This window comes from Campylobacter sp. RM15925, assembly GCF_012978775.1.
GTDB classification, from domain to species: Bacteria; Campylobacterota; Campylobacteria; order Campylobacterales; family Campylobacteraceae; genus Campylobacter_A; species Campylobacter_A canis.
The window spans coordinates 1-57,671 of record NZ_LIWP01000001.1; the positions used below are offsets into that span (position 1 = coordinate 1).

The 57,671-nt window shown below is 38.7% G+C and carries 54 protein-coding genes, 1 tRNA gene and 6 pseudogenes (1 of these 61 running past the window's edge); 41 read left to right on the top strand and 20 right to left on the bottom strand.

What is annotated here, in order from left to right; all coding sequences use genetic code 11:
* The 4 genes from CDOM15925_RS00005 to CDOM15925_RS00020 form a co-directional block, all read left to right on the top strand.
* Positions 1-776, top strand: a 776-nt coding sequence (locus CDOM15925_RS00005; RefSeq protein ID WP_169939806.1) for an ABC transporter substrate-binding protein, incomplete at its 5' end; no start/stop codon positions are given.
* A gap of 36 nt (positions 777-812) precedes the next feature.
* Complete coding sequence (locus CDOM15925_RS00010) at positions 813-1,229, top strand: hypothetical protein (protein WP_169939808.1); 417 nt, start codon at positions 813-815, stop codon at positions 1,227-1,229.
* A gap of 2 nt (positions 1,230-1,231) precedes the next feature.
* Positions 1,232-2,257, top strand: a complete 1,026-nt coding sequence (locus CDOM15925_RS00015) for a FecCD family ABC transporter permease (RefSeq protein ID WP_349644292.1) — start codon at positions 1,232-1,234, stop codon at positions 2,255-2,257.
* The gene (locus CDOM15925_RS00020) at positions 2,257-3,030 is read left to right on the top strand and encodes an ABC transporter ATP-binding protein (RefSeq protein WP_169939809.1); all 774 of its coding nucleotides are present in this window, start codon (positions 2,257-2,259) and stop codon (positions 3,028-3,030) included. Before CDOM15925_RS00015 ends, CDOM15925_RS00020 begins: the two co-directional genes overlap by 1 nt.
* Before the next feature lie 16 nt (positions 3,031-3,046).
* Here the strand turns inward: CDOM15925_RS00020 and CDOM15925_RS00025 are convergent, their stop codons facing one another.
* The 5 genes from CDOM15925_RS00025 to CDOM15925_RS00045 all read right to left on the bottom strand — a co-directional run bounded on the left by CDOM15925_RS00025 (position 3,047) and on the right by CDOM15925_RS00045 (position 5,748).
* Positions 3,047-3,442 (bottom strand): SRPBCC family protein, encoded by a 396-nt coding sequence (locus CDOM15925_RS00025; RefSeq protein WP_169939811.1) that lies wholly within the window; start codon positions 3,440-3,442, stop codon positions 3,047-3,049.
* Between the two features lie 14 nt (positions 3,443-3,456).
* On the bottom strand, positions 3,457-3,648 hold the full coding sequence (locus CDOM15925_RS00030; RefSeq protein WP_169939813.1) for a hypothetical protein: 192 nt from the start codon (positions 3,646-3,648) through the stop codon (positions 3,457-3,459).
* An 85-nt stretch (positions 3,649-3,733) separates the two neighbouring features.
* Positions 3,734-4,465, bottom strand: coding sequence for an EI24 domain-containing protein (locus tag CDOM15925_RS00035; protein WP_169939815.1), 732 nt, complete (start codon positions 4,463-4,465; stop codon positions 3,734-3,736).
* Positions 4,462-5,157, bottom strand: a complete 696-nt coding sequence (gene dut, locus CDOM15925_RS00040) for a dUTPase (RefSeq protein WP_169939817.1) — start codon at positions 5,155-5,157, stop codon at positions 4,462-4,464. Before dut ends, CDOM15925_RS00035 begins: the two co-directional genes overlap by 4 nt.
* A 78-nt stretch (positions 5,158-5,235) precedes the next feature.
* A complete protein-coding gene (locus CDOM15925_RS00045; protein WP_169939819.1) occupies positions 5,236-5,748 on the bottom strand; it encodes an ATP/GTP-binding protein in 513 nt (170 codons plus the stop codon).
* An 84-nt stretch (positions 5,749-5,832) separates the two neighbouring features.
* Here CDOM15925_RS00045 and CDOM15925_RS00050 point away from each other — a divergent pair, with 84 nt between their 5' ends.
* Both CDOM15925_RS00050 and CDOM15925_RS00055 read left to right on the top strand, forming a co-directional pair.
* Entirely contained in the window at positions 5,833-6,204 is a 372-nt protein-coding gene (locus tag CDOM15925_RS00050; protein ID WP_169939821.1) for an L-arabinose ABC transporter, read from the top strand.
* Positions 6,204-6,611 (top strand): hypothetical protein, encoded by a 408-nt coding sequence (locus CDOM15925_RS00055; RefSeq protein ID WP_169939823.1) that lies wholly within the window; start codon positions 6,204-6,206, stop codon positions 6,609-6,611. Before CDOM15925_RS00050 ends, CDOM15925_RS00055 begins: the two co-directional genes overlap by 1 nt.
* A gap of 123 nt (positions 6,612-6,734) precedes the next feature.
* On the opposite strand, the pseudogene CDOM15925_RS10225 reads toward CDOM15925_RS00055, so the two are convergent.
* Together CDOM15925_RS10225 and CDOM15925_RS10230 are read right to left on the bottom strand one after the other, a co-directional pair.
* Positions 6,735-7,235: pseudogene (locus CDOM15925_RS10225) on the bottom strand (methyl-accepting chemotaxis protein); the annotation flags it as partial.
* Positions 7,236-7,604: 369 nt separating this feature from the next.
* Positions 7,605-8,438, bottom strand: a pseudogene (locus CDOM15925_RS10230) (cache domain-containing protein); the annotation flags it as partial.
* A 544-nt stretch (positions 8,439-8,982) separates the two neighbouring features.
* Between CDOM15925_RS10230 and CDOM15925_RS10235 the strand changes: the two are divergent.
* Together CDOM15925_RS10235 and CDOM15925_RS10240 are read left to right on the top strand one after the other, a co-directional pair.
* Positions 8,983-9,324: pseudogene (locus tag CDOM15925_RS10235) on the top strand (cache domain-containing protein); the annotation flags it as partial.
* 987 nt (positions 9,325-10,311) lie between these two features.
* Positions 10,312-10,800 (top strand): annotated as a pseudogene (locus CDOM15925_RS10240) (methyl-accepting chemotaxis protein); the annotation flags it as partial.
* 180 nt (positions 10,801-10,980) lie between these two features.
* Here CDOM15925_RS10240 and CDOM15925_RS00070 read toward each other — a convergent pair.
* The 3 genes from CDOM15925_RS00070 to mraY form a co-directional block, all read right to left on the bottom strand.
* A tRNA-Phe gene (locus CDOM15925_RS00070) sits at positions 10,981-11,056 on the bottom strand.
* A gap of 66 nt (positions 11,057-11,122) precedes the next feature.
* The gene (gene murD / locus CDOM15925_RS00075) at positions 11,123-12,367 is read right to left on the bottom strand and encodes a UDP-N-acetylmuramoyl-L-alanine--D-glutamate ligase (RefSeq protein WP_169939837.1); all 1,245 of its coding nucleotides are present in this window, start codon (positions 12,365-12,367) and stop codon (positions 11,123-11,125) included.
* Entirely contained in the window at positions 12,367-13,431 is a 1,065-nt protein-coding gene (gene mraY / locus CDOM15925_RS00080) for a phospho-N-acetylmuramoyl-pentapeptide-transferase (RefSeq protein ID WP_169939839.1), read from the bottom strand. Before mraY ends, murD begins: the two co-directional genes overlap by 1 nt.
* A gap of 74 nt (positions 13,432-13,505) precedes the next feature.
* On the opposite strand from mraY, the gene gpmI reads away from it, so the two are divergent.
* The 8 genes from gpmI (at position 13,506) to CDOM15925_RS00120 (ending at position 21,549) form a co-directional block, all read left to right on the top strand.
* The gene (gene gpmI, locus CDOM15925_RS00085; protein ID WP_169939841.1) at positions 13,506-14,966 is read left to right on the top strand and encodes a 2,3-bisphosphoglycerate-independent phosphoglycerate mutase; all 1,461 of its coding nucleotides are present in this window, start codon (positions 13,506-13,508) and stop codon (positions 14,964-14,966) included.
* Positions 14,967-15,187: 221 nt separating this feature from the next.
* The gene (gene fabG, locus CDOM15925_RS00090; RefSeq protein WP_169939843.1) at positions 15,188-15,931 is read left to right on the top strand and encodes a 3-oxoacyl-ACP reductase FabG; all 744 of its coding nucleotides are present in this window, start codon (positions 15,188-15,190) and stop codon (positions 15,929-15,931) included.
* A 53-nt stretch (positions 15,932-15,984) separates the two neighbouring features.
* Positions 15,985-16,218 carry an acyl carrier protein gene (gene acpP / locus CDOM15925_RS00095; protein WP_169939845.1) on the top strand — a complete coding sequence of 78 codons (234 nt, stop codon included), beginning with the start codon at positions 15,985-15,987 and terminating at the stop codon, positions 16,216-16,218.
* A gap of 31 nt (positions 16,219-16,249) precedes the next feature.
* Positions 16,250-17,461, top strand: coding sequence for a beta-ketoacyl-ACP synthase II (locus tag CDOM15925_RS00100; protein WP_169939847.1), 1,212 nt, complete (start codon positions 16,250-16,252; stop codon positions 17,459-17,461).
* Position 17,462: 1 nt separating this feature from the next.
* Positions 17,463-18,404: an acetyl-CoA carboxylase carboxyl transferase subunit alpha gene (gene accA, locus CDOM15925_RS00105; protein ID WP_169939849.1), complete on the top strand. Its 942-nt coding sequence runs from the start codon at positions 17,463-17,465 to the stop codon at positions 18,402-18,404.
* Between the two features lie 233 nt (positions 18,405-18,637).
* On the top strand, positions 18,638-19,204 hold the full coding sequence (locus CDOM15925_RS00110) for a TonB-dependent receptor plug domain-containing protein (RefSeq protein WP_169939851.1): 567 nt from the start codon (positions 18,638-18,640) through the stop codon (positions 19,202-19,204).
* A complete protein-coding gene (locus CDOM15925_RS00115) occupies positions 19,182-20,642 on the top strand; it encodes a TonB-dependent receptor plug domain-containing protein (RefSeq protein ID WP_169939855.1) in 1,461 nt (486 codons plus the stop codon). Before CDOM15925_RS00110 ends, CDOM15925_RS00115 begins: the two co-directional genes overlap by 23 nt.
* 10 nt (positions 20,643-20,652) lie before the next feature.
* Positions 20,653-21,549 carry a DUF4198 domain-containing protein gene (locus CDOM15925_RS00120; protein ID WP_169939857.1) on the top strand — a complete coding sequence of 299 codons (897 nt, stop codon included), beginning with the start codon at positions 20,653-20,655 and terminating at the stop codon, positions 21,547-21,549.
* 35 nt (positions 21,550-21,584) lie between these two features.
* Here the strand turns inward: CDOM15925_RS00120 and CDOM15925_RS00125 are convergent, their stop codons facing one another.
* The 6 genes from CDOM15925_RS00125 to CDOM15925_RS00150 form a co-directional block, all read right to left on the bottom strand.
* The gene (locus CDOM15925_RS00125; protein WP_349644293.1) at positions 21,585-21,914 is read right to left on the bottom strand and encodes a YnfA family protein; all 330 of its coding nucleotides are present in this window, start codon (positions 21,912-21,914) and stop codon (positions 21,585-21,587) included.
* Positions 21,915-22,036: 122 nt separating this feature from the next.
* Positions 22,037-23,065: a c-type cytochrome gene (locus tag CDOM15925_RS00130; protein ID WP_169939859.1), complete on the bottom strand. Its 1,029-nt coding sequence runs from the start codon at positions 23,063-23,065 to the stop codon at positions 22,037-22,039.
* Positions 23,062-24,327, bottom strand: coding sequence for a cytochrome b (locus CDOM15925_RS00135; protein ID WP_169939861.1), 1,266 nt, complete (start codon positions 24,325-24,327; stop codon positions 23,062-23,064). Before CDOM15925_RS00135 ends, CDOM15925_RS00130 begins: the two co-directional genes overlap by 4 nt.
* Before the next feature lie 9 nt (positions 24,328-24,336).
* Positions 24,337-24,840 (bottom strand): ubiquinol-cytochrome c reductase iron-sulfur subunit, encoded by a 504-nt coding sequence (gene petA / locus CDOM15925_RS00140; protein ID WP_169939863.1) that lies wholly within the window; start codon positions 24,838-24,840, stop codon positions 24,337-24,339.
* 250 nt (positions 24,841-25,090) lie between these two features.
* Positions 25,091-25,849: a DUF4198 domain-containing protein gene (locus tag CDOM15925_RS00145; RefSeq protein ID WP_169939865.1), complete on the bottom strand. Its 759-nt coding sequence runs from the start codon at positions 25,847-25,849 to the stop codon at positions 25,091-25,093.
* 18 nt (positions 25,850-25,867) lie between these two features.
* Positions 25,868-27,964: a TonB-dependent receptor gene (locus tag CDOM15925_RS00150; RefSeq protein WP_169939867.1), complete on the bottom strand. Its 2,097-nt coding sequence runs from the start codon at positions 27,962-27,964 to the stop codon at positions 25,868-25,870.
* Between the two features lie 115 nt (positions 27,965-28,079).
* Here CDOM15925_RS00150 and CDOM15925_RS09990 point away from each other — a divergent pair, with 115 nt between their 5' ends.
* A complete protein-coding gene (locus CDOM15925_RS09990; protein WP_249934645.1) occupies positions 28,080-29,033 on the top strand; it encodes a helix-turn-helix domain-containing protein in 954 nt (317 codons plus the stop codon).
* A gap of 44 nt (positions 29,034-29,077) precedes the next feature.
* Here the strand turns inward: CDOM15925_RS09990 and CDOM15925_RS10245 are convergent.
* The 3 genes and pseudogenes from CDOM15925_RS10245 to mnmG form a co-directional block, all read right to left on the bottom strand.
* Positions 29,078-29,584, bottom strand: a pseudogene (locus CDOM15925_RS10245) (methyl-accepting chemotaxis protein); the annotation flags it as partial.
* 351 nt (positions 29,585-29,935) lie between these two features.
* A pseudogene (locus CDOM15925_RS10250) lies at positions 29,936-31,036 on the bottom strand (cache domain-containing protein); the annotation flags it as partial.
* Between the two features lie 60 nt (positions 31,037-31,096).
* Entirely contained in the window at positions 31,097-32,968 is a 1,872-nt protein-coding gene (gene mnmG, locus CDOM15925_RS00165; protein WP_169939870.1) for a tRNA uridine-5-carboxymethylaminomethyl(34) synthesis enzyme MnmG, read from the bottom strand.
* A gap of 685 nt (positions 32,969-33,653) precedes the next feature.
* Here mnmG and CDOM15925_RS00170 point away from each other — a divergent pair.
* From CDOM15925_RS00170 to CDOM15925_RS00220, 11 genes are read left to right on the top strand one after another with little or no spacing between them, the layout of a single operon-like run.
* The gene (locus CDOM15925_RS00170; protein ID WP_169939872.1) at positions 33,654-34,247 is read left to right on the top strand and encodes a 4Fe-4S dicluster domain-containing protein; all 594 of its coding nucleotides are present in this window, start codon (positions 33,654-33,656) and stop codon (positions 34,245-34,247) included.
* On the top strand, positions 34,244-36,211 hold the full coding sequence (locus CDOM15925_RS00175) for a proton-conducting transporter transmembrane domain-containing protein (protein WP_169939874.1): 1,968 nt from the start codon (positions 34,244-34,246) through the stop codon (positions 36,209-36,211). The genes CDOM15925_RS00170 and CDOM15925_RS00175 overlap by 4 nt, the downstream gene beginning before the upstream one ends.
* Positions 36,212-36,221: 10 nt before the next feature.
* The gene (locus CDOM15925_RS00180) at positions 36,222-37,142 is read left to right on the top strand and encodes a respiratory chain complex I subunit 1 family protein (protein WP_169939876.1); all 921 of its coding nucleotides are present in this window, start codon (positions 36,222-36,224) and stop codon (positions 37,140-37,142) included.
* Position 37,143: 1 nt separating this feature from the next.
* Positions 37,144-37,788, top strand: coding sequence for a hydrogenase 4 membrane subunit (hyfE, locus tag CDOM15925_RS00185; RefSeq protein ID WP_169939878.1), 645 nt, complete (start codon positions 37,144-37,146; stop codon positions 37,786-37,788).
* Positions 37,789-37,790: 2 nt separating this feature from the next.
* On the top strand, positions 37,791-39,266 hold the full coding sequence (locus CDOM15925_RS00190) for a hydrogenase 4 subunit F (RefSeq protein WP_169939880.1): 1,476 nt from the start codon (positions 37,791-37,793) through the stop codon (positions 39,264-39,266).
* A 1-nt stretch (position 39,267) separates the two neighbouring features.
* Entirely contained in the window at positions 39,268-41,004 is a 1,737-nt protein-coding gene (locus CDOM15925_RS00195; protein ID WP_169939882.1) for a hydrogenase large subunit, read from the top strand.
* Positions 41,001-41,540 carry a formate hydrogenlyase complex iron-sulfur subunit gene (locus CDOM15925_RS00200; RefSeq protein ID WP_169939884.1) on the top strand — a complete coding sequence of 180 codons (540 nt, stop codon included), beginning with the start codon at positions 41,001-41,003 and terminating at the stop codon, positions 41,538-41,540. Before CDOM15925_RS00195 ends, CDOM15925_RS00200 begins: the two co-directional genes overlap by 4 nt.
* Entirely contained in the window at positions 41,537-42,361 is an 825-nt protein-coding gene (locus tag CDOM15925_RS00205) for an NADH-quinone oxidoreductase subunit B family protein (protein WP_169939886.1), read from the top strand. The genes CDOM15925_RS00200 and CDOM15925_RS00205 overlap by 4 nt, the downstream gene beginning before the upstream one ends.
* Complete coding sequence (locus tag CDOM15925_RS00210) at positions 42,358-42,702, top strand: formate hydrogenlyase maturation HycH family protein (RefSeq protein WP_169939888.1); 345 nt, start codon at positions 42,358-42,360, stop codon at positions 42,700-42,702. Before CDOM15925_RS00205 ends, CDOM15925_RS00210 begins: the two co-directional genes overlap by 4 nt.
* On the top strand, positions 42,702-43,157 hold the full coding sequence (locus CDOM15925_RS00215; protein WP_169939890.1) for a hydrogenase 3 maturation endopeptidase HyCI: 456 nt from the start codon (positions 42,702-42,704) through the stop codon (positions 43,155-43,157). Before CDOM15925_RS00210 ends, CDOM15925_RS00215 begins: the two co-directional genes overlap by 1 nt.
* Complete coding sequence (locus CDOM15925_RS00220) at positions 43,151-44,005, top strand: formate/nitrite transporter family protein (RefSeq protein ID WP_169939892.1); 855 nt, start codon at positions 43,151-43,153, stop codon at positions 44,003-44,005. The genes CDOM15925_RS00215 and CDOM15925_RS00220 overlap by 7 nt, the downstream gene beginning before the upstream one ends.
* A gap of 115 nt (positions 44,006-44,120) precedes the next feature.
* Here CDOM15925_RS00220 and CDOM15925_RS00225 read toward each other — a convergent pair whose 3' ends face one another.
* Positions 44,121-44,759 carry a Crp/Fnr family transcriptional regulator gene (locus tag CDOM15925_RS00225; RefSeq protein WP_169939894.1) on the bottom strand — a complete coding sequence of 213 codons (639 nt, stop codon included), beginning with the start codon at positions 44,757-44,759 and terminating at the stop codon, positions 44,121-44,123.
* 405 nt (positions 44,760-45,164) lie between these two features.
* Between CDOM15925_RS00225 and CDOM15925_RS10190 the strand changes: the two genes are divergently transcribed.
* The 13 genes from CDOM15925_RS10190 to CDOM15925_RS00295 all read left to right on the top strand — a co-directional run.
* Positions 45,165-47,408 carry a molybdopterin oxidoreductase family protein gene (locus CDOM15925_RS10190; protein WP_349644294.1) on the top strand — a complete coding sequence of 748 codons (2,244 nt, stop codon included), beginning with the start codon at positions 45,165-45,167 and terminating at the stop codon, positions 47,406-47,408.
* A gap of 102 nt (positions 47,409-47,510) precedes the next feature.
* Entirely contained in the window at positions 47,511-48,119 is a 609-nt protein-coding gene (ribE, locus tag CDOM15925_RS00240) for a riboflavin synthase (RefSeq protein WP_169939900.1), read from the top strand.
* 8 nt (positions 48,120-48,127) lie between these two features.
* A complete protein-coding gene (pgeF, locus tag CDOM15925_RS00245; protein WP_169940316.1) occupies positions 48,128-48,838 on the top strand; it encodes a peptidoglycan editing factor PgeF in 711 nt (236 codons plus the stop codon).
* Between the two features lie 258 nt (positions 48,839-49,096).
* On the top strand, positions 49,097-49,852 hold the full coding sequence (locus tag CDOM15925_RS00250) for a DUF4198 domain-containing protein (RefSeq protein ID WP_169939902.1): 756 nt from the start codon (positions 49,097-49,099) through the stop codon (positions 49,850-49,852).
* A gap of 104 nt (positions 49,853-49,956) precedes the next feature.
* Positions 49,957-50,172, top strand: a complete 216-nt coding sequence (locus tag CDOM15925_RS00255) for an acetyltransferase (RefSeq protein WP_169939904.1) — start codon at positions 49,957-49,959, stop codon at positions 50,170-50,172.
* Positions 50,173-50,176: 4 nt separating this feature from the next.
* Complete coding sequence (locus CDOM15925_RS00260; RefSeq protein WP_169939906.1) at positions 50,177-50,776, top strand: tetratricopeptide repeat protein; 600 nt, start codon at positions 50,177-50,179, stop codon at positions 50,774-50,776.
* A 74-nt stretch (positions 50,777-50,850) separates the two neighbouring features.
* Complete coding sequence (locus CDOM15925_RS00265; protein WP_169939908.1) at positions 50,851-51,573, top strand: tetratricopeptide repeat protein; 723 nt, start codon at positions 50,851-50,853, stop codon at positions 51,571-51,573.
* Between the two features lie 79 nt (positions 51,574-51,652).
* On the top strand, positions 51,653-52,792 hold the full coding sequence (gene iadA, locus CDOM15925_RS00270) for a beta-aspartyl-peptidase (protein WP_169939910.1): 1,140 nt from the start codon (positions 51,653-51,655) through the stop codon (positions 52,790-52,792).
* 289 nt (positions 52,793-53,081) lie between these two features.
* Positions 53,082-53,876 (top strand): 30S ribosomal protein S2, encoded by a 795-nt coding sequence (gene rpsB / locus CDOM15925_RS00275; RefSeq protein ID WP_169939912.1) that lies wholly within the window; start codon positions 53,082-53,084, stop codon positions 53,874-53,876.
* Positions 53,876-54,940, top strand: coding sequence for a translation elongation factor Ts (tsf, locus tag CDOM15925_RS00280; protein WP_169939914.1), 1,065 nt, complete (start codon positions 53,876-53,878; stop codon positions 54,938-54,940). Before rpsB ends, tsf begins: the two co-directional genes overlap by 1 nt.
* A gap of 2 nt (positions 54,941-54,942) precedes the next feature.
* Entirely contained in the window at positions 54,943-55,590 is a 648-nt protein-coding gene (locus tag CDOM15925_RS00285; protein WP_169939916.1) for an ABC transporter ATP-binding protein, read from the top strand.
* Between the two features lie 341 nt (positions 55,591-55,931).
* The gene (gene fliR, locus CDOM15925_RS00290) at positions 55,932-56,702 is read left to right on the top strand and encodes a flagellar biosynthetic protein FliR (RefSeq protein WP_169939918.1); all 771 of its coding nucleotides are present in this window, start codon (positions 55,932-55,934) and stop codon (positions 56,700-56,702) included.
* 55 nt (positions 56,703-56,757) lie between these two features.
* Positions 56,758-57,671 carry the 5' portion of a midas domain-containing protein gene (locus CDOM15925_RS00295; RefSeq protein WP_169939920.1) on the top strand. Its footprint extends 412 nt past the window's final position, so only the first 914 of its 1,326 coding nucleotides appear in the window; it begins with the start codon at positions 56,758-56,760; the stop codon falls past the right edge of the window.

Genomic DNA, 57,671 nt, shown 5'->3' on the forward strand with positions numbered 1-57,671 from the left:
CTCAAATTCCCGCTTCACTAAACGGCAACGATATCCAGATAGAAGAACTCGTAAAGCTAGCTCCTGATGCTATCATCGTTTCAAACAAAAACTACCGCGAAGAGCTGGTAAAGCATGGATTTAACGTATTTTACGCGCTTTTTACAAACTATGACGATATGAAAAAAAGTGTGATGATGACAGCTGAGATAATCGGCGATGATGCGGTTAAAAAAGCTAAAGAGTTTAACGACTATTTTGACTCAAATTTTAAGCTAGTAAATGATATCACGAGTAAAATTTCAGCTACCGATCGCCCAAAAGTGCTTCACATACTAAACGGTACAAATTTGTTAAAAGTTGATGGCAAAAAGACTATCATAAACGAGTGGATCGAGCTTGCAGGCGGAGTTAACGCTATTAAAAAAGAGGGCAACATGATAGAAATAACTGCCGAAGAGATCATCAAAGCAGATCCTGATGTGATCATCGTTGGAGGCGTTAAAAACGAGCAGGCAGTTGAAAAAATCTATAAAGACGTAGTATTTTCGGGACTAAAAGCGGTTAAAGATAAGCGAATTTATGGAAATCCAAGCGGAGTTTTTAGCTGGGATAGATACGGCTCAGAAGGTGCTCTTCAGATACTTTGGGCGGCTAAAACCTTGCATCCTGAGAAGTTTCAAAATATCGACATGATGGCTGAAACGAAGAAATTTTATAAGAAATTTATGGACTACGAACTAAGCGACGAGGAGTTTGGCTACATCTTAAAAGGGCTAAGTCCTGAGGGCAAATAGTTCAAATTCAACCTAATTTATAAAAACGAGAAGCTTATGCGAGAATTTAGTTACAAAAAGCCGGCTTTTAAATATTTCATAATCGGTGGAGCTATTTTAGCAGTAGTGCTATCTTGTATGACTTCTTTATTTTATAGCTCTGAAAATTTAAATTTATTGAATTTTTATTTTGGTTTGAACAAAAATTTATTATTGTTTGCTCTATTTTTTACTCCTTCTATCGTGTCGTTTTTATATTTGAAATTTACTCATTTTAAAACGGATATAAAAGTTTTTTATAATCTTTTCATAATGCCTTTTGGCGAGCTTATGATAGTCGTTTTGCTCTGCTTTGTATTGAATGAAAGAGGTATGGTATATGACTTTGCATGGCTTTTTGCACTACTTGCACTGCCTATGTTTGCAGTTAATGTTTTTCAAATTCGATTTGCTAAATTTGCTTTAAAAGGCTAGCCGTGAATTTAAATATTACGAAAAAGCGAACTTCTTTTAAATTTACGCTCATCTTGCTTGTCGCGCTTACTTTTGTAACAGCTATTTTAGCACTTGGCATAGGTAGATTTAGCGTAGGCTTTAGCGATGTGGCGTGCTCTATGCTGGCTTTGCTTGGATTTGAGCTTGAAATACCTCAAAATATCTATAACGTCATTACGCAGATTCGCCTTCCTCGCATAGTGGCAGCCATTTTGGTAGGGGCTGCGCTTGGAGTAAGCGGCACCGCGTATCAAGGAGTTTTTAGAAACCAGCTTGTAAGCCCTGATCTACTTGGTGTCTCGGCGGGCGCTTGCGTGGGTGCAGCTAGTGCGATATTGCTTGATTTTTCACTGCTTGGCATTCAGGCTATGGCGTTTGTCTGCGGGCTAATCGCCGTTGGCATGACGCTAAGTATACCAAAGCTTATGGGGCGAGCAAGCACCTTGATGCTCGTGCTTTCAGGCGTCATCGTAAGCGGGCTCATGATGTCTATAATCGGCTTTTTAAAATACATCGCAGACCCAGAAACCAAGCTAGCTGACATTGTTTATTGGCAGCTTGGAAGCCTGGCTAAGGTAGATGTGTCAAATTTATACGTGCTTGCTCCTATCATGGTGGTTTGCGTTATCTTGCTTATACTTATGAGTTGGCGGATAAATTTGCTCTCGCTTGGCGATCTTGGCGCGGCTAGGCTTGGTGCAAATGTCGCACTTGAGCGAGGTGTCATCATAGTTTGCGCGACTTTGCTTACGGCAAGTAGCGTTTGCATAAGCGGTATAGTGGCTTGGATAGGGCTTTTGATGCCTCATCTTGCACGCATGCTAGTAGGTGCCGATAACTCAAGAAGCATACCGGCAAGCATATTTATGAGTGCGATTTTTTTGGTTATCGTTGATACTTTGGCTCGCACGATGAGTGTTAGCGAAGTGCCGCTTGGCGTGCTTACGGGCTTTATCGGCACGACTTTTTTCATCTGGGTGCTTTTTAAAAATAAAAGGGTTGTTTGATGCTTGAGATAATCGATCTAAATTTTGCCTATCCAAATGGTGCCGGACGTCTTAAAAACGTAAATTTAAGCCTTAAAAAGGGTGAAATTTTAACCGTGCTTGGTAAAAACGGCGCAGGCAAATCAACTATGCTGGGTCTCATGAGCGGCATGCTTAAGCCAAATTCAGGCAAGGTCATGCTAAATGGACGAAACGTGCTTGATATGAGCAACAAAGAGCGAGCTAAGCTTATGGCGTATGTGGCGCAAAGCGAGGTTTGCGAGTACGAATACAGCGCGCTTGAATACATTACAATGGGGCGGGCGGCTCATCTTGGAATTTTTGCTAAGCCTGCAAAAGAGGACTACGAAACGGCTAAAAAATACATCCAAATGCTTGGTATCGGTCATCTTGAGAGCAAATTTATAACTCAAATGAGCGGAGGAGAAAAACAGATGAGCTCTATCGCTAGAGCTCTTACGGCCGAGCCTGAACTCATCATATTTGATGAGCCTACGTCAGCGCTTGATTTTGGCAACCAGTATAAGTTTTTAAAGATGGCAAAATGGCTACTTGAAAAGGGTTATACGATAATCCTAACCACGCATAATCCCGACTTTGCCATCTTGCTTGGCGGAGTTGTTGCCCTTGTGAAAAACGGTGGAGAGGTCGAGTGCGGGAGCGTAAGCGAGATAATCAAAAGCGAAAATTTAAGCCGGCTTTATGATACTGCGCTTGATGTGAGCTTTGTTGAGAGCGTAAAGCGAAATTGTTGCTTAACTTATCCGCTTTGAATTTAAAAGCCAAATTCTAGTAGTTTAAAGCTCTTTTTAAGTCTGAAATATACAAATTTTGCTGTCTTTTTAGATAAAAATATAAAATCGGTGCTAGAAGTATATTTTTAGGTTTTATGTTTTCTGTGAAATTTAAGATGGTTTGCGAGTTTTCTTCCTTAAAAATTCCGATCCAGGTTCCCTTTATACTCTCATTTTCTATCTTAAACTCAAGCCTTTCGTGAGGCTTAAAAAGAGTGATTTTAAAATTTGTTCGGCGAGAGTTTTTTGAAATTTCTACAAAGTGAGTTTCATCTAAAATTTTAGTCTCTTTTAGATCGCTGCGCCACGCACACTCTTTAAAAGAGGTGACAACTTGCCAAACTCTTTTGATATCGCAGTTTATCTTTGAGGTGGTAGTGCAAGTTGCCATCTTTCATCCTGAGATTAGTCCATATCGTCAAGCAACTCTTCGTTTGACTTAACGACTACTCCTGAGCCATGCACTACGCTTGGAATGCAAGCAGCGCAAATTTCAACTTCTTGACCGTTTTTGTGGGCATGGATAAATACGGCGTTTGAGTTTTCTTCGCTGGTTATTCCGCAGACGTTACACACATACATTCCGTTTATTTTCATTATAAATCCTTTTTGAAATTTTGCTTATTTTAACTTGAAATTTAAAAAGCCAAGATGACTTAAGTCAATTCAAATTGTAGCAAATTTAAAGATGAATTTGCTCTTTTTGAAAGAAAAAGTGCGAAAAGTAAATCACAAAGAAAATTTGCAAAAACAGCCCGACAAGCGGTATCAAACAAAGCAGATAAAATATAAGAGCGGTAAATTTATACTCATATCCACCCATGTCAAGCAGAGCTATTTCAAAGCGGTTTTTGCTAAGCGTATTTGAGCCGATATCGATAAATAAAAGCGAATAGTAAAGATAAAAAAACGGCACGTTTATGATGAATAAATTTAAGACCGGCACAAATAAAAGCGGGAGGCTTATGAGAAAAAGAAGGCTAAATTTGCCTATTACGATCGCCATAAGCTTTAATGATCTGGCCAGTGATATAGTTTCAAATTTGGGCAGTTTGTAGTGTCTTTTGTTTATCTCGTCAGTTACGACCGGAGTTAAAAACCCTGCCACAATGAGCGCTATAAAAACTGAAAGTATAAGCACAAAAAATGTACCAGTCAGATAAAAGAGAGCAGAAACTATCCACTTCGTAACGCCGTATGATAAAATCGCAGTGATATAAGGATGAGCACTTTCGTCTAAAAAGCTAAAATCCCCGCTTGCGGCACCCATGCTTAAGGCTGTGTAAATTTCCTTGCCGCCAAATATCATAAGCGCACCTAAAATGATAATGCTAAGCACAAGCGGCAGGGTCGAAAGGATAAGAAATTTAGCCGTTAAAAAGTCCTTAACGGCGAGGTTAAAATTCTTTATCATTTTACTTTTTTATACTCTGTCTCAAGGGCTTCATATATCTCATCTACGCCGTTTAAGTTTAGCTTTAAAATTTCGCTCATGACGACATTATCTTCCTTGCCGTTCCAGACTTTTTTATATGAGCCGTCTTTGTAGCCGTTGTTTTGGCGGAAGCGATTGAGTACGTTTTTGCCGATGTAGCATTCATATAGCGAGTGTAAATTTACGCCGCATTTTAGGCTCATCGCAAAATACACTTTAAGCAGGTCAAACAGCTGAAATTCAAATCCGCTTGATTTGTGTATGAGCATCTCTATGTCGTTCATCACTTCATAAATGCTCTCGTCTTCGATATTGTAAGCGTCTTTGCAAAATTCGTTAAATCCGCTTGAGGCGCAGATATCTTCGCTTAGCTTAGTTATATCTCCTAAATTTTTTATCTTGTATTGCTCAAGCATAAGGCTCATCAAAAAGTGCCAGATATCAACAACTTCAACGCGTAAATTTTCTTTATTAGTAGGCGCGTTTATGTCTTTCCAGTGCTTCCATGCAAAGCTGTCTATGAGCTCGGCGCACTCCATATATATGCAGCGTCTCCAGTTTATAAGCTTGCCGTTTTTATTTATGCCTTCTTCCCAGCCTATGCCGTTGGTTTCGTCGTTTAAAATTTGCTGTAAATTTAGCATTTGAGTTATCATATCTTGCGCATTCATAAGAATTTCCTTATTTTCAAATTGCGAGATTATAACGAAAATTTAATAACAGCTACATTGAAAAATGCTAAATTTAGACTAAACGTATAGTTTGAAGCTATCAAGTTGCTCGATTAAATTATCAAACAGCTTTTTGGAAGTTTCAAGCAGGTTTAAGTCAGCTTTGTTTTGCTTTAGCAGTTCGTCAAATAGCCTTAGAGTGCCTTCGCTGACGAAATTTTTGTGATTTATATCTTTGATGGTAGGAAGCTCTTTTTTAAGGCTGTTTGCAAGGTTTGTGAGTTTGGTAAATGCAGGAGTTTCGCCCGCTTTTACATTTTTCATAAACTCATCTATGCTAGGAGCAATACTTTCAAGCGCCTTGGCTAGCTCTTTTTTATCGTTTTCATCAAGCCCGTTTCCGACATAAGAAAAGCTATATCCATACTCGTGCGTTAGCGTTAAAGAGCGACTTTGTGCGTTTGAGGAGCGAGAGCTTTCGTATTCAACGCTTTTATTGTCGTACATCGAAAATTTGATCTCATCTCCGCTGCTAGTTTTAAAGCTAAAGTCGAAATTGTTGAAATTCGCGTAACTTGAATTAATCTTCATAAAAATCCTTTTTGTTTTTTAAATCGTCAAATCTCAACCAAACTTAATAGCGATTTTTGTAAAATTAAACAAAAAAGGCTTAAGATGTGCTGCTTTGGAGCGAGAGTTTTTGCGCTTATTGCGATAACTTGTCTGAGTTTTATCCTGCATAAATTCTATCCGCAAATTCCGGTTATCGCTTATTATCTGCTACTTGCAAATTTGCTTGCGTTTGTTATGTTTGCGCTATTTTTTAAAGATCTTTTACCTAAATTTGTAAAACCATCCGCGATTCACTATTTTTCGTTGATCGGTGGCGTTTTAGGCGGACTGGCTGCAACTTTGGCATTTAAAAAATTTGAGGGAAATTTCTTAAAAATTGAGCTTGTTTTGCTTGCTTTTTGGATATTAATCGTATCTTACATAACGCTAAATTTCACTCAAGTTTCGGCATTTTTTGCGGGATTTTTAAGCTGATGGATGTGAGAATTTTAAAATTTATAAGCAAGATGCACCTGCTTAGCCTTGCGGTGATAAGCGATGCTAAACCCTACTCGGCAAGCTGTTTTTATGCCTTTGATAGAGAGAATTTTAGCCTTATCGTAGCCGGAGATGATAAAACGACTCACATAAAAGCGCTTGAAATTTCAAGTGAAGTTGCAGGCACCATTGCACTTGATACGAAAATAGTGGGCAATATAAAAGGCGTACAGTTTAAGGGCGTGATGAGTAAAGCAAGCGAAGATGAGCGTAAGATTTATTTTAAGCGGTTTCCTTACGCGCTTGCTATGAATCCGCAAATTTACGCTATAAATTTAAACTGGATAAAATTTACTAACAACGCACTTGGCTTTGGTAAGAAGATAGAGTGGAGTAGGGTGTAGTAGTAGCTTGATGGCTTAAATTTCTGCTTTTTGATTTTAGAATTTAAAGCTATAAATTTGATCTTAAATTTTACCTAGATAAAGACTAAATTTACTAGAGTTTATCTAGCAAATTTAAGTTTCTTAAGTGCGAAATCTGCTTAAATTTTGATTTAGATTTTCCGTCATTTTATTCAGATGAGCCGCCGATGATGCTATCTCTTCTACGCTTTTTGCGTTTTGGGATGAGATTAAATCTATGTTTGTTATGCTTTTTACCATCGCTTCAAGTCCGCCCGCAGTCTTTATGTAGTGTTGCGTAGCTACTTTGCTAAGCGACATTGTATCGCTCATAAGTTCGTTCATGTGCGATATCTTTTCTTCTATTCCGCTTGAAATTTTTATCAAATTTTGAGCTTTGTCGGCATTTTCGCTGATATGCTCGCTTGAATCCGATATGCCCTGAACTATGACATTTATGGTAGCGTTTATCTCGGTTAGACTCTTTTGAGTTCGCTCGGCTAGCTTTCTAACCTCATCTGCGACAACCGCAAAGCCTCGCCCGTGCTCTCCAGCTCTGGCTGCTTCTATAGCGGCATTTAGTGCGAGTAAATTTGTCTGATCGGCGATATCGTTAATGACATTTAGGATTTCTCTTACGTTTTCTGTATCTTTTGAGAGAGTTTGCATGCCCTGAGCCATCTCAATCTCGGTTTGAGCATTGATATTTATGTGGCGACTAAGCTCTAGTACCGAGCTTGCAACCTCGCTGATATAAGATGCGGTTTTTTCTAAATTTTGCCTGCTTGTTTTCGCCTCTTCAAGAGAGTCTTTGATCTCTGCGCCTATGTCTTTAGCCATTTTTGTAGTTTCGTTTATAATCTGGGTTGAATTATCAACTCTTTTGCCTGTCTCAATCGATGTAGAAGATAGCTCTTGGGCTATGGATGAATTTTCGTTTGATAGCTCTTTGGCTTTTTCTATGACGGCTCTAAATTCGCTCGTAAGATCATTTATGGATATTGAAATTTGAGCTATCTCATCACGTCCTTTTGTCTGCAATTTTGTCGTGAGATCTCCTCTGCCTGATTTGATTTCGCTTGACATTTTATGCAAAATTTCAGAGATATTCCTCATTGGCTTGATTATGATTTTGTTTAATACACCAAGAACTAGCAAGATAAATACCGCCGTAAATATCGCACAAACTCCTATAAAAGCAAGGCTGTTTTTTGAATTCGTATCGTTTAAGACGCTTCTTGTTTTTTCTACCTCTTCTTGAAGGTCATCTACGTAAATTCCGCTTCCCATCATCCAGTTGTATGGCGCAAAAACCATTGAGTAAGCCAGCTTTTCAAGCGGTGGCTCCCCCTCTTTTTTAGGAAAGAAATACCCAACAAAATCGCCTCCCTTTTTGGCGTTGTTTAAAAGTTCTTGAACGTAAAATACACCGTTACTATCTTTGTTTTGCGTGAGGTTTTTACCGCTCAGCGAAGGAGCTCCGGGCACTATGACGACGGTTCCATCTTGTTCGTATAAAAATATATATCCTGTTTTATTTTCAAGAAATCTAATGCGATCGACGGTTTTAATTATTTCGGCTTTTATCTCGCTATCGCTTAAGTTTTTTTGCTTGCCGTCGTTATAAATTTCATGCATAATTTTATTTATCGTATGAACCGTATCTTTTAGCCAATCTCTCTTAGCCTGCATCATGTCGTTATATGATTTTTGAGTAAAAAACGATGTCAAATCTGATGAAAATTTAGCATTTAACACCGACAAAACCGTGCTAATAATAGCCATTGATACAACAAATAGCATCATTACTTTTGTTGAAATTTTCATGAAATTTCCTTTTAATAATGAATATTAAATATTAAGTTAATTCTAACTCTTTATTTCTTAATTAACTGTAAATTTTTACTAAATTTGATTTAAAAATAATTTTTAAAAATTAAATATAAATTTAAAATAAATTTTAAAAAATATACAGTATGAAATAAAGATAACCCGTATTTTAGGGCACAAGAACAATACTATAAAAGATGGTAAAAATAATATAATAGCAACAGCCTAACTCTTTTTTTATTTATCTGCTATAATTACGAATCACGTAAAATTTGATATTTGTTATAAAAGGGTATTTATGAAATTTAGTGTATTTAATAAACTAAGCGTAGCAATTGCTACTACTTTAATAGCAATTGCCGTTAGTATCGTGCTTATCATACAGCTTGTCGCTGTTCCGAAGGTGCAAAAAGAGAGTTTAAATCTTATAAACGAGATAGGTCGCTCGACAATCGGCGATATCGCTCTATCTTTGAAAAATATCGAAGGGGTGACGACAAATCTTGCAAAAGTTGTCGAAAAACTACCTAATGAGATAGATATGTTTAAACCGGTTGGAGAAAATGTCATAAACAACGACGGAAACGTTGCTATAGCCGGAGGAGGTATCTGGCCTGAGCCGTATAAATTTAGCCCTGTCGAGAAAAAACGAAGCTTTTTCTGGGTTAGAAACGGAAATAAGCTGGATTATGACGAGGGCTATAATAGCGATCAGACTCCGGATTATCATAACGATGACTGGTATAAGGATGTGGTAAACGTTAGGCAAAACAAATGCACATGGTCAAGCGCTTATCAAGACCCTGTCTCAAAGGTAAATATGGTAACTTGTAGTGTTGCGTATTTTAAAAATTCAAATTTTGAGGGTGTGGTTACTGTTGATTACTCATTGGTTGGCATAGAGGATTTTCTAGCTAAGCAGGGGTATTTAACAAGCGGAACCGAGTCTAAAATAGCCTATCTTTTTATGCTTGATAGCGACAATAATGTCTTGTATTTTCCAAATTTAGCGGATAAAGAGCTGATAAATTTTGACACACTAGCTAGTAAATTTAAGTTTTTAGAGCAGATAAAACCGCATGTATTAAATTTGCAAGATATCGCGAATGTCTCGGTTAATAATGACGAGATACTAAAAAATAAAAGCAATATAACGCTTTTAAAAATGCAAGAAACAGGCTGGACTCTTGGTCTTGTAACTCCACAAGAAAATATCACCGCATTGGCGACTGATATAATGACATCTATACTATCTATAGTGTTTCCGATTATTGTCGTATGTTTAGTTCTTATTTGGTTTTATACAAAAAATCAGCTAAAACCGCTTAGTGTTATCGAAAAAGGTCTTGAGGAATTTTTCAAATTTATCAACCACAAAACAGATAAGGTTGAGACGATAGGCATAAAGTCAAAAGATGAATTTGGCGCTATGTCCGATATGATTAATGATAATATCAAAACCATTGAGGCGGGAATTAGGCAAGATGCGGTTTTTACCGAGGATGTTTCTAAGATTGTTAAAGAGGTTAAGAGCGGACTTTTGGGAGGGCTTATCAAAGCCAATGCAAACGATCCAAAATTAGACGAGCTGAAATCGCTTCTTAACGCTATGCTGGAAGGACTTGCTAAAAATATAAACCGCATAGTAGATACCCTTAACACATATAGCACTAACGACTTTACAAAAAGATTAGATAGCAGCGAGCTAGTAGGCGACACAAAAGAGATGATAGATAAAATAAACCATCTTGGAGACGAAATTTCAAAAATGCTTAGCTCTAATCTTAACCAATCTGATCTATTGCAGCAAAAATCAAATACTCTTAAAGAGTATGTCGATACCCTAAATAAAAGTGCAAGATCTCAGGCAAATAGCTTGCAAGAAAGTGCGGCTGCCGTAGAGCAGATGAGCTCGTCAATGTCAGCCATATCTCAAAAAACACAAGATGTAATAAGACAAAGCGAAGATATAAAAAATATCATCGTTATCATCCGCGACATCGCGGATCAAACAAATTTACTCGCACTAAATGCAGCCATAGAAGCAGCCAGAGCAGGAGAGCACGGAAGAGGCTTTGCCGTAGTTGCAGATGAGGTTAGAAAACTAGCCGAAAGAACTCAAAAAAGCCTTGGTGAGATAGAGGCAAATACAAATGTGCTGGCTCAAGGCATAAACGAGATGAGTGAGAGCATCAAAGAGCAAACCGATGCTATAAATCAGATAAATGAAGCTGTTGTAAATGTGGACAACTTGACAAAACAAAATGTCGAGATAGTAAATAATACAAACTCTATCACTATTGAAGTTGAAAATATGTCTAAACACATCCTTGCCGATGTAAAGAAAAATAAATTTTAACTATCATCTTTAATTTACCTTGCCTAAATTTATGGGCAAGGTAAATTTAACTACATAAATTATTTCAAATAAGATAACCGTAATTAGAAAAATTTATTTAAATATACAAACCATATTTAAAAGAGTGTATGACTAAATTTTCAAGCTTTGAAGTAAAAGATAAAGGGATTAAAAAGAAAATGGTGGTTAGAGGCAGAATCGAACTGCCGACACGCAGATTTTCAGTCTGCTGCTCTACCGACTGAGCTATCCAACCACCTAAAAAAGAAATGTGATTATACACTTTTAAATTTTAAAATTAGGTTAAAAACAAAATTAAATTTTATAAATTTGCAACAAATTCTTTAAACTTATCTCCTCGCTCGGCGTAGCTATTAAACTGATCAAGGCTTGCAGCAGCAGGACTTAGAAGAGCTATTTCGTCTAAAATTCGAGCTTCTTTTGAATTTGCTTTCCTAGTCGGTTTTTTTAAATTTTTATCTATTTGCGTTACGGCTACATCTAAAAATTCGCATTTTAGAGCCGGAATTTGAAATTTCTCAGCCAGCTTCATAATCTTATCGCTATTTGAGCCGATAGCGTAAATTTTAGTATTTGCGCTATTTATAGCCTTAAAAAGCTGCGTCATATCGACACCCTTATCATCTCCGCCTAAGATTAGGTGCAGGAATTTATCCTCATACCGCTTTAGAGCTTGAATGGTCGCGTCGATATTAGTAGCTTTTGTGTCATTTACCCAAATCCGCCCGAATTTGTCCTTAAATTCTTCAAGTTTATTGCTCTCTATCACAAATTTGTTTAGTAAATTCGCGTTGCACCTATCAAAGATTATTTTTTGTACCGCCAGCGCTAAAAGAGCGTCCATTAAAAACGGCACTTTGAAATTTATCTCATTTGTGGCAACTCCGCAAAATTTAGCTAAATCATCTTCGTTTTTGTAGCTTATGACCTTTGCAAGAGTCGGAGTATTAGCGTAAATTTCAGGCAATATCGCAACCGAGTTTTCGCTCATCATGCCAAGCGGCTTAAGCTTGGCGGCTTCATAAGAGCTCATATCGCCGTGCCAAGTAAGATGATCTGGCGTTATAGGCAAAAGCACGTATATATCAGGCTTTGCAAGGTTTGTATAGTGAAGCGTGAAAGAGCTCGTCTCCAGTATCCAAATTTTGGCTTTAATGTCTAGTTCGGCTAGCGGAGTGCCTACGTTTCCGCCCATTACCGAGCCTTTGTCTTCAAGCAGGTACTGCATCATCTTGGTTGTGGTTGTTTTGCCGTTTGTGCCGCTTATCCATACGCTAAAAGGCATCTTTGAAGCGAAAAAATCATATTCACTTATCAAATTTTGCGATTTTTTAACCAGCTCATGATACGGAGGAAAGCCGGGGCTTGGGATCTCAAGTTCGCTTTCATCGGGATTAAATTCACTTACCGGCAAAAGATTATTTCCAAATTCATCCTTTGAAATTTGGCTAAATTTGTCATCGTATACATCCCAAATTCCATCATCTTGGCAGTTTTTGGCAATAGCCTTCGTCGTGCCGCCGTAACCGAACAAACTTCTTTTCATTATCTTATCTTTAGCGCCGTTAGAGCGATTAGATTTGCTAAAAGCGCAATAATCCAAAACCTAACAATGATTTTGTTTTCAACCCAGCCTTTAATCTCGAAATGATGATGAATAGGCGCCATTAGGAAAATTCTCTTTTTGAAAATTTTAAAGCTTCCAACCTGCAAAATAACGCTTAAAGTCTCAATCACAAAGATAAATCCTATGATAATAAGCAAAATTTCGTTTTTAGTCATAACTCCCATAAGTCCTATGTAAGCGCCTATGCTAAGGCTTCCGCTATCACCCATGAAAACTTGTGCGGGATGGCAGTTAAACCACAAAAACCCCATCAAAGAGCCGATTAAAGCCGAAGCGATGATGATAGTTTCGCCCACACCGATGATCTTTGGAAGTAGTAAATAAGAGCTAAATAGCGCATGTCCGCAGATATAGGCAAAAATTCCTAACGTAACAAGCGAAAGCATGGCAGGAACGGCCGCAAGCCCGTCAAGCCCGTCTGTTAAATTTACCGCGTTTGAGGCCGCAACTATAACTAGCGTCCAAAAGACTATAGCAAAAATTTTAAGATCCAGTAACGGGAATTTATAAAACGGCACATAAAATTCGGTTCCTATATCGCCGCTAAGATAAAGCACGGTTGAAACCGCAAACGATACTAAAATTTGAGCTAAAAGCTTGGCTTTAGGGCTTAGTCCCGCGTGGTTGTTTGCGCCTAGAATTTTTGATATGTCGTCTTTAAACCCGATCGCCGTAAAACCCGCAAGACAGAGCAGTGAAGCGATAACGAAGCTATTATCAAGTCTGGCGCAGATGATAGTTGCCAGTATCGCCGTTACCATAAAGACTATGCCTCCCATGGTCGGGGTTTTTTCTTTTTTTTGGTGTGTTTTTGGAGCAAGCTCGTAAATCGGCTGACTGGCGTTTTTAGCTCTTGCCCAAGCGATAAATTTAGGCATAAGATAAACGGTAAGTGCAAAAGATATGAAAAACGCTATGCCTGCGCGAACTGTGATGTATTGAAAGATGTTAAAATTCAGGATTTCATAAAGATAATAAAACATGTGAGCCTTTATTTTTAAAAAGAGTAATTTTAGTATAATGCTCTTAAAATTTATCTAAATTTAAAGAATGAAATATGAAACAAAAAACTATTTTAGTAATAACAGACGGCATAGGATTTAATCCAAACTCAGAATTTAACGCATTTGCAGCGGCGAAAAAGCCGACTTATGATTGGCTATTTAAAAATGTGCCAAATTCGCTTATCAAGACTTCAGGTCTTGCGGTAGGCTTGCCTGAGGGGCAAATGGGAAATAGCGAAGTAGGGCATATGTGCATAGGAAGCGGGCGGGTTTTGTATCAAAATTTGGTAAAAATTTCGCTTGGGTTTAAAGACGGCTCACTCTCTCAAAACGCAAAACTAAAAGAGCTTTTTAAAAAGTGTAAAAATATCCATATAATCGGGCTTTATAGCGATGGAGGCGTGCACTCTCATCTTGAGCATTTTGACGATATGTGCAAGCTTGCTATAAATAACGGTTGCAGTGTCTATGCTCACGCTATAACCGACGGTAGGGACGTGGCACCTACGAGTGCGGCGGAGTTTGTAAGGCAGCTTGAAGAGAAATTTAACGTAGCTACGATTTGCGGTAGATTTTACGCTATGGATAGAGATAAGCGCTGGGATAGGGTAAGTGAAGCTTACAAGACTATGATTGAGGGTGCAAATTTACAGAGCCTAAAACCAAGCGAATATATCCAAAATAGCTATAATGATGGCGTTTTAGACGAGTTTATAAAGCCTGCCAGTTTTAACGGCTTTAAAGGGATCGGCAAGGATGACGGAGTTGTGTTTATAAATTTTAGAAACGATAGGATGAGGCAGATCGTAGCGGCGTTTGGCGTGAGTGAATTTAGCGAATTTAAGCGCCCTTTTGTGGTGCAAAATTTAGTAACTATGACGGAATACGACGCAAATTTTAGCTTTCCTGTTTTGTTTGAAAACGACAAGATAACAAATACTTTAGCAGAGGTTATATCTCGTGCCGGACTTCGCCAGCTTCATACGGCAGAGACTGAGAAATACGCTCATGTGACTTTTTTCTTTAACGGCGGAGTCGAGGAGTTACTTGAAAACGAAACTAGAATTTTAATCCCAAGCCCAAAAGTTAAAACTTATGACGAAAAGCCCGAAATGAGCGCTGAAGGTGTGTGCGATGCGGTTTTAAAAGCGATTGATGACGGGCAGGATTTTATCGTAGTAAATTTCGCAAACGGCGATATGGTAGGACATACCGGCGATTTTGATGCAGGCATAAAAGCCGTAGAGGCTGTAGATAGCGCGCTTGGTAAGATTATTACTAAGGCAGAGGAAAAGGGCTATGCGATGATAATTACGAGCGATCACGGTAACTGCGAAGAGATGCGAGATAAAAGCGGAATGCTCACAAACCACACGACTTACGATGTGTTTTGCTTCGTGCTGGGTGATGGAGTGAAAGAAGTAAAAACCGGTGGGCTAAACAATATCGCAGCAAGCGTTCTTAAGCTAATGGGGCTTGAAAAACCGACCGAGATGGACGAGCCGCTTTTTTAGACGCAATATTTAAGTTAGTTTAAAATTTAAGTCTAGTTAAGCTTTTTTAACTTTACTTTGCTAAAATTGTCCAAATTTTAAATTTATAAATAGAGGCGAATATTTTTTGCTTAATCAAGCAGAATTTTAAATTATGAGCGTATATTGAAGTGCGTGACTGAGGAAATTTGGAATTTAACGCAGGCTAAGCAGAAAAAGATACGCCAAGAAAGGCAAAATGTATGAAATTTAGTGGAAAAAACGTTCTAATCACAGGTGCAAGCCGCGGTATAGGTGCGCAGATAGCTAAAACGCTTGCAAATATGGGACTAAAAGTATGGATAAACTACCGCTCAAAGCCTGAGATAGCAGATGCTTTGCAAGCTGAGATCGTATCTAACGGCGGAACCGCTGCGGTAATAAAATTTGACGCCACTGACGAAGATGAGTTTATAAAAGGCATAAATTTAATCGTTGATACCGATGGCGAGCTAAGTTACCTCGTAAATAACGCAGGAATTACAAACGATAAACTTGCGCTTCGTATGAAAACGGACGAGTTTATAAACGTGCTAAATGCGAATTTGACATCAGCATTTATCGGCTCAAGAGAAGCTTTAAAAGTGATGAGCAAAAAGCGCTTTGGAGCTGTTGTTAACGTAGCTTCCATAGTAGGCGAGATGGGAAATGCGGGACAGGTTAATTATTCGGCAAGTAAAGGTGGCATGATAGCTATGACAAAGAGTCTTGCTAAAGAGGGAGCGAGCAGAAACGTGCGATTTAACTGCGTAACGCCGGGCTTTATACAAACCGATATGACGAATGTTTTAAGCGAAGAGATTAAGCAAAACTATATAAACAATATCCCGCTAAAACGTCTTGGAGATGCAAGCGAAGTAGCCGAAACTATCGCATTTTTGCTAAGCGATCACGCAAGTTATATTACAGGTGATGTGCTTAAGGTAAACGGCGGACTTTATATGTAGTTTAAGCAAAAATATATTAAAATCTGAAACATTTTTTAATAAGGAGACCCCAAATGGCAGTTTTTGATGATGTTAGAGATGTTGTTGTTGAGCAACTTAGCGTAAGCCCTGAGGCTGTTAAGCCTGAGTCAAAGATTATCGAAGATCTAGGCGCTGATTCACTTGATGTTGTTGAGCTTGTTATGGCTTTAGAAGAGAAATTTGAAGTTGAAATTCCAGACAGTGAAGCTGAAAAGCTAATAAGCATTAACGACGTTGTAACTTATATAGAAAAACTAAATAAATAATTCTTTTTATAGATAAAAATAAGGAGATATATTGAGAAGAGTTGTAGTCACCGGAATCGGTATGATAAATGCTCTTGGACTCGATAAAGAGAGCTCTTTTAAAGCTATCTGCGAGGGCAAGAGTGGAGTAAAGAAGATAACGTCTTTTGACGTTTCTGAATATCCTGTTCAAATCGCCGCTGAAATTACCGACTTTGATCCTTTGACCGTAATGGACGGTAAAGAGGTTAAGAAAGTCGATAGGTTTATACAACTTGGTATCAAAGCAGCTCGCGAAGCTATGGCTGACGCAAATTTCGGCGAATTTGACGCTAGCGAATTTGGTATAAGCTCGGCTGCAGGTATCGGTGGACTGCCAAATATCGAGAAGAACTCAAATATACTGCTCGAAAAAGGTCCTAAAAAAATATCTCCGTTTTTTATCCCTTCTGCACTAGTAAATATGCTTGGTGGTATAGTTTCCATAGAGCATGGACTTAGAGGACCTAATATTTCAAGTGTTACGGCTTGTGCGGCTTCTACGCATGCGATATGCGAAGCGGCTAAGACTATAATGATAGGCGAAGCCGAGAAGATGCTTGTCGTAGGTGCGGAATCTACAATATGCGGTGTAGGTGTCGGTGGATTTGCTGCCATGAAGGCACTTTCAACCAGAAACGATGAGCCGGGAAAAGCTTCTCGTCCTTTTGATGGAGAGCGAGACGGCTTTGTTATGGGTGAAGGAAGTGGAGCTTTAGTGCTTGAAGAATTCGAAAGCGCTAAGGCAAGAGGGGCTAAAATTTATGCTGAGATAGTAGGCTTTGGAGAGAGCGGAGATGCTTATCACATTACGGCGCCGACTCTTGAAGGACCTCTAAATGCTATGAAAAAAGCTCTTAAAATGGCAGGCGATATTAAGATCGACTACATTAATGCTCATGGAACTTCAACTCCAACGAACGATAGAAATGAAACTGCTGCGCTAAAAGAGCTATTTGGCAGCAACTGCCCGCCTGTGAGCTCTACAAAAGGTCAAACTGGACACTGTTTGGGTGCTGCAGGAGCCATAGAAGCTGTAGTATCTATCATGGCTTTACGTGACGGGATTATACCTCCAACCATAAATCAGACAACAAAAGATCCTGAGTGCGACTTGGACTATGTGCCAAATGTTGCTAGAAAAGCCGAGCTTAAAGCTATCATGAGCAACTCGTTTGGCTTTGGCGGAACCAACGGTTCGGTAGTATTTAAAAAATTGGATTAAAATGGCTAGTTATTTAGATTTTGAAAAGAGTATTAAGCAGATTGATGATGATATAGCGAATGCTAAAATTCGCGGTGATGAGCATGCTGTTGAAATTTTAAATAAAAATCTAGAAAAAGAGACTGCTAAAATTTACAAAAATTTAAACGAGTATCAAAGGCTAAGCCTCGCTCGTCACCCTGATCGCCCGTATGCTATAGATTATGTGCGCGGGATGATGACTGATTATTACGAAATTCACGGTGATAGGGCATTTCGTGATGATCATGCGATAGTTTGTTATATCGGATATATCGGCTCTAAAAAAGTAGTCGTTATAGGCGAGCAAAAGGGTCGCGGTACTAAAAATAAGCTAAAAAGAAATTTCGGTATGCCTCATCCCGAAGGCTATAGAAAAGCTCTTCGTGTTGCAAAACTTGCCGAGAAATTTAGCTTGCCTATACTTTTTCTTATAGACACTCCGGGTGCGTATCCTGGAATCGCCGCCGAAGAGCGCGGACAGAGCGAAGCTATAGCCAGAAATCTCTTTGAATTTGCAAATTTAAAAACTCCAATGATAGCGGTCGTAATAGGCGAAGGCGGTAGTGGCGGAGCTCTTGCAATAGGCGTAGCCGATAAACTTGCTATGATGAGAAACTCGGTATTTTCGGTTATTTCTCCTGAAGGTTGTGCTGCGATACTTTGGAATGATCCAAGCAAGCAGGAGCAAGCAACTAAGGCTATGAAGATAACTGCAGATGATCTAAAGAGCCTAAATTTGATAGATGACGTTATAGAAGAACCGCTAAATGGTGCTCATAGAGATAAAGATAGTGCCGTAAAAGCGCTTGCGACATATTTTACAGATGAACTTGCTAAGCTTGAAGATCAAAGCATGGATCAAATTTTAAGCACTAGAATGAATAAAATTTTATCTGTCGGAGCTTTCCAAGAGGGCAAGTAGGCTGCATTAGTCCTTGCTCTTTATTTACTCTAAAACAACTACTTTTTAAAGTATATTTTATTTCTTAAATTTTAAACTTAATATCATTTAATCTTACAAATTTAACCACAATATCTACCATGGTAATACTTATTTAAATAGTATATTAATAAATTTTAAGGAAATATTTAATATAGTTTTATTTATAAATTTTGATTATTGTTATTAAGATATTTCTATGCAAGGAGGACTATATGAAAAGTTTGTTTGAAAAAGCCTTTGCTTTTTCTATTTTAACTGCTAGCCTTGTTTTACAAGTAGATGCGGCAGAAACAAAACCAAGCAGGGTAGCACTTGACGAAGTTACTGTAACTGCTACTAAGACTCCTATAAAAGTTGAAGAGGTTCCTGCTAGCGTTGATGTCATAACTAGCGATGATATCAGTACCAAAGCGGGTGTAAATAACGTCTTTGATGCGTTAAAAAGCACGCCTGGTTTTACAAGCCCAAGTAATACCTTTGGTTTAGGAGTGTTTGATATCAGGGGCTATGCTCCGTCTTTTCTTTTAAACGGCAGAGACAGTAAACATTTTGCCATGGATCACACCTTTGATCCGAATTTGGTCGATATGCAGGCTGTAGAGAGGATAGAGGTCTTAAAAGGACCGCAATCAACAATGCATGGTGGACGAGCGATTAGCGGAGTTGTGAATGTGATCATGAAAAAAGGCGATAAGAATCATCCTTTCTTAAGCGTAAAATCAGGATTTGGTAGCGATAAATCTTTGCTGGGGGGGGGTGACTTTAGGTGGAGGAGTTGATAAATTCTCTTATATTTTTAGCCTCTATTCCGACAAGAAAGATAAATTTAAAACCCCAAGAGGCGTAATACCTTTTAACAAAACCAAAAGACAAAATTTCTATACAAGACTTGATTATGATATAAACGATGATCATGCTCTTACCTTTGACTATACTTACAATAAATCAAGAAACATAGTTGGTGGCAAAGGTCAGCAGCACGATAAGCTACCTGATTCTACAAAGAAAATTTTAGATGCCGACCCGTCCGTATATCAAAGCGCCAATTTAAGCTATAACGGAAAATTTAATGATATTTTCTCTTTATATGCGACTCTGGGAGCGGGTGAGCAAAATTTTAATTATTCATATGGATACAACGGCTGGGGAACTACCGATATTAATGACTATCTTAGCAAGCGCAACACAAATGAGATGAAAAATAAGTTTGTATATGCAGAGACTAAGGCGACTTTGAATTTGATGCCTGAGGATAAGTTAAGGATGATAGCCGGAGTTCAAACTAAAAGCACTAAGCTTGACTATCCTGCTAGGGTTAATAACGTCTTAAATTTCCATACCAAAGAGAAAGAAACTTATATAGCTCCATATACGCAAGTGGAGTATAGACCCATAGATCAAATTCTTGCAATTGCAGGTGTTAGATACGATCGCTATACTTACGACAAGTCAAATAAAAAGAGCTCGACTAGTCCTAGGTTTTCGCTCTCTTACTTTCCTTTTGCCGGCACAAATTTTGATTATACGACTATCTGGGGTTCATACTCTGAAGCGTTTAATCCGCCTGCCGCCTGGCATATGCTGGGAAATGCTTTTGTCGCGGCAAATCCTGATGTAAAACCCGAAAAGGCAAAAGGCTATGAGGTCGGTTTAAAGCAAAGAATTATTGAGTGGGGCAATTTCGAGATTAGCTATTTTCATACAAATTATAAAGATATGATTTCGTCAAAATTTATAGCAGGGCCAAAGAGAGTGATATTTACAAATATCGATGAGGCTGTTGTTAAAGGTGTTGAAAGTAAGGTTGAAATTTATCCTACGGACTGGCTAACGCTTTATCTGGGATATACGACTCTTAGTAAAAAAGATAAAGCAAAAAATCAAGACATTACGGGAAAGCCCGGAACTATCTTGCAATACGGAGTTAGTGTTGATGACTTAAACGGATTTTATGCAAATTTACAAGGAGTTCAATATAAAAAATATAAAAACATGTCTAGTTATACAGCAAATTTGGGCGAATATCATCCCTCAAATAATAAAACAATCTGGAATTTTAAGATTTTATACCGATATGAGATGGATAATAAGCTTGTATTAGAACCTTATTTTGGGATAAATAATCTAGGAAATCAGGAGTATTATGAGGGCTGGTTACCAAATTTAGTTGAAGGACGAACTTATCAAGCGGGCGTTTCGTTTAAGATGGAATTTTAAGGGGTGAGCTATGAAAAATAAATTTTTTATCTTGTTGCTTGGATTGATATTTAGTCTTTCGGCGACAGCTCATGACTTTTATATAAATGTAACTCAGGCGTTTTTTAAAGATAAGCCAAAAAGCGTAGTTGTAAATCTCGGCTGGGGACATCTGGTGCCTATAGATGATTTTTTTGAGGGAAAGTCGTTAAAGAGCTATGAAATTTATGATCCGACTCTAAAAAAAGCGAATTTAAAATTTGATAAAAAAGCAAATTATGAATTTGAAAAGATTGTAGCCTCGGCAGAAGCGGACGCAAAATTTCCTTCGGCTAAAATTTTTAACGGAGATGTATTTGCAAATAAGATATACTTTGATACAAACGCAACCGAAGGTGTTTATCAAGTAGCCGCATCTACGGAAAAGATGCAGTTTTCTTGGTGGAAGGATGCAAAGGGGCGCAGCAAATGGGATATGATCTATCTGGATCAGATAAAAGACGCCAAGGAGATTTTGCTCTGCTTTAACTTTCAAAGCTTCGCCAAGGCTTTTATAAGCTACGGTAAATGGGTAAAGCCAAAGCTTATAGGACATGATCTTGAATTTTTGCCTGTGAGCGATCTTTCAAATGTGAAGGTTGGAGATGTGGTCGAATTTGAAGTGTTTTTTATGGGCGAGCCTTTGCATGAGATAGTTGATGGAATGCCTTTGCAGATCAGAGCTTACAGTGAGCAAAGCGAGGCGGGATTTATAGGCTCTTTTGTGATGAAAGGAAAAACTAAATTTAAAGTCACTTCAAGCGGCAAATGGGTTGTAAATTTAAGCTTGAAAAAGCTTGTTGGCAAAGATATGGCTCCTGAGCTTATCGGAAAATCTCTGCATAAAGGCTACAATGCAAGCGCTACGTTTTTCGTAAAAGAGAGGTAATCTAAAGCAAAATTTGAGCGCGATTAAATTTGCGCTCAAGCTAGCTTGTTGCCAAAATATATAATTCCAGCTCCTAAGATCACAAAGGCTAGTCCTATGATGTCAAATCTGTTCATCATCTCCTTTTCTACAAATACCATCCATAAAAACGAAGATAGTATGTATATGCCACCATATATCGCGTAAATTCTGCCCGCAGCTTCAAGATCGATTTTGGTTAGGATGTAGGCAAATAGTATGAGTGAGATTAGTCCCGCTCCGAGCCAAGCAGGAGATTTTGCAAGTCTAAAATATAGCCAAAACGAAAAGCAGCCAAAAATTTCAAAAAATGACGCAGCTAAAAATAGATAGATGTTTGTTATCACGAGTTGCCTTTGTCTAAATTTGAGCGAATTATATCAGAAATTTGGATAAATTTTGATAGTTAAAATCAGATAATGAAGTTGATTTAAAAAGAGAAAAGAGCCTAAAAATAGGCTCTTAAATTTTAGTGAAGCTCGCTCCAAACTTTGCGTTTCCATAGCCAGCCAAAGATTCCAAAGATTAGGAAGTATATCATTATGTAAATTCCCAAACTCTCTCTTTCGGCTTTTTTCTCATCGCCCGCTTTTTGCATATAAGCTACGACTTGCTCTTCGGCTTTTTTGTTTAGACCGACTCTTGGCATAGCTGTGCCAGGAAGCATTTTTTGTGTATCGTTGATAAATTTATGCAAATAATCAGCACCCTTTGAGCGTATCATCATAGATAGATCAGGCGGGTTTGACCCCATGTATTCGGCTAAATTTACGCGGTTTGTAAAGACGTATTGTTTTTCGTATTTCATGTCGTGACATCTTTGGCAAGAGTCTGCAAATACTTTCTCATCACTTACCTCTTTTGGCGCTACCGATTTAAGATAAGCAACCATATCGGCAAGCTCTTGGTTTATGTCTTCACCGCCCGCTCCGAAAAATGCAGGCATCGGGTAAGGATTTTCGTCATTAAATTTATGCTTTAGTTTTAGCGCTATATTTGGATTTTTTATGACCGCTGCAAGGAAAGCGTCATCATATAGATATCCTGCAGTGCTTAGATCAGGCGGAACTACCTTATAAGCTTCGCTTGCACTTGCATTATCCATAGGAGCAGGCATGCCTGCAGCCTCAAGTCCGTGACAACCCGCACAGCCTGCATTCATAAATACTTCCGCGCCTTTTTCGGCGTTGCCTTTTTTGAAGTCTATAGCACCTATTTCAGCCCAAAATGTTTTGTACTCTTCAAGAGAGTCTTTTGCCTCTTGCAGGTCTTTTTCAGCATTTTTTATCTTAGCTGATTCTCCAAGCTTTTTTGCGCTCTCTAAATCAGCCTCTCTTTTGCTAACTACTACTTCGGCTTGCTTTACGTCGCCCTCGGCAAAGTTGTAATTAACAGGATCTACCTTAGGATGCATGATCGAGTGAGCGTAAGGCTCAATGCCCCAGTATGTTATCAACGATAGAACAACAACAACTATAAGAATTTTTAGCTCTCTCATTTGTCACCCCTTTTCTTTTCAAGCGTAGTTATTATAGGTAGTACCACAAGAAGCAAGATAAAGAAAGTAATCGTTGAGTAAAATCCTATCCATGAATTTGAAATTCCCATTGTAACTCCGTCTGCAGGAAGCTTTCCAAATATCGTAAGAACTATCATGTCAATCACTAGTAGCCAGAACCATACGAAAAAGCCTTTTCTCTCGTGCGCAGGAGCAACAACGTCGCTTCTATCGTATATCGGCATGAAAAATAGCGCGATACCCGCAAATGCAAACGCGATAAGACCGATATTGTAAGCAGAAAAGCCAAATATATCAAAGAAAAATCCGCGTAAAATTTCATACTGCCACAAGAAATACCACTCAGGATAGATGTGCGGTGGAGTTTTTAGAGGGTTGCCCGGCTCAAAGTTGATCGGATCCATTGCGAAGTTGAAGTGAAAGCACACAAGATAGAAGAAAAAGATCATGAAAAATCCGATATACATGAAGTCTTTTGCTAAAAATCCCGGCCAGAAAGGTATAACCTTCGCGTTTGCTTTGTCGCCTTTTAGATATTTTTCAGCCTCTATGTCAAAGTCTATCTCTTCGCCTGTTTCGTTGTTTACGTGAGGAATTCTAAGTGTATAGAAGTGAAGTGCGATAACAGCGATCAAAACAAGTGGAAGCAAACATACGTGAAGCATAAAAAAGCGTGTTAGGGTTGAGTCGCTAACCGCATAGTCGCCTCTGATCCACTCAACTACAGCATCTCCTATCACAGGAATTCCGCCAAATAGGTTCGTGATAACCATCGCCGCCCAGTAGCTCATCTGTCCCCATGGAAGCATATATCCGCTAAAAGCTTCAGCTGAAAATAGTATGAAAAGCAACATGCCGCTTACCCATATAAGCTCTCTTCCTTTTTTATATGAGCCGTAATAAATCGCGGTAAACGTGTGAATGTAGATGATTAAGAAGATCACAGACGCGGCAACTGCGTGTATATGTCGCCATAGCCAGCCGTACTCAACCTCTTTCATGATAGTGTAGTTTACGCTGTCAAAGGCTAAATTTATATCAGGCTTGTAATACATCATAAGCAAAAAGCCCGTTACTAAAAGCAATACAAAAAGCGTTGTAAGAATAACGCCCATAGCCCACAAGAAATTTATGTTTTTCGGTATCCAGTACTCGCTAACTAGCACTTTCATCATTTTATTAAGCGCTATTCTTTGATCCAGCCAGTCGATTATCCCCGTTGATTTACGAATTTGTGCCATATTTCCCTCCTATGCCTGAGCTACAAGTTTTTCATACTCAGGACCCGTTTCGCCAAGTACTAGCTTGGTCCCGTCTATCTTAAATGGCGGTATGTCAAGAGGTCTTGGAGGAGGACCGAAGGTATTGATACCGTCTACGTTAAATTCTCCCGCGTGACAGGCGCAGATAAACACTTGCTTGCTTGCTCTCCACTCAGGAATACAGCCAAGATGGGTGCAAAGCGCTATGGCTACTATATATCTTGAATCCCCGACTACTACGTCTCTTTTGTCGTTAGCAGGCATATTTGCATCTTTTTTTAGAATAAAGATAGGTTTTTTACGCCATTCGATTTGGCGCATTTCACCGTCTTTCATGGGACTAAGATCTACGGTAGTAAATCCTGCCGCTTTTACGCTCGGGAGCGGATCCCAAGTTTTTTTGACGGCTACAAGCGAAAAAGCACCACCTACGGCAGCAACCGCACCGAATGCCAATCCGATAAAATTCCGTCTGTCTTGTGTTACGGACATTATTTTCCTTTCTTATAATAATTTTTAGCTATTATATCTTTTAAAGTTTAAAACTTTATTTTATGAACTAAAGATAAAAATATTTTTAAATTTGATTAAGAATTTATTAATGAATAATAATATTTTTTATCAAGATGGTGCATTTGTATTGAAATTTTAGTAAGTATAATTTTATGATAGGCTAAATTTACAAAATCCAAATTTCGACCAAGCAAATTTAGCCGAAATTTGGCGGTTAAGATTTATAAATTTACTTTATCTCAAACGTAAAAGAGGCTATTATAAGCTCCTCATCACATATATTTTTGTCTTCAAAGCCTAATTTGTGAGTGGCTTTTAGTATCCACTTTCCTTTTTTAAGTGCTAAGACTTCCGTTTCGCCTTTTAGATCCGTTGTAGCGTAAAATGCGCTTTTATCTTTTAAAAACCCCTCAAGCGTTCCTTCAATCTTTGCTGTTTTTAAAGGTTTTCCTTCAAATAAGACTCTTATTTTAAACGGTTTGTCCACTTTGAAATTCGCAGGATTTTCAAGCGGGATTATTTCAAGGCGTTGCCCTGCAGGCTTGGTTACAAATTCATCTTTTGAACCCCCTATATTTATCACGCTTTTTGCAGGCAAACTAGCGTGTAAGCAGTATTTTGGATTTTTTACGTTTTGTTTAGTGCCGTCGTCATGCCAGTTTCCATCTTCGTCTTGAGTTAAAAAAGTAGGCATAAATTCGCCCAATAACAAGTAACTTCCCTCTTTAAGCTTATCTCCTTCATAGTGGTAGCTTTCGCCTGTTTGTTTTAACTCTATCTTGCTGCTGTCTTTTTTTATTATGACTAAAGGGGCAAATGATTTTTGTTTATTTTTAGGAATCTCTTCGTATTTTGGGAAATCATGCCCAAACCCGATATCTGCAGTAAATTTATCGCCGTTTTGTCCAAATACCCAAACATCATGAGCCAAAGCTGTGTTTGCAATCATAAATGCGGTAAAAATGGATAAAATTTTAATCATTTTCATAAATTCTCCTTTATAAATTTAAAAACTATATCTAACGCCAAGCCCAAAGACTCTACCCTTATCGTAAGCGACAAGCAGCCCGTAGCCCCTATCAAATACGTTTGAAAAATACTGTTTATCGGTCAAATTTCTAACATAAGCGTATATATCAAAATTTCCCTTTACATAGCCTATCTTGGTGTCGGCTGTAAAATAGCTCTTTTGCATAAGAGTATTTTGCGGATTGAAGTAAGTTTTGCCTACTAAATTCGTATCAAGTCTTGCATATAACCCAAAAGGAGCATGATAGCTTAAGCCCGTAGTAAATTTATAGTTTGGATTTTTTTCTATCCTGTTGCCTTTGGCGTTTGTGCCGTCTAAATTCGGGTAGTTGCCGTATTTGGTCTTTAGTAAGCTCGCTGCGAAATTTAGATCGATTTGCTTACTTAATCTTGCCGTGCTTTCAAATTCAAGCCCTTTTGAAACGGCTTTATCGGCATTTCCTGTTTTGATATCGTTTGGATTTATAGGATCAACGAAATAAATATGAGTATCTTTTATATCCATGTAAAACGCGGCAGCTGAAAATCTAAAATTTTCATACGCGCCTTTAATGCCTATCTCATAGTTATCGCTCGTTTGGGAATCAAATCTATTGTCTTCTTTTTCGCCTCCTGCGGCAAAGAGATTAAAGCCGCCAGATAAATATCCCTTAGAATAAGAAGCGTATGCGCTAAGAGCCTCTGTAAATGCGTAACTAAGAGCAAATTTAGGCAAAAATGAATTAAAAGTTCTTTCATCTTCAAAAACAAAAGGAGCGCCTTTGGCTCCTCCGATAGGGTATGAATATGATCTTACGATTACGTCTTTTTTGATTCTTTGGTATCTTCCGCCAAGCGTTGCTTCAAGCTTTGGCGTAATTAGATAGCCTATTTGCCCAAATGCAGACATTGTCTTTTCGTAAGTTTTTGAAGGCGCATCCGATTCGTTTGCATTAGGCAAAAACGGAGGCATTGGCGGAAGCTGCTGTCCGACTCTTTTTTTGTCTATTGTTTCGTTTTCAAAATAAATTCCGCCTATCCATTTAGTATCTTGTCCCTCTTTGCTTCCGACTCTTAGCTCTTGGGAGATGTCTTTGATCCTGATGTCGCTAAATGCGTTAAATCCAAGATAGTTTTTAAAGTCTTTACCTCCAAAACTCATATCGAAATTTCCTCTTTGTTTTGTATTTTTAAGCGCTGTAACGGAAGTAAAGTCAAATTTATCAAAATCATAGGTTAAATTTAGTGCGAGCGAATTTGATTTTTCTATCGAGTACGTATCGCTTAGAAATTCCGCATGCTTCACATCTTCTCTTTTTATGGAGTTAAATTTCGCATAAGGTATCATTATGCCGTCGTTTCCGTTGTGTCTTTTGCGGTAAGTGTCAAAAAATAGCTTCATCGCAAGCTTATCTGTAGGCGTAAATTTCAAATTTAGACCGAAATTGTGATCTTTTTTATTATTTGCTTTTTCGCCTTTAAGCTCATTTGTAATCCAGCCGCCGTCTTTTGACGCAGAGCCGTTAAGTCCAAGATAAAGCGTATCTTGTATGATCGCTCCGCTGGCATCAAACATTGTGGTAAAGTATCTATAAGAGCCAAATTCGCTTGCGATACTTCCTGATAGTTCCTCGCTAGGCTCTTTTAGTACGATATTTATAACGCCTCCGATAGAGTCTTTGCCGTAAATCGTACTACTTGGTCCTCGCAAGACTTCTATTCTTTGGATATTTGTAGTAGGTATGTAATATCCGTATCTATTGGCTTGCGCAACGCCGTTTATATAAATCATTACGGGATTTGAGCTGGTAAACGCAGAGCCGTTAAGTCCACGCGCCGTAACTCCCTCATGAATACCCGTAGTGGCATAGGTATTTGGTAAGATTTGCGTTAATTCGCTTATATTTTTTATACCCTTTTCTTCAAGCTCAACTCCGCTAATGACACTTATACTTTGTGGGATTTTTTCTAAATTTTCGCTGATTTTATTTGCTAAGACTTTAACCTCGCCAAGAGCGATACTCTCTGCGCCAAACACTGCCGAAGCGGTTATGGCGGACAGAGTAACCGCAAATTTTATATATTTTGTCTTCAAAGCTTACTCCTAATTATAAAATTTAAGCTTCATTTTATTATAATCAGATAATTGCTATCAATATGATAATAACGCTAAAGGGATTAAAAACTAACGCAAACGGGATAAAATTAATATGGGTATTGATACAAGCCTTTGTAAGTTTTTTAATGATGTGGTTTTGGAAATAAGATTAAAAAACGACAAGAGATTTGGTGAGATTTCGTTTAAAAACAGTGCGGTAGATTGCAAGCTTGAATATTTTGATGTGGGTAATGGGCTTGGATATTGCGCTTATGAAGGCATTTATAATGAAAATTTGAAGTATTCTTTTAAGCGAAACGCTCAGTCTTTTTTGTGTTTTAATGTCGGAAACGAACATGCTTTTATAGACAGTGATTTAAAAAGTGTAGTTTTAAAGCCGACTAATTTTTGCATAGGCACCGTTCAAGATGAGGTATTATCGGGCGGAGAGCATAAAGTCAAAAGCTGTAAAACTCAGACGATAATTATAAGCAACGAGTTAATGAGTGAATTTGGGCTAAATTTTGGTGATAAGAAATTTAATGCAAAGACAAATTTGATAAATCCATCTCAAAGCTTAATACTAAAAGAGCTTTTAAATTCTCAAATTTATAGCGGAAAAATGAGAGAAATTTTTATAGAGTCTAAAATTTTAGAGATGGTTTATAAGACTTTAGGATATGCGCAAAGTGAAAAATTATCTGTATGCAAAAGGCTTAAATTTGATGACATAGATATTAAAAATATAATGAAAGCGAAAGAAATTTTACTTAAGAATTTACAAAATCCGCCTACTATAAAAGAGCTTGCGCGACTTTGTGCTACGAATGAATTTAAACTCAAGATCGGGTTTAAGCGCTCTTTTGGCGTCAGTATTCATAAATTTTTGCAAAATGAGAGACTTGAAATTTCTAAAAAATTATTAAAGTCTGATGACATAAGCGTTAAGGAAGCTGCTATGATGGTTGGATATAATAACTTCGCTCACTTCAGTAAAATTTTTAAAGAGAAATTCGGCATCTTACCCAATGAACTTATAAAAGAGCGTAAAATTTATATATTTTAGCCTTAAATTTATAAGTTAAATTTAAGGCTAAGAGCAAGATTGAATCATGTTTTAAATTTACTCAGCATTTGATTTAGCTTTTCGCCTACATTATAAAGGTGATTTGCAGCCGTTGCTATCTCTTCGGTATTTCGCATATTTAGCGAGCTTATCTGATTTATCTCGTTCATGTTTTTAAGCACCTCGGCTATCGCTTCGCTTGTTTTGTTAAAGTCATTTATGCTACTGGCGGCTTGTTCTTCGCTTTGTTTCATCGCTTCTGTAGCAAAATCAACCGCCTCTATAGTCGCTCCTGTTTTTGTTATGAGCACTTTAATGCCTTTTGAATTTTTCTCTATACTGTCTGAAATTTGAGAGATCGATCTTACTATGGTGTTTACCGTTGCGCTTATCTCGTCTAGACTGCTTTGAGTTCCTTCTGCAAGTTTTCTAACCTCATCGGCAACTACGGCAAAGCCTCTTCCGTGCTCTCCTGCGCGAGCCGCTTCTATGGCTGCGTTTAGAGCGAGTAAATTTGTCTGATCTGCTATATCTGAAATTACGTTTAGCACGTCTTTTATCTTGGTTGCTTGGGAGCTAAGCGCGCTCATATTGGCAGAAAGCTGCATTTCGCTTTGAGAGGTCTGTTCGACGCTATTTGAAATTTCTATGATATTGTTTCTGGCTTCTTGCAACTTTAAATTTGAGTTTTTAAGAGTTTCAGAAGATGTTATAAGGCTTTCTATGGAGCTTTTTATCTCATCTTTTAGCTGGCTTGACATGTTAAACGTGTCTTCTACTTTTTTAGTAGTGTTTTCCACGCTTTTACCGACTGTTATGGATGTGGATGAAAGTTCGCTTGAAACAGATGAGTTTTCGTTGCTGCTCTCTTTAGCAACCTCGATAGCTGCGCGAACTTTTTCTATGAAATTGTTAAATTCCTGAGCGCTTTGTCCGAGCTCATCGCTGCTTTCGACAGGAATTCTTTGAGTTAGATCTCCTTCGCCCTCGGCAAGGTCATTTGCATGATCTTTAAGTCTATTTATAGGGTTGATTATAAAGAGTTTCATTAAAATCATAAGCGCGATCGTGATAATTATCGTAGCGATACCGCTTACTACCATCTGATCAACCATCCCTTGCGTGGCTGTTTTGATATCGCCATAAACGTGTTCGTTGCTATCTGCGGCAAATATATATCCTATCTGTGCGCCCTCAAAGTCAAACATAGGAATTTTGGTTACAAAATAGCTTTTGGTAGTAAATGCCTGTGCAGCTTCGCTTTCGCTTAAGTTTGCAAGCTCTTTTAGTAAATTTTCGTCTAAATTTTTAAGATCTTGTGCGACAACGTATCTGTTTGAGATTATTTTAGGCGCATCTTTTAAGCCGTCGGCTACTTCAAGTAGCGAAGAATTCATGGCGATGATTAAATTCGCTCCTAAATTTTTATTTAGATCTTTAACGACTGACTCAAAGGATTGTATAAACTCAACCGAACCGATATAAACGCCATTTTCATCAAATATCGGCGCAAGACCTCTTAGTACCAAACCGCTTTTACCTACTTCTATTCCATGAAGCGGCTTTTTGCTCTCTTTTACTTTTTTTATCGTCTTTCTAAACGAACTTAGATCATCTCCTGACTTATCGTTCCAATGTCTTAAAAAGCTTTTTATATCAGCGGTGTGTATGTGAATTCTTATATTTTTGTAGTCGGAAAACTCTTTTAATGAATTTGCAAGTTCGTTTATTTTATCCTTGGCGATATTTTTATCTTGATATGACAAAGCTTCGATGACATATTTGTTTTGGGCTAAATTTATTGCGTTCATAACGCCTACTTGAAATTTGGTGTTGATTTTTTCTTTTATAAACAGAGCAAATGCGGATTCTTTTTGCTCAAATACTCTTTTTTGTATATTTTTGGTGTTGTTTAAGAAAAATACGAACATAACACCTATAGCCAAGGCAAACAACGCTAAAAGCGGAACGTAAATTTTCCATTTGATAGACAAATTTTTCATTTTTGCAAAACTCCTTTTTGTAACTCTTTTAATTATTATAAATATAAATTAAATTATGACTTAAAGCGATGATTTTTTACAAAATTGCTTAATATAAATGTGTAAAATATCAATCGCAGCAGGTGTAATGCCCGAAATTTCACTTGCTGCAAATAGCGTAGGCGGCGCAAATTTTTCAAGTTTTTCTACCACCTCGTTGCTAAGTCCGCTGATACCGCGGAAGCTAAAGCCTTCAGGAATTTTGACGCTCATCATATCTTTCATTTTATCGATTTGGTTTTTTTGTTCGCTTATGTAGTGCTTGTATTTGCATTCGATTAAAATTTGCTCTAAGCTAGCTTCGTCTAAATTTTCAAAGAATTCATCCAGTTTTCGCAGTTTTTCTTCGTTAAAGCTCTTTCTGGCGACTATCTTTTGAAGTGTGATTTTTTCGCTGATGATATCTTCATTTAAGCTTGCAAGCATAGCTAAATTCTCTTTTGACGGAGTTAGCTCGCGACTTTCTAAAATTTCAAGCCCTTTAGCTAAATTTGCTCTTATGCTTTCTATTTTTTCATAAGTTTTTGCATCTATTAGCCCAAGTTCGCGTCCGTATGAGCCAAGCCTTAAGATAGCGTTATCTTCGCGTAAAAGCAAACGGTATTCTGCTCTGCTGGTAAACATTCTATAAGGCTCTTTTGTGCCTTTTGTGACCAGATCATCTATCATCACGCCGATATACGCTTCATCTCGGCGCAAGACTAAAGGCTCTTTTTCATCGATACTTAAAACCGCATTTATGCCTGCCATGAGTCCTTGTGCACCCGCTTCTTCGTATCCTGTCGTGCCGTTTATCTGGCCTGCTAAGTAAAGCCCTTTTATCTTTTTGGTTTCTAAACTGTGTTTTAGCTCGGTAGGCTCGACATAGTCGTATTCGATAGCATATCCGTGGCGAACTATGCGAGCCTTTTCAAAGCCTTTTACCGAGTGTAGCATCTTAACTTGCACTTCGTAAGGAAGGCTCGTTGAAAAGCCGTTGATGTAGTATTCGGTCGCTTCAAGGGTTTGAGGCTCGATAAAAAGATGGTGGCGCTCTTTATCTGCAAAGCGATTTATTTTATCTTCTATGCTTGGGCAGTATCTTGGTCCGATACCCTCGATTTGCCCCGTAAAAAGCGGTGCTTTATCGAAATTTGAGCGGATAGTTTCGTGCGTGATGTCGTTTGTATAAGCGATGTAGCAAGGCAGTTGGGTAGGGCTAAAATTCTCTGTTCTAAAGCTAAACGGCTTTGGATTTTCATCCCCACCTTGCTTTTCAAGCACGCTAAAATCAATCGTCTTGGCATCTATCCTTGGACAAGTTCCTGTTTTTAGCCTGCCCATTTTAAGCCCTAAATTTGCAAGGCTTGAGCTTAAATTCGTAGAGCTTAGCTCACCCACGCGACCTGCTTCAAGCTTGTTAAACCCAACGTGAATAAGCCCGTTTAAAAAAGTTCCCGTTGTGATTATTAGTTTTTTGGTGTAATAGGTGTTATCAAGATGTGTTTTTACGCCTGTTATCTCGCCGTTTTGAGTTAAAATTTCAGTTGCTATCTCTTGAGAAATTTCCAAATTTGGAGTGTTTAAAAGCAAATTTCGCATATAGACTCTATATCTATCCATATCAATTTGCGCTCTTGAGCCACGAACCGCAGGACCTTTGCTTTCATTTAGCACGCGAAACTGAATTCCCGTAGCGTCCGTTGCAAGCCCCATAGCTCCGCCAAGCGCGTCTATCTCTTTTACGAGATGACCTTTTGCTAGTCCGCCGATTGCGGGATTACAGCTTGCTGCACCGATTTGCTCTGCCAGAATTGTTACAAGAAGTGTTTTTTTACCCATTTTTGCAGCCGCCGTGCAAGCTTCAATGCCCGCATGACCGCCGCCGATCACGACTACATCATAATTATCCACTAAATTTGCCTTTTAAAAATAAGGGGGATTTTAGCCAAAAAGTTATAAAGGCTAGCTGACTTGATTTAAAAATTGAAATTTGAAAATCGCTAAAACACTTTTTGACTACATTTTTTATAGTAAGTATAGAGAATTTTAGAAATTTAAATGAGTAAAATATATTAATTTTTAATTTTATATATTAAATTTAAGAAATAATATAATATTTTATCAAGTAAATTATAATCATCTATATAAAATTAATAGAAATTGATAATATAAAATATAAAATCTCAGAATTTTTATTTATATATTCCTTGTATATACGCTATTTATCTAAAAATAGCCCTATTTTTATTAATAAATATTAAAAAAATATAAATTATAAGACTTAATATAAAAATTAAAAATTTGTCAGATAGATGACGGAAATTTTCTTGCAAATCATATAAAATTGTCTTATCTATTTTAAGAAAAGCGGTGGTTGTAAAATGAGTGTATCAAAGCTTTTGAATTTGTATAAATCAATAAATACCTTTAAACATATATTGATTTATAAAATTTCTAACAGCATGTCATATGCTCGTATCAAATTTCAAAACACCGAAATAGAAATAACGGCAGGGAAATACTATGGGTTGCTTAACCTAAATCAAGTAAGCAAGAGTTCATTTGTGGCGGTTCTTGTTTATATTAGGAGGAATTTATGAAAAAGCATAAATTTGTAATTGCTGATTATAAGCGCTGTATAGGTTGCGCTACTTGCATGGCAGCCTGTTTTAAGAGCGCTTATGAGCGAGGCAAGCTGTCAAAAGCTCGTCTAACGGTTCTTAGACAAGCGGGTGGCGTTATGCCGTCTCAATGCAGGCAGTGCGATGACGGACCGTGCGCAAACGTTTGTCCGACCGGAGCTCTTAGGTTTGATGATAACTGCATAGAGCTTCACGAGGAAATTTGCATAGGCTGTAAGATGTGCACTATCGCTTGCCCTTATGGTGCTATTAGCTCAAGTGCAGAGCTTATGCCGTCTGTTAATTATGCGGTTGAGCCAAAATACTATCTTGAGATAGAGTCTCAAGCCGGCGCAAAAAATATCGCTATAAAATGCGATATGTGCTACGGTCGCGAGGGAGGTCCCGCTTGTGTCGATGTTTGTCCTACAAGCGCTCTTATAATGGTTGATCCTATGCTTAATGAGCACAAGCTTGGCAGAAAGATAGATTTTGAAGCGGCGGATAAATTTGTAAATAAAATTTTACAAGGAGCTAAAATTTGCTCTCCTCAAGGGGGTGAGCTATGATAAGTGTTTACACTCTTTTTTGCGTAAGCTCGATTATTAGTATTTTGCTTTACGGCGCTCCAAAGGCTGCCGTTAAAGTAGGCTTTGGGCTTAGCGCGTTAAGCTGTTTTTACGCTATGGTTCACTTTGTAAGCAATATGGGCTCAAGTGATAGTTTTGCGCTTTTTGGCAATTTCCTTTATTCTCCGAATTTCGCTTTAAATCCGCTTGGAAATTTCTTTAGCTTTGTTGTTGTATTTATCGGCTTTGCAAGTAGCGTTTATGGCATGAGCTATGCTGAAGAATACGTCAAAAAAGCCAATGTAGGAGTTTTTGCCTGTTTGTTTAATCTGTTTATACTATCAATGCTTCTAGTTATAAGCGCAAACAATGTATTTTGCTTCATCGTGCTTTGGGAGCTTATGACTCTTATATCGTCGTTTTTAATCCTTGTAAATGACGGAAAAGGCACTTTAAGAGCGGTGATGATATATCTTGGCATAGCTCAAGTCGGAGCATTTTGTATCACATGCGGCTTGCTTCTTATGGCTTATTATGCGGGAAGCTCGGAATTTTCTGCGTTTATGAACGTAAAAATGCCTATGGGCGCTTCTGTTATAGTGTTTATACTATTTCTTGTCGGCTTTGGTAGCAAGGCGGGTATGTGGCCGTTTCACGTTTGGCTTCCGCTTGCTCACCCCGCAGCGCCTTCAAACGTTTCAGCGCTTATGAGCGGCGTTATGATAAAAGTTGCATTATTTACTCTTGTCAAATTTACTCTGTTTTTGCCGATGAGTATATATTTTGGGCTTACTATATTGATTTTAGGTGCCGCTAGTTCTCTCTTTGGCGTTCTTTATGCGCTTTGCCAACACGACTATAAAGCCTTGCTTGCTTATCACTCCGTTGAAAATATAGGAATTATTTTACTTGGTTTAGGAACCGGAATTTACGGCGTTGCAGCAGGCAATATGACGCTAGCCGCGGTAGGCTTTTTAGCGGGTTGCTATCACGTAGTAAACCACGCGATATTTAAAGGGCTTCTCTTTCTTTGTGCAGGTTCGGTTCTTCATGCAACTCATACAAGAGATATGGACGTGCTTGGCGGACTTGCTAAGAAGATGCCTTGGACAAGCGTGGGTATGTTTATAGGTATCATGGGTATTGCCGCGCTTCCGCCTGTAAATGGCTTTGTATCCGAGTGGTTTACCTATCAAGGTATGCTTCAAGGAGCCATGGAGCAAGGAATTTTTACCAGATATGCATTTACCCTTTCTGTTGTAGCTCTTGCGCTTACGGGAGTTTTGGTGGGCATGCACTTAAAACTTTATGCGGTTATATTTGCAGGAACTCCAAGAGATAAGAAAATTTGGGAAAATGCAAAAGAAAGCCCTATAGGTATGGTTTTAGGAATGGTAATTTTGATGATAGGTTGTGTCGGCTTTGGCGTGGGAGCAAATATCATTGTCGATTATATTATGCAAGCTGTTAATTCAATATCTCCAAGCGGATATGATGCGAGTTTAGGTGCCACATCTATCACGTCTCCTATCGGAAGTTTTGTATCTACTCCTTTAATAGCGATTATTTTATGCTCTACTATGATACTTCCTTTTGCGATCTTGGTTGTAATGAAGGCAAATAGAACTAAACCAAGAGAGACTGATCCTTGGGCTTGCGGATTTAAATACAGTTCACGTATGCAAATGACGGGAGGTCCTTTTACGGGCGATCTTAGAAAGATTATGGATTGGTTGTTTAAAGGGCATAAAAAAATAGTTACAAAGGGCTATTTTAATCCCGTAGAGTATCATAATCACCCGCAAGACATCTGGTGGGGAATGATATACGAGCCTATCATCAACCGCTGCAAGAGCATAGCCGATAAGATAGGCATAATGCAAAGCGGTTATACAAACGTGTATTCTCTTTATATTATTGTCTATTTGTGTGCGATACTCGCAGTTAGTTACTTTTTGATTTAAGGGGCATAAGATGGAAACTATACTTTTAATGATATTTCAAGTTGTCGTTATCGTCTTGGTTGCGCCTTTATTTGACGGTATAGCTAGAAAGCTTAGAGCTAAGCTTCAGTCAAAACAAGGAAGCGATTTTTTTCAAACGTATCGCGACATTATAAAACTATTTAGACGCGGAAGAACAGTGCCTGAATGCTCTCACTGGGTGTTTAGATATGCGCCGTTTTTCTTGTTTGCAACATCTGCTGCGATTTTGGCGGCTATCCCTATAACGTATAGCAAGGAGACAATATTTGGGGCTTATTCGGATATATTCGTTATTCTTTATCTGGGCGCGCTTTTAAGGTTTGTCTTTGGCGCGGCATCTATGGATAGCGGAAATCCTTATGCGGCAACGGGCGGCGGACGCGAACAGATGCTTGCCGTATATGTAGAGCCTGTTATGATTATGTGTTTGATCGTCGTTATGCTTAGCGCAAAGACTTCAAATTTGGTTGAAATTCAACAAATGGTAAAAGACGGAACCATAGGATATCAAATTCCAAGCTTTGCGGTTGCGTCAATCGCCTTTTTATGGTGTATGTATGTAGAAACGGGTAGAAAGCCTTTTGACTTGGCAGAGGCTGAGCAAGAGCTTCAAGAAGGTTTGCTCGGAGAATATGCAGGAAGTGATTTGGGCTTAGTGCAAGCATCTCTTATCCTAAAACAATTTGCAATGATAGGACTCTTTTTAACTATATTTGAGCCTTGGAATTTTTCAAATCCGTTTTTAGCCATTATTATATTTGTTCTAAAAGCGGGAGTGTTTTATGTAGCTGCGGTGTTTATAGATAACTTCGGCCCACGCTTTAAGATGACGTCAAGCCTTCGCAAAAACGCTATCGGCGCGCTTGCCATATCCTTTATAGCTTTGACGCTTTATGTTGTAGGAGTGTAAGATGCAAACTCTAGATATTTTAGCAATATGTATGATAGTAACATCTTTGGCTGTCTTCGGACTTAGAAATTTAAAAGCCTCGGTGGGCGTTTATGCAATCCAAACTTTGATATTAGTTAGCATCTTTTTCATGCTATCTTCTAAATTTAACGCTCCTCAGCTCTCAACTTGGGCGATAGTGGCATTTTTTACCAAGGTTTTATTTGTGCCTACTATTTTGTTTTGGCTCATTAAAAAGCTTGGAGTCGTATCTGAAGACGAGCCTGTAGCAGGGTTTTTCGTAAGTCCCGTTATAGCAATGGGTTTTAGTCTGGCGTGTTCTATGAGCATAAATCCTATCTTTTTGGAATTTTCGCTTATAAAAGATCAGATTATGCTGCTGGCTGCCGTATGCGTATTTATGATGGGAATTTTCGGCTTTATGCTTAGAAATTCTTTCGTAAAACAAATTTTAGCTTACTGCCTTTTTGAAAACGGCATACATCTAAGCTTGGCTCTTATGGCTTACAACTCTCACGAGCTTGTCGAGCTTGGAATTTTAACCGACGCGATATTTGCAGTAATCATAATGAGCGTTCTGGCTATTAGATTTTACAAGGCTTACGATAGTCTTGATACGTCTAAAGCTACGAATTTAAGGGGTTAAAGATGGATAGTTTAATTTTGATATTAATTTTACCGCTTATAGGAGCTTTGGTTTTGTTCTTATCTCCTAAAAACTATACGCTTCTTAGCACGGAGCATGCCGCAATATCGGGCGCAACATCTTTTGCGCTGCTTTATAACGTCTGTAAAGTGCTTAGCGACGGTACGTTTTTTAGCTATGATGAGTTTTTGTTTCTTGACGGTCTTGGTTGTGTATTTTTGATACTTATTGCGATAACCGGATTTTTAGTAAATTTATATTCCACTCAATATATGAAGTGGGAGCTTGAAGAGGGGCATATAAATTTAGAAGATCTTAGAAAATACTATGCGCTTTGCCATGTTTTCGTATTTACCATGACTTTAAGCGTTATTTGCAACAACATAGCCTTTATGTGGGCCGCTATCGAGGCTACAACGCTGGCTTCCGTTTTTTTGGTTGCTATCAACAAAGATCAAAAATCAACGGAGAGCGGCTATAAATACATAGTGCTTTGCTCTATCGGCTTAGCATTTGCTCTATATGCTACGGTTGTTTTATACTCGGCTACTTTCTCAAATGTAGGAAACGGCGAAGAGGCGATGCTTTGGACTACTATCATGAGTAATGCCAAGGAGTTAAATTCGGATGCCGCTAAATTGATATTTGTTTTGGCTCTTATCGGTTTTGGTACGAAAGCAGGTCTTGCTCCTACTCATACTTGGCTACCTGATGTTCACGCTCAAGGTCCTGCACCTATATCAGCGCTTCTTTCGGGCGTTCTTTTAAAATGCGCTATGCTTGCACTTTTAAGATACTACGCCGTTACCGCTAATGCTACGGGGTTTGAATTCGTGCAAGATATTATGCTGATTTCGGGCACTTTGACACTATTTATAGCAGGAATTTTCTTAGTTAGACAACACGACGTAAAAAGAATGTTTGCATACCACTCTATAGTTCATATGGGCGTTATAGCTTTTGCTTTGGGTATCGGAGGAGAACTTGGAATTTTTGCTGCGATCTTTCACTGCTTGGCTCATAGCTTTACAAAAGCGCTTGCGTTTTGTTCTACCGGAAATATAGCAAGAATTTACGGACACAAAGACATGAGCAAGATGGGCGGCATGATAAAGATAGCGCCTATTACTACGATAATGTTTGGCGCAGCGGTTTGCTCTTTGGTCGGAGTGCCTGCTTTTGCGATATTTGTTAGCGAATTTTTAGTTTTTAAAGGTGCGATAGTTACGGGTCAGTATTTTGCAGTTGCGCTATTTGCAATAGCCCTTGCCATCATCTTTATAGCCGACTTTTCGCACTTTAATATGGCAAGCTTTGGTGAGCCAAAAGGAGTGATCGTTCACAATAAAGAGATGAGTATGTTTGAAAATTTACCGCTTATCGGACTTTGTGCGCTTATTATCATCTTTGGCGTTTGGCATGTGGATAGCTTTTTCGCCTTGGTTGAAAGCGGCGTTAAAATAATAATGGGAGCTTAAGATGCGTGGAGATAAATTTATAGAAATTTTAAAAACTAAGGTCAAAATCCTTGAAGTAACAAGACAAGCCGAGGATCAGATCACTGTTTTGGTTGATAGAAACGATCTTCCGCTTGCGGTAAAAACGCTTTATTATGATATAGGCGGATTTATTTCTACTATGATACCAAATGACGAAAGAGCCATAAACGGAAATTTCGCGCTTTATTACGCTATTTCTATGGAGGGCTCAAAGATGACAGAGGCTGATGATTTTGCGCCCGAGGATAAGTGCTTTATCACCGTTAAGACCTTAATTCCGGGAAATGACCCGACATTTCCATCGGTTACTCCTTTGGTTCCGGCTTGCGTTTGGTATGAGCGTGAGGCTTATGATATGTTCGGTCTTATCGCAGAAGGACTTCCCGATAAGCGCAGGTTGGTTTTAAGCGATGATTGGCCCGATGGACTTCATCCTCTAAGAAAAGACGCTATGGACTATCGCTATAGACCAAATGCGGTAGCTCATCAAGATGAGCCGGAGGCGGAATTTTTATTTCCTAGCGGAGATAGCGTAGTGGATGTTCCGCTTGGTCCTCTTCACGTAACAAGCGATGAACCGGGTCACTTTAGGCTATTTTGCGACGGAGATGAGATAATAGATGCCGATTACCGCCTCTTTTATCAGCACAGAGGTATGGAAAAGCTTGCCGAAAACAGAATGAACTACGATCAAATGGGCTATCTTGCAGAACGCGTATGCGGAATTTGCGGATACGCTCACGCAATCGCTTGTATAGAAGCGGCAGAAAAGGCTATCCGTCTTGAAATTCCGCTTAGGGCTCAAGCTATTCGCGTGATATGCCTTGAGATAGAGCGTCTTCATAGCCATCTTTTAAATATCGGCTTAGCCTGCGAGGTTACGGGCAACTATAACGCATTTATGCATATCTTTAGAGTAAGGGAATACTCTATGGAGCTAGCTCAACTTGTAACGGGAGGTCGCAAGACATACGGAAACGTCATAATGGGCGGTTTAAGACGCGATATGACAAATAATGAGATCAAAAAAGCTATCGAGATAATAAACAATCTTGACGTTCAGATAACTGAAATTTGGGATGCGGTCATGGATGATAAGCGTCAGATAGGGCGCTGGAAGGGTGTGGGCGTACTTGATAAACAGGTTGCCAGAGACTTTAGCCCCGTTGGCCCAAATATGAGAGGTTCGGGCTTTAAGCGAGATAATCGATACGATCATCCTTACGATTTTTTTAATCAGCTTGAATTTGAAGTTGCTGTTGAGCACGGAGGAGATGTCTTTAGTAGAGAGGTTGTAAGATATAAAGAGCTAAAAAGCTCCATTCATATCATACGCCAATGCTTAGAGCTCATGCCTCAAACTCCTATTATGATAGATCCAAAAACCATGATCAAACCTGAAAATTTCGCTCTTGGTCATGATGAAGCTCCTAGAGGCGAAAATGTGCATTGGATCATGCAAGGAAGCGCTCAAAAGGTATTTCGCTGGAGATGTAGAGCGGCAACTTATAACAACTGGCCAAGCCTTAGATATCAGTTTAGAGGTAACACGATAGCCGACGCCGCGCTTATAGTCTGTTCGCTTGATCCGTGCTATTCATGTACCGAGCGTGTAACATTAGTCGATGTAAGAAGTAAGAAATCTAAAATTTTAACAGAAAAAGACCTTAAAAAATTCTGCCAATCAGGCGGGGTCAGTAAAAAGGATCTAAGATGATGAAACTCTTTGACATAACAGAGAAATACGGAAAAGCGACATATGCTTATCCGTTTGAACCGTATAAAGTTCATGAAAATTTCCGTGGTCAGCCACACTATACTTATGATCTTTGTGTAGGCTGTGCGGCTTGTGGAGTCGCTTGTCCAAGCAATGCCATAGAGATAAAGATGAACGAGAGTCAAGACAAGCTTATATGGCAGTTTGATTGCGCTAGATGTATATTTTGCGGACGCTGTGATGAGGTTTGCCCGACAGGAGCGGTAAGACTAAGCGATAGCTTTGAGCTGGCGGTTAAATTTGATAAAACCGCACTTATTCAAAGAGGAGAGCTTGAGGTTGAAAAATGCAAATGTTGCGGTAAGTCCTTTACCCCGAAAAGATTAATTAACTACAGCTACGAAAAGCTTGCCGGCGCAAATTTGCTTCCGGGAAGATTACAGGAAGCAAAAGAGTATCTTTATATCTGTCCTGAATGCAAAAAAGCCCAAGCGGTTACAAGATTAACCAAGGGCACAGAGGAGGCGATAAAATGAGTTTATATCAAGTTCCTGAAAATATAAAAACGGCAAACGATCTAACCGCAAAGCTGGAGCATCTTAAAAATATAAAAAGAAGCTTTAGCGTTTATAGGATAGATTGCGGAAGTTGCAACGGTTGCGAGATAGAAATTTTTGCAGCCATTACTCCTATGTGGGATCCTGAGAGGTTTGGCTTTAAACTGGTGGCAAATCCTCGTCATGCGGATATATTGGTCTGCTCAGGACCTGTTACCAGACAGATGTATTATCCTCTTCTTCGTGCTTATGAAGCTGCTCCCGATCCGAAGATAGTCGTGGCTTTTGGTGCGTGCGGAAGTAGTGGCGGTATATTTTATGACGCTTATAGCGTTTGGGGAGGAATTGACAAGATAATCCCCGTGGATGTGTATATCCCTGGCTGTCCGCCACATCCTGCAAGTGTGATTTACGGTCTTGGCATGGCTCTTGGCATAATCGATCAAAAGCTTCAAAGAAGAAGCTATGAGCAAGACAATACCTTGCCTCCGCCTGTTGAAAAGTCCGTTTTGGGCGATACTCTTTTTGAAAGAGATTTACAAGCCGAGTCAAAGAGGTTAATGAGCTATATCTTTGGTAGAACTCTTTTTGAAAAATATATGAGCGCTATTAAAACATCAACCGATGCAAAAAACCCAAAAGCGAGCAAAGAAGCCATCCTTGAAGCCATCAAGCATGAAGACGACCCAAGGTACGCTGAGTGCATGGCGCTGCTTCATAATGATGTTTATCTAAAATACGCAAAAGCGGATAGCGAATTTTCAATAGATGTTCAAAAAGAAATTTGGGATAAAAGATGATACAAATTTACAAACTCACAAAACGCCATATGGATGAAAACGAGAAGATGCCAAGAGAGCTTAAGGATATCAAAATTTTCTCTACATGCGTTGGTCATGGAGTCGGGACTATTGATTTCAGTGAGAAAATTTTAGAGTTTAGAGAAGATGAATTTGAAGAAATTCTAAGCAATTCGGGCGAATATGTAAAATTTAAAATCGGAAATTTAAGCAAGTATTTTGAAGTTGAAATTTTCCCTGAACATGCGGCTAGGCTCATCCCGCAGCTAGCAGAGGGTAAATTTAAAGAAATTTTACTTAATCTAAAAGAGGGATATCTTGTGCTTAGAAAGGATTTTTGATGAAAAAGGCTATTCTTTGTATAGGAAATCCGCTTCGCGGGGATGATGATGTGGGTAATGAGGTAGGACGAATAGTTGAAGAGAATTTAAAAGAGTGGAGGGTATTTTACGGGCAAGATGTGCCTGAGGATGAATTTGGTGCGATTAGAGAATTTGCGCCTGAAATTTTGATTGTCGTTGATGCGATGAGCGGCTTTAGCGAAGGCAAGATCGAGTTTTTTGATCTGAGCGACGAAAAGGACTATATCTATTCAACCCATAATTTGCCAACTCCCGTTCTTTTGAGCTATCTTCGCAAAATTTGTCCAAAAACGCTTTTTTTAGGCATTAGCGTGCTTCTTGAAAACGTCCTTGATTTTAAAGAAGGGATGAGCGAGACAGCTAAACAAAGCGCTAAAAAAGCTTATGAAAAAATTTTACAAATTGATTTGAATTTAAAGGAGACAGCATGTTAAATCCTGCGCAAACGGCTCAAGCCATATCAGGCTCAATGGAACACAAGGCTCACACTCCGCTCATAAGCGTCATATTTTTAGCTATTATGGCAGGAGCCGCGATAGCTATGGGTGATATATTTTGGGCTCATTCTACTGTCGGTATGGCTGAAAAGCAGTCAATCGGCATGGCAAATTTCATAGGCGGCATAACTTTTAGTTGCGGTCTTATGATGGTTGTTTTTTACGGAGGTCATCTTTTTACAAGTTCGGTTCTATCGGGAGTTAGCGCCTATGAGGGCAAGGTTAAGCCAAGTCAGGCGGTATTTTACTGGGCTGTTGTCTGGCTTTGTAATTTTGCGGGCGGAGCGCTGATTGCTTATATGTATTACTATTCGGGATTGCCTTTGAAATTTGACGGTTATATCTTGCAGCACTTTGTTCCTGCAGGCGTAGGTAAAGTAACCGCGCCTTTTCACGAGCTTTTCATAAGGGGCATTTTTTGTAACGTCTTTGTTTGTATGTCTATATGGACTGCAACATCAGAAAGTAATTTAGCAGGCAAATTTTTTGCCATTATGTGGATGATAGGTGCATTTGTGGCTTGTTCTATGGAGCACTGCGTGGCAAATATGTTTATCATAACAGAAGCGCTTATAGCCAAAGCTCACTATCTGGCTCAAGTAGGCGGAGATATGAGCGAGCTAGCCCACATGCTGCATACTAGCGTGGCCGGATTAAACGAGTTAAATTGGACGAATTTCTTGGTTAAAAATTTAGTTCCCGTAACTCTTGGAAATATCGTAGGAGGACTATTTTTCGTAGGACTTGTAGGATTTATGGCAAACAAATTTGATATGAAGGATTGATATTTGTTTGCTATTTTAAAATTTAGCTGCGAATTTAGGCTTTTTGGTTTTATCAAGAGGCCTAAATTCTCTTAGCCCGCTTTAAATTTAGATATCTGAAATTAGCTTTTAAAAATCAGTTTGTGTAGCTTTGTAATCTTTCATAATCTATAATCAAAAATTCGTGTGGAGTTATCTTTCTGATGACGTCTTCTTTGATCAGTTCGTTAAATGCCGTTGATGCGCTTTGTCTTTTAAGTCCGACAAACGAAGATAAAATTTTAACCGAAAAAGGCAAAAACACATATCTATATCCGTTTTGTTTTAGATCTTGTTCGTTTGCAAGCTCTATCAAAAAGCTTGATATGCGACCTTTTGCATCTTCAAACAATATCGATTTTATTATCTGTCTTTGCAATAAAGTTATGTTTAGCATTGTCTGATAAAGACCTTTTGTAAATTCGTGATTTTGCAGCATCTCTTCTATATTTTGAGTTTCTATGGAGTAAATTTCGCTATCTTCTAAAATTTCAATAGCGCAGGTGTCATCAAGTATGGTGATGTTGTTTTTTTGTAAGTGATATATGATAAATTCTTCTCCGTCTTCAAAAAACGATAGCTTTGCAGATCCGCTTTTAAAGATTATGATTTTTACGAAATCGCTATAAAGGATGCAGCCTTTTTTTAGGGTTTCGTGCTTAAATTTAGATAGCTCGGCCTTGCTTAGTATATCCATGGTTTGCGTTTCTAATAGGCCTAAACGAGATGTTTTCACTTTTTTCTCTGTTTGTAATAAATTTTTGTATTTTATCTTAATCAGATAAAACGCTTTATTAATCAAAACAGATTATCTGAAATATTCTTATTAATCAATATAAATATAAAATATAAAAGTTAATATATAAACTTAAGTAAATAGATTCTTTTTATATTTTAAAATTTTAAAGATACAACAAAATATTTAAAACATATACTTATATCTTATGTTGAAATATATCTAAACACTAAGTTAATTAAATACTAATATATCGTAAAATAAAGCAATATATAATATGCAAATTTAGCATATTACTTAAAATTTTTTTAAATAAAATAATTAATTTTAAAATTAAATTTATTTTTTTAGGAGTATAATATTTTTCGTATATAAATTTAATAATTTTAGAAAGGGGGAGTGAATATGCAAACCATTGTAAAAACCACCTGTCCATATTGCGGCACGGGTTGCGGTATTGATCTGATCGTTGAAAACGGCAGAATCACAGGTGCAAAGCCGACTGAAAAGCATCATGTAAATGACGGCGAACTTTGCTTAAAAGGTATGTTTGGCTGGGAGTTTGTAAATTCTCCAAAACGCTTAACGAAGCCTATGATCCGTAAAAGAAACGGGGTTTACGATAAGCACGGTGAGCTTGAAGAGGTAAGTTTTGACGAGGCTTATGAATTTATCGCCGATAAATTTAAGAGCACGGTTGAAAAATACGGTCCAAATTCGATAATGGGCTTTAGTTCCGCTCGCTCAAACAACGAAGATAACTATGTTTTTCAAAAATTCTTTCGCGCTCAAGGAAGCAACAACGTAGATCACTGCGCTCGTCTTTGACACGCTCCGACTGTGGCAGGTCTTGCCAGTACACTTGGAAACGGAACGATGACAAACGATTTAGTTGAATTTGCTACCGATACCGATGTGTTTTTGCTAATAGGCACGAACACGAGCGAGTGCCATCCGATCATAGCGATGCAGATGCAAAGAGGCTTGGAGCGCGGTGCTAAAATGATAGTAATTGATCCAAAACGCACCGATATGGCAAAAAAAGCCGATATATACATGCAAATTCCGATCGGATCAAATATAAAAACGCTAAATACGATGATAAATTTAATCATAAATGAAAATTTATGCGATGATGAATTTATCAAAAACTATACTCACGGTTTTGAGTACTTAAAAGAAGCCGTTAAGGACTTCACGCCGGAGCGATACGAGGCTGAAACGGGAGTTAAAAAAGAGCTTATTATACAGGCTGCCAGAATGTATGCCAAAGCCGATGCGGCAGCGATTTGTTATACTATGGGCATTACTCAGTTTACCGACGGCACATCAAATGTATTTTCTTTATCAAATTTGGCTCTTATAACAGGAAATTTAGGTAAAAAAGGTGCAGGAGTAAATCCGCTTCGCGGGCAAAATAACGTTCAGGGAGCTTGTGATATGGGTGCACTTCCAAACGTCATCCCAGCAGGTGCCGTAAACAGCGAGTATGCACAAGAGCAAGCGCGTAAAATTTGGCATTTTGAGCTAAATCCAACTCCGGGAATTAAGCTAACGCAAGCTCCTGAAAAGATGGATAGCGGCGAGCTTAAGCTGCTTTATGTATTTGGTGAAAATCCTGTGATGAGCGACCCTTGGACGGAGCACTTTGTGCATGCGGTTCATCATCTTGACTGCTTTATCGTGCAGGATTTGTTCCTAACCGAAAGCGCTCAAAAAGCCGATGTGGTCTTGCCAGCAGCAGGTTGGGGCGAAAAAGACGGAACGTTTATCAACACCTCTCGCAGGGTTCAGCGAACAAGAAAAGCAAGCGAGCCTATAAGCGGAGTTGAACCTGACTGGAAGGTGGTTTGCAATATCGCTAATCGCATGGGGCTTGAGGGCTTTAAATTTAACGACGCGGAGCAAATTTGGAACGAACTGCGTGAGCTTATGCCTAAATTTTTTGGCGGTATAAGCTACTATAGGCTTGAAAAACTCGGCGGTATAAGCTGGCCTTGTCCTGATGAAGAGCATGCGGGAACGCCTGATCTTTACACCGATAAAAAATCCATGCTTCCTGACGGCAAATTTCGCCTTGTGCCGGTGCTTTACGTAGATGATAAAGCAAGTCGCGCAAAGGCTGAAGCGGAATTTAGACAAAAATTTGATATCCCTAGCGATTATCCGGTGGGAAGTGGCGCACTTAGCGAAATTCCGGATGAGGTTTATCCTTGTCTTTTCACCACGGGAAGAAAGGTATATCACTATCATACGGGAACTATGACTAGAGAGTGCCCTGCGCTTGAGTATGGAGCAGGCATGGAGGGCGCGCTTATAGAAGTAAGCCCCGATATAGCTAGAGAGCGCGAGCTTGATGAAGGATGTTACGCTCTTGTAGAAAACAAACGAGGCAAGATAGCCGCAAAACTTCGCATAAACCCCGATCTGAAAGATGGAACTATATTTACGACGTTTCATTATAGCGAGGCGGATGGAAACGAGCTTGCAAACGCAGATGATCCGGATCCGCTATCAGGGATCACTCCACTTAAGATGACGATAGCAAATATCAAAAAATTAAGCGAGAGCGAATTTATTGATTTCAGAGAGAAAAACGAGATGAGTATGCACTCTGAAACCCCTTATTTATCGGTTAGACGATATTAAATTCTTAGGCTCTAAATTTTAGAGCCTACTTCTTATCTTTTGTAAATAAGCTTGCTGTGAGTAGAAATTTAGTAAAATTTTTAAAAATTTAAAGGCTAAATTATGTTTAACGGACTTATTCGCGAGATAGCCGAGGTTGTTAGCTACTCTCAAAACAAGCTTAGACTAAAGGCGAAACATAGACCAAATCTAGGCGATAGTATCGCGGTAAACGGCGCTTGCTTAAGCGTGATAGAGCTTTTTAGCGATGGCTTTAGCGTGGAGCTAAGTGCGGAAACCAGAGCCGTTATAGCGACTGAAAATTTAAAAGGGCGGGTTCATATGGAGCCTGCTATGAGGCTTAGCGATAGAGTGGATGGGCATTTGGTGCAAGGTCATATCGATGCGCTAGGCGAAATTTCAAAGATAGTTAGGCATGAAAACGGAGTGGATTTTTATATAAATTTGCCGCGAGATATCATGCACTTAATGGCAAATAAGGGCAGTATCTGCGTGGATGGAGTAAGCCTTACGATAAATGAGGTTACGCCAAACGGAGTGCGCCTAACGATCATTCCTATAACGTTTCGCGAGAGCCTTTTTAGCGAGTTTAAAATAGGCCGAAGAGTAAATATCGAAAGCGATCTTTTAGCGCGCTACGTGGCTCACCAGCTTGGCTTTAAAAAGCAGATGAGTTGGGAAGAGATAGATCATATCGCAAGTCTTTATTAAGAGTCTTTATGCAAGATGTCGGTGTAAATTTAGTATTTGATGATGAGCGTTTTTACGGCGGATTTACTAGCAAATTTGGCGGAGTGAGCGTAGGGGATTATGAAGGCTTAAATTTAGGCGATCATGTAGGAGACGAGGCTAAAAACGTGGCTAAAAATCGCAAAATTTTAGCGAATTTGCTTGGTGTGGAGATAAGAAATCTAAAATTCATGCGTCAAATTCACTCAAACCGAGTAGAAGTAATTAGAAATTTAGATGATGAAATAGCGCCTTGCGACGGCATAATCACAAATTTAAAAGGCGTTGCGCTTTGCGTTTTGGTGGCTGACTGCTCGCCTATTTTGATTGTGGATGAAGTGCGTGAGGTTGTGGCTGCTATCCATGCGGGAAGAGCGGGAACCGTAAGTAAGATTTGCACCAATACCGTAAATTTAATGAAGCGCGAATTTGGGTGCAGCGAGCAAAATTTAAGCGTTTTTGTTGGACCAAATATCAAAGGCGGTTGTTATGATATAAGCGGGCTTGATCTTGGCGAGTTTAATAGATACAAAAACGATGGGAAATTTTATATAAACGCCGCTTTGGCTGATGAATTTAGTGAACTTGGCGTAAAGAGCGTAAAATTTGATGAAATTTGCACGCATTGCGATGAGAGGTATTTTTCTTATCGTAGAGAGCGAGTTACGGGAAGATTTGCCGGTTTTATTATGACAAGATAGCGATTAAGCTTAGCTGCTTGATTATTGATCAGATATTGCTTATTAAATTTAAATACGCAAATTTGTAGAATTATTAATAAGCTTTGCAAGGTAAGGAATTTTAAGCTTTTTATTCTATTTTTCTATTTTATTCTTAAATTTTGTTGTATTTCTCATTTAAAATTATTATTTAATTTTTTAGCCCAAAAAACTTGATTTTAATTATCAGTTATGTTATACTCAACCTGTCCAATCTTAAAATTTCACAAGGAGATAGTAATGAAGAAGATATTAACTTCTTTAGTCGTAGCAGGTGCGTTAAGCGGTGCTTTTGCACATGATTTTTGGGTAACGGGTAAAAATGCGGACAAATTTAGCGCAGATATAGGCTATGGACACGGTTTTCCTATGCCTGAAAAGATCGAAGATAAGCGTGTAGGACTGTTTGATCCGCTATATATCGTGGATAAAAGCGGTGCTAAAACCGTTTTAAAGCAAGCCGGCGAAAACTATCACTATGAGGGCGAAAAGCTCAAAAAAGGCTCTTATGTGCTGGCGGGCGACTATAAACCTACATTTTGGTCAAAAGATAAGGACGGCAAGTGGCATCAAGACGGACATAAAGAAAATGTAAAAAACGTTGAATCTTGCGGATTTCACGCTAGAACGGCTAAAAGCATAATCGTAGAAGGCGATCAAGTGGAGGACTTCATCTATAAGCCGATAGGTCAGATCGTAGAAATCGTGCCTCTAAGCGATGTTACGAAGATCAAGGTTGATACTCCTTTTAAATTGCAATTTTTCGCTAACGGCAAACCTGCGAAAGTGGCTAAGGTTACGGGCGTGATTGAGGGATTTCCTGAGGGTAAATATACATTTTTTGGCACGACCGACCTTCAAGGGGTGATCGAAGTTATAGCTATCAAAGAGGGAAATTGGCTATTTCAAGCCAAGCACGAGACGGCTTACGCAGATCCTAAAAAATGCGACAAAGAAGAGCTTGACGCTAGCCTTGTAATAAAAGTAAATAAATAATCTTACTTACCGATCGGACTGGTTCCGATCGCCTCTTTTTGCTTTGATAATTCAGTTTTGTTGTTTTATAATTTTATTTTTTAAGATACTTCAAGGACTGCATAATGGGATATGAAGCATTTGCGCCTAAGGATTTAAGAGTGGTAAAAATAATTCAAAACGCCAAGAAATTTGGAGTGGAAAGACTTCAAAACGAAGCTTTGGTAAAGGAATTCTTAAACCGCGAGCAAATTTCATTAAGCGAAGATGAGCGCGAAAATATAAGACAAATTTTTATAAATTTGATGAAGATTGAAGAGGAAGTGCAATTAAGCGGGTGAGATAATGAAAAAGATAGCTTTGATTGTTTTATTAGCCTTTACTCTTTTTGGCGCGCAGCTGCAAGAAGCGCAAAGACTCTTTCGCATAGGAGATGAAAAAGCCGCGATAGAAATTCTAACAAAGTCTTGCGATAGCGGGCTTTTAGACTCTTGTATTATGCTTGGGAATTTTTACTTTTCAAACGATAAGCTTAAGCATGAAAATGCCGTGAAGTTATATCAAAAAGCCTGCGAAGGTGGAAATTTACTAGGCTGTGATAGACTTGCGGGCGCTTATTATGAGGGCAGAGGGGTTAAGCAAGACTTCGCGTTTGCTGCGAAATTTGCCATGCAAGCTTGTGATGGCGAGATCTCGTATAGCTGCATAGTCTTAGCGAATTTGCACTACTACGGAAACGGTGTCATAAAAGATCATGTGCAGGCGCTTAAATTTTACGAGCGGGCATGCGAGCTTGAGACGGCTTCAAGCTGCGTTATGGCGGCAAAGATGCATGAAAAAGGCGAGGGTGCGCCAAAAGACATACAAAAATCGCTTCTTTATCACGAAAGAGCATGCGCTCTTGGAGCTAAATCAAGCTGCGATAAGGCTCAAAATCTAAAATAAACGATAAATTTAATCCACTAAAAAGAGATGATTTGTTAATATCACGTCCTTAAAATTTCACACAAAGGACAAATTTGAAAAAGATTATTTGCATGATGGTTTGTGCAGGAGCGCTTTTTGCCTCGACTTTAAATAAAGCCGATGATGCTTATGTAGAGGGCAGATACGAAGAGGCGGCGAAGCTTTATGAGAAGGCTTGCGATGAGGGCGATATGCAGGGATGTTATAACCTTGGCGCCATGTATGAAAACGAAAGAGGCGTTAAATACGACATGCAAAAGGCTGTAAGCCTCTATGAGAAAGCTTGCAACGGCGATAATGTCTATGGCTGTTATAACCTTGCTATGGTTTATAGCGATTTGAAGGATTACGCAAAGGCTGTTACGCTTCTAACGAAAGCTTGCGGTGGCGAAGACGGCATGGCGTGCTTTAACTTAGGCGTGTTTAACTTCAAAGGCGAAGGCATAAAAGAAGATAAAAAAGTAGGCAATGAATTTTTTAAAAAAGCTTGCGAATACGGCACTCCTGAAGGTTGCTACGAGCTTGCGCGCTCTTATGTAAGAGGGCAAGGGATTGAGCTAAATTTCAAAAGAGCCGAAGAGTTTCACGCTAAAGCCTGCGAGATGCATCACGCAAGAGGCTGTTATAACGTAGGTGCGCTAAATACAAATTCGAAGGCCAAAGCTCACATGAAGCAAGATAGAGAAAAGGCTAAGGAGTTTTTTAAGCAAGGCTGTGATCTAGGCGATGAGCAAAGCTGTGAAAATTTGATGTTTATGGAGCTTGGAAAGCTTTGATTTAATTTTGCATAAAGGCTAAAATTTCTTTAAATTTGCTAAAATAAAAAATCTACATTTGAAATTTAAAGGAGTTAGCATGCTACTACTTAAAAATGCAAATTTATTTACCCCTGAGCATGTCGGAGATAGCGATGTGCTTGTCGGTGGAGGTAAAATTTTAGCTATCGGCAAGGGGCTTGATTTTCGCTGTGAAAACCTTGAAACTTATGATCTTAAAGGCAAAATTTTAGCTCCCGGACTAATCGATCAGCACGTCCATATCACGGGTGGAGGAGGCGAAGCGGGATATCACTCAAGAACTCCTGAAATTAAGTTAAGCGAGATCGTAAAGCATGGTATCACGACTGTCGTTGGAGTTTTAGGCACTGATGGCTGTACCAGAAGTCTTGAAAATCTTTACTCCAAAGCAAAAGCGCTTGAATTTGAAGGAATTTCGACATTTATCCATACAGGTTCATACGCTACGCCGACTGTTACTTTTACGGGAAGTATTACTAAAGACTTAGTGCTAATCGATAAAGTTAGAGGCGTTAAAATCGCAATGTCGGATAACAGAAGCAGTTATCCGACCGATGAAGAGCTTATCAAGATCCTAACTCAGATAAGAATAGGTGGCATGATATCTAAAAAGGGCGGCGTGATGCATATGCATATGGGCGGACTATCCAGCAAGCTTGATGCAGTGTTTAGGATACTAAAAGACTGCGAATTTCTTGTTCAGTACTTCTCTCCGACACATTGTGCCAGAACAAAAGATCTCTTTGATGAGTGCTTGAAACTACAAAAGATGGGCGGATTTTTTGATATCACAAGCGGCGGAAGTCAGTTTGCTCCGCTTCATGAGGTGATCGCTTACGGCATCGAAAAGGGCTTGAAACTAGACATGATGACGATGAGCTCTGATGGCAACGGAAGCGTGCCTAAATTTGATGAAAGTGGCGCTCTGGTCGGATACGGATGTGCAAGTTGCAGCGCAAATTTAGACGTACTAAGAGATGTGGTTAAAAACAAAATTTTAACTCACACACAGGCTTTTGCTTTGATGGGAAAAAACGTGGCTAAATTTTTAAATTTAGAGGGCAAGGGCGAGATCAAAGTCGGATTTGACGCTGACTTTACAAGCTTTGATGAAGATATGAGCGTTCAAGATGTAATCGCAAAAGGCGAGTTTTGCGTGAAAGATAAAGAGATTGTTAAAAAAGGATTTTTCGAGTGATTTTATTGCGACCGTGATAGTAAATTTGCGATTGTGTTTGAAATTTATAGGCTCTAGTTTAATGTGCTGGGGCCTGTAAATTTTGATAATTAAAATTTACTAAGAATTTTGCTTTTAACCAAAGCCTATTCATAAAATTTAGCTTAATTTTATCTTGCTTTCAGTATAATCCAAGCTTCAATTCACACACACCAATCCTAAAATTTGGTTGCGACAGGTGCAAATTTGTCGTTAATGGGTGTGGAGGAGAAACCTAAATTTCGCTCGATAGAGCACAAGGAGAACCAATATGGTAACAATGAGAGATTTGCTAGAGTGCGGCGTTCATTTTGGACACCAAACACGCAGATGGAATCCAAAGATGAAAAAATTCATTTTTGGCGAGAGAAAAGGTATCTACATTATAGATCTACAAAAAACTATCCGCTACTTCCGCTACACATACAACATCGTTCGTGATGCAGCGGCAGAGGGCAAAACTATCCTTTTTGTCGGAACAAAAAAACAAGCCGGTCAAACAGTTGGCGAATATGCTGAAAAATGCGGAATGCCATACGTAAATCACCGCTGGCTTGGCGGTATGATGACAAACTTCGGAACAATCCGCCAAAGCATACGCAAGCTTGAAGTTATCGAAGCTATGGAAGAGGATGGCTCAATCAATCTTCTAACCAAAAAAGAAGCTTTGATGCTAAGAAGAAAAAAAGAGAAGCTTGTAGCCTACCTTGGCGGAATTAGAAATATGAAAACTCCACCTGATATGATCTTTGTTATCGATACAGTTAAAGAAAAAATAGCAGTCCAAGAAGCAAACAGACTAAAAATCCCTGTAGTTGCACCAATCGATACAAACTGCGATCCTGACGTAATCGACTATCCAATTCCAGGGAACGACGATGCTATCCGCTCGGTGCAACTTTTCTGCCAAGAGATGGCTGAGGCTATCATCGAAGGACGCTCACAACTTGAAAAAGACGGCGGCGTAGCCGAAGAAGGTAAAGAAGAGGTTACTCAAGATGAGAAAGATGCTGTGCTAGAAGAGGCATTTAGCGAAGAAGAATTTGAAGCGGAGGATGAAGAATAATGGAAATAACCGCACAAATGGTAAAAGAGCTTCGTGAAGCAACCGGAGCTGGGATGATGGATTGTAAAAAGGCTTTAGCCGAAGCTAACGGCGATATGGAAAAAGCCGTAGATATACTTCGCGAAAAAGGTCTTGGACAAGCCGCTAAAAAAGCCGACAGACTTGCAAGCGAGGGTCTTGTAACGGTTGAAGTATGCGAACACTGCAAGAAAGCAACTATCACGGAGATAAATTCAGAAACCGATTTCGTTGCCAAAAACGTTCAGTTTCAAAACCTCACAAAAGACACTACCGCTCATATCCAAGCAAACTCTATCTCTAGCGTAGAAAGCCTCAATGAGAGCGTTATAAACGGTGTTAAATTTGAAGATTATTTCAAGGGTCAAATCGCTACAATCGGCGAAAATTTGGTAGTAAGACGCTTTGAGACGGTTAAAGTAGATGACAACGGCGTAGTAAACGGATATGTGCATTCAAACGGACGTGTCGGCGTTATTATTGCTGCAGCTTGCGATAGCGCTCAAACAGCTCAAAAAGCAGAGGATTTCATAAGAAATTTATGTATGCATGCAGCCGCTATGAAGCCAAGCGTGATAAGCTACAAAGATCTTGATAGAGAATTTGTCGAAAAAGAATTTATCGCTCTTAAAGCTGAGCTTGAAAAAGACAATGAAGAGCTGGTTCGCCTTGGCAAACCGCTTCACCACATCCCAAGTTACGCAAGTAGGTTACAACTTACCGATGATGTGATAGCAAAAGCCGAAGACGCGATAAAAGAAGAGTTAAAAGCTGAAGGTAAGCCTGAGAAAATTTGGGATAAAATCATACCTGGCAAGATCGAAAGATTTTTTGCTGACAATACCGTACTAGATCAAAGACTTACTCTTTTAGGCCAATTTTACGTAATGGATGATAAGAAAACTGTTGAGCAAGTAATAACTGAAAAGAGCAAAGAGCTTGGCGGTAAAATCGAGATCGTAAAATACGTTAGATTTGAGCTTGGCGAAGGCTTGGAGAAGAAAAACGAAGATTTTGCGGCGGAAGTTGCGGCGCAAATGGCTTAAAAATGGAAATTTTAAAGGGCGTAGATCTTAGCTTTGCGTATGATTATACGCTCTTTGAAAATGTCAATATATCTTTAAATTCCCGCGAAAGCTCGGCAATTTTAGGCGTAAGCGGATGCGGGAAATCAACTATACTTCATATACTTTCAACACTGCTTAAGCCTAAAACAGGCGAGGTTTTTTATAAAGGCAAGTCGCTTTATGATCTCTCTTCAAACGAACTTTTGCAGATTCGCAGACTTGATTTCGGAATTATTTTTCAAGCGCACTATCTGTTTAAAGGCTTTAACGCAAGGGAAAATATCGAACTTGCAGGAATTTTATCGGGTCAAAATATAGATGAAAATATCCTCGAAAATTTAAAAATCAAAGAAGTTTTAAATCAAAAAGTAGGCGAATTGAGCGGAGGGCAGCAGCAGCGCGTGAGTATCGCTAGAGTGCTATGTAAAAAGCCAAAAATAATATTTGCCGACGAGCCTACCGGAAATTTAGACAAACAAACTGCAAATGACGTAATGCAAACTCTTTTTGAGTATATCAAGACAAACGATGCCGCACTTGTGCTAGTAACTCACGATAACGACTTAGCCGCAAAGTGCGATAATCAATATAGGCTTGACAACAAAGAGCTAGCAAAAATTTCCATTTAGTATATTCTTTTATCTATATATTGTTTTTGTATATATAAGCCATAAACGCTCAAATTTCATATAAATTTTTAAAATCAAAAGTCAAAGAGTAAGCCCATATTTCTTATTAAATGTCGTAAAGGCCTTTAATTTCGGTCTATTTTAGCGCTTAAACAAATAACTCGTAGTCTTACTTTAAGGTGGTCTCAAGCCTAAGATTATAAAAATACTTTAACAAAGTAGAAACTATAAAGCAGTTTTTAGGCTCAAAATAGGGCTTAAATCTCTTGTTGCAAATTTAAAATTTCAAGCCAAAACAAAGTAAAATTTTGTAAAATAGATAAAAATTTTAAAAGAGCGGTATGGAGATAGTTCAATTTTTCGGCACCGATAGAGTGATAACCTTTATGCTGTTATTTGCCAGATTAAGCGGGCTTATGGTGTTTTTCCCGTTTTTTGGACACTCTCAAATTCCAATTTCTGCAAAAACCGCTTTAACGTTTTTTCTAACGATTTTTTTATTTCCCGTAGCAAGCGTTAAAAACGGCGAAATTTACTATCTTGCAGTTGAAATTTTAAGCGAACTTATGCTCGGACTTTGTGCAGGACTGCTTGTAACCATCGTATTTGGCATACTTCAGCTTGCCGGCGAGCAAATTTCTATGGTTATGGGATTTTCTATGGCTAGTGTGCTTGATCCTCAGACAGGCATAAACTCGCCCGTGATGTCAAATATCATAAATTTTCTTGCCTTGATGACGTTCTTGGCATTTGACGGACATCATCTTTTGTTGCTATTTTTCGCAAATTCACTCACTCATATACCGCTTGGCGAATTTTACCCAAGCGCAAATATAGTCCACTACACTTCAAAATCCATGATAAATCTCTTTATGTTCGGTTTTATCATGTCGTTTCCTATCCTTGCGCTTTCCTTGCTGTCTGATCTTATCTTTGGGATGCTTATGAAAACCATGCCGCAGTTTAACCTGCTAGTCGTAGGCTATCCTATCAAAATAGTTATAGGCTTTGTCGTGCTTATAGCTATTTTAACGGGTATGATGGAGCTTTTTAGTGAGCTTATGCTTAGAGTGATAAACGACATGCCCTCTTTGTTTTTTAAACTAAGCTAAGAGTAATCAAAAATATCTTAAAATACCTTCTTAAGGTTTTTTCAAAGGAGTCTTCATGAAAGTCGCGCTTGTTAATAACAATCCCGCAGTTTCCCGCTTGGCTACGCTTAGTTTAAGCAAAATGGGTTGCGAATATGTCGAGGTTGCAAGTTTAGACATGCTTGATAGCGGACTTTTTGACGTGCTCATTATTGATAGCGACACTCAGATAGAGGATGTTGATTTAAAAAACCTTGCAGATAAAATTTTATACCTTGCTTCAAAGAACTCACCTGAATTTGCCGGTGCAGATAAAGTCTTATTTAAGCCTTTTTTACCGACGGAATTCGTATCTGTGATGGAAAAATTAAGCCCAAAAGAAGAAGAGCTAAGTGAGATTGAAGAATTTAAAGATACTCAGGAATTCGTAGCGCCTCTTGAAGAGAGCGAATTTATAGATGAGTTTGACGATAAGATGTTTGATGATGATCTGCCTGAGATTGATGAGGTGCAAGATAAAGAATTTGCTCTTGATGATTTGGATTTGGGTTCTGAATTCCATGAAGATGGCTTTGATGAACCGAATTTAAAAGATGATGAACTAACTAAGCAGCTAAGCGAGCTTGTAAAATCAATTGATGATATGCCTAAAGAAGTTGCCGAGGATGAGAACTTAAGTCAAACAGAAGATGAAGCTATGCAGGCTGAAATGCTAGCCCGCGAAGAGGAGTTGTTAAAAGAATTTGACTTTAGCGATGAGCCTTTAAAGCAAGATGAAGAGGACAAAGCAGAGCCTAAAGAGGAAAAATTCGACGAGTTAATGAGCGAGCTTACTTCACCTTCGTATGACGAAGAGCTTGATGTGATAGAAAGCATTAAAAACGATATAGACGAGATAGAAAATTTAGATGCTAAATTTGAAGAAGAGCTGCAAGAAGAGTTTGAGCAGTTTAGTGTCAATAAAGAATCTTTAGATGAAACCGCAAAAGA

Excerpts from the sequence above, each read along its gene's own strand:
- CDOM15925_RS00010 (WP_169939808.1), top strand. The coding sequence starts at position 813 with ATGCGAGAATTTAGTTACAAAAAGCCGGCTTTTAAATATTTCATAATC.
- CDOM15925_RS00020 (WP_169939809.1), top strand. The coding sequence starts at position 2,257 with ATGCTTGAGATAATCGATCTAAATTTTGCCTATCCAAATGGTGCCGGA.
- CDOM15925_RS00025 (WP_169939811.1), bottom strand. The coding sequence starts at position 3,442 with ATGGCAACTTGCACTACCACCTCAAAGATAAACTGCGATATCAAAAGA.
- CDOM15925_RS00030 (WP_169939813.1), bottom strand. The coding sequence starts at position 3,648 with ATGAAAATAAACGGAATGTATGTGTGTAACGTCTGCGGAATAACCAGC.
- CDOM15925_RS00035 (WP_169939815.1), bottom strand. The coding sequence starts at position 4,465 with ATGATAAAGAATTTTAACCTCGCCGTTAAGGACTTTTTAACGGCTAAA.
- dut (WP_169939817.1), bottom strand. The coding sequence starts at position 5,157 with ATGAATGCGCAAGATATGATAACTCAAATGCTAAATTTACAGCAAATT.
- CDOM15925_RS00045 (WP_169939819.1), bottom strand. The coding sequence starts at position 5,748 with ATGAAGATTAATTCAAGTTACGCGAATTTCAACAATTTCGACTTTAGC.
- CDOM15925_RS00050 (WP_169939821.1), top strand. The coding sequence starts at position 5,833 with ATGTGCTGCTTTGGAGCGAGAGTTTTTGCGCTTATTGCGATAACTTGT.
- CDOM15925_RS00055 (WP_169939823.1), top strand. The coding sequence starts at position 6,204 with ATGGATGTGAGAATTTTAAAATTTATAAGCAAGATGCACCTGCTTAGC.
- murD (WP_169939837.1), bottom strand. The coding sequence starts at position 12,367 with ATGAAAAGAAGTTTGTTCGGTTACGGCGGCACGACGAAGGCTATTGCC.
- mraY (WP_169939839.1), bottom strand. The coding sequence starts at position 13,431 with ATGTTTTATTATCTTTATGAAATCCTGAATTTTAACATCTTTCAATAC.
- gpmI (WP_169939841.1), top strand. The coding sequence starts at position 13,506 with ATGAAACAAAAAACTATTTTAGTAATAACAGACGGCATAGGATTTAAT.
- fabG (WP_169939843.1), top strand. The coding sequence starts at position 15,188 with ATGAAATTTAGTGGAAAAAACGTTCTAATCACAGGTGCAAGCCGCGGT.
- acpP (WP_169939845.1), top strand. The coding sequence starts at position 15,985 with ATGGCAGTTTTTGATGATGTTAGAGATGTTGTTGTTGAGCAACTTAGC.
- accA (WP_169939849.1), top strand. The coding sequence starts at position 17,463 with ATGGCTAGTTATTTAGATTTTGAAAAGAGTATTAAGCAGATTGATGAT.
- CDOM15925_RS00110 (WP_169939851.1), top strand. The coding sequence starts at position 18,638 with ATGAAAAGTTTGTTTGAAAAAGCCTTTGCTTTTTCTATTTTAACTGCT.
- CDOM15925_RS00120 (WP_169939857.1), top strand. The coding sequence starts at position 20,653 with ATGAAAAATAAATTTTTTATCTTGTTGCTTGGATTGATATTTAGTCTT.
- CDOM15925_RS00130 (WP_169939859.1), bottom strand. The coding sequence starts at position 23,065 with ATGAGAGAGCTAAAAATTCTTATAGTTGTTGTTGTTCTATCGTTGATA.
- CDOM15925_RS00135 (WP_169939861.1), bottom strand. The coding sequence starts at position 24,327 with ATGGCACAAATTCGTAAATCAACGGGGATAATCGACTGGCTGGATCAA.
- petA (WP_169939863.1), bottom strand. The coding sequence starts at position 24,840 with ATGTCCGTAACACAAGACAGACGGAATTTTATCGGATTGGCATTCGGT.
- CDOM15925_RS00145 (WP_169939865.1), bottom strand. The coding sequence starts at position 25,849 with ATGAAAATGATTAAAATTTTATCCATTTTTACCGCATTTATGATTGCA.
- CDOM15925_RS09990 (WP_249934645.1), top strand. The coding sequence starts at position 28,080 with ATGGGTATTGATACAAGCCTTTGTAAGTTTTTTAATGATGTGGTTTTG.
- CDOM15925_RS00170 (WP_169939872.1), top strand. The coding sequence starts at position 33,654 with ATGAAAAAGCATAAATTTGTAATTGCTGATTATAAGCGCTGTATAGGT.
- CDOM15925_RS00175 (WP_169939874.1), top strand. The coding sequence starts at position 34,244 with ATGATAAGTGTTTACACTCTTTTTTGCGTAAGCTCGATTATTAGTATT.
- CDOM15925_RS00180 (WP_169939876.1), top strand. The coding sequence starts at position 36,222 with ATGGAAACTATACTTTTAATGATATTTCAAGTTGTCGTTATCGTCTTG.
- hyfE (WP_169939878.1), top strand. The coding sequence starts at position 37,144 with ATGCAAACTCTAGATATTTTAGCAATATGTATGATAGTAACATCTTTG.
- CDOM15925_RS00190 (WP_169939880.1), top strand. The coding sequence starts at position 37,791 with ATGGATAGTTTAATTTTGATATTAATTTTACCGCTTATAGGAGCTTTG.
- CDOM15925_RS00195 (WP_169939882.1), top strand. The coding sequence starts at position 39,268 with ATGCGTGGAGATAAATTTATAGAAATTTTAAAAACTAAGGTCAAAATC.
- CDOM15925_RS00200 (WP_169939884.1), top strand. The coding sequence starts at position 41,001 with ATGATGAAACTCTTTGACATAACAGAGAAATACGGAAAAGCGACATAT.
- CDOM15925_RS00205 (WP_169939886.1), top strand. The coding sequence starts at position 41,537 with ATGAGTTTATATCAAGTTCCTGAAAATATAAAAACGGCAAACGATCTA.
- CDOM15925_RS00210 (WP_169939888.1), top strand. The coding sequence starts at position 42,358 with ATGATACAAATTTACAAACTCACAAAACGCCATATGGATGAAAACGAG.
- CDOM15925_RS00215 (WP_169939890.1), top strand. The coding sequence starts at position 42,702 with ATGAAAAAGGCTATTCTTTGTATAGGAAATCCGCTTCGCGGGGATGAT.
- CDOM15925_RS00220 (WP_169939892.1), top strand. The coding sequence starts at position 43,151 with ATGTTAAATCCTGCGCAAACGGCTCAAGCCATATCAGGCTCAATGGAA.
- ribE (WP_169939900.1), top strand. The coding sequence starts at position 47,511 with ATGTTTAACGGACTTATTCGCGAGATAGCCGAGGTTGTTAGCTACTCT.
- pgeF (WP_169940316.1), top strand. The coding sequence starts at position 48,128 with ATGCAAGATGTCGGTGTAAATTTAGTATTTGATGATGAGCGTTTTTAC.
- CDOM15925_RS00250 (WP_169939902.1), top strand. The coding sequence starts at position 49,097 with ATGAAGAAGATATTAACTTCTTTAGTCGTAGCAGGTGCGTTAAGCGGT.
- CDOM15925_RS00255 (WP_169939904.1), top strand. The coding sequence starts at position 49,957 with ATGGGATATGAAGCATTTGCGCCTAAGGATTTAAGAGTGGTAAAAATA.
- CDOM15925_RS00260 (WP_169939906.1), top strand. The coding sequence starts at position 50,177 with ATGAAAAAGATAGCTTTGATTGTTTTATTAGCCTTTACTCTTTTTGGC.
- iadA (WP_169939910.1), top strand. The coding sequence starts at position 51,653 with ATGCTACTACTTAAAAATGCAAATTTATTTACCCCTGAGCATGTCGGA.
- rpsB (WP_169939912.1), top strand. The coding sequence starts at position 53,082 with ATGGTAACAATGAGAGATTTGCTAGAGTGCGGCGTTCATTTTGGACAC.
- tsf (WP_169939914.1), top strand. The coding sequence starts at position 53,876 with ATGGAAATAACCGCACAAATGGTAAAAGAGCTTCGTGAAGCAACCGGA.
- CDOM15925_RS00285 (WP_169939916.1), top strand. The coding sequence starts at position 54,943 with ATGGAAATTTTAAAGGGCGTAGATCTTAGCTTTGCGTATGATTATACG.
- fliR (WP_169939918.1), top strand. The coding sequence starts at position 55,932 with ATGGAGATAGTTCAATTTTTCGGCACCGATAGAGTGATAACCTTTATG.